Origin of the sequence: Paenibacillus sonchi, from assembly GCF_016772475.1 — a bacterium.
In the GTDB taxonomy this organism is placed as follows: domain Bacteria; phylum Bacillota; class Bacilli; order Paenibacillales; family Paenibacillaceae; genus Paenibacillus_AQ; species Paenibacillus_AQ sonchi.
The window spans coordinates 864,082-921,752 of sequence record NZ_CP068595.1 but is presented as its reverse complement, the minus strand read 5'-3'; the positions used below and the strand labels follow the sequence as shown (position 1 = coordinate 921,752).

General features: G+C 49.1%; 37 protein-coding genes, 16 tRNA genes, 2 rRNA genes and 2 pseudogenes (2 of these 57 only partly in view). 45 read left to right on the top strand and 12 right to left on the bottom strand.

Translation table 11 applies throughout. The features are described 5' to 3' along the window. From gatB to JI735_RS04170, 5 genes are all read left to right on the top strand, one after another. Positions 1–1,238, top strand: the 3' portion of a protein-coding gene (gene gatB, locus JI735_RS04190) for an Asp-tRNA(Asn)/Glu-tRNA(Gln) amidotransferase subunit GatB (RefSeq protein ID WP_202677097.1). 196 nt of this gene lie to the left of the window's left edge; the window shows 1,238 of its 1,434 coding nt (coding positions 197–1,434); the start codon falls outside the window, past its left edge; it ends in the stop codon at positions 1,236–1,238. Between the two features lie 97 nt (positions 1,239–1,335). Next, positions 1,336–1,806 carry a GNAT family N-acetyltransferase gene (locus JI735_RS04185; protein WP_039834341.1) on the top strand — a complete coding sequence of 157 codons (471 nt, stop codon included), beginning with the start codon at positions 1,336–1,338 and terminating at the stop codon, positions 1,804–1,806. 41 nt (positions 1,807–1,847) lie between these two features. Next, a complete protein-coding gene (locus JI735_RS04180) occupies positions 1,848–3,773 on the top strand; it encodes a DUF4097 family beta strand repeat-containing protein (RefSeq protein ID WP_233476241.1) in 1,926 nt (641 codons plus the stop codon). Between the two features lie 125 nt (positions 3,774–3,898). Next, complete coding sequence (locus JI735_RS04175) at positions 3,899–4,330, top strand: Fur family transcriptional regulator (RefSeq protein WP_020426262.1); 432 nt, start codon at positions 3,899–3,901, stop codon at positions 4,328–4,330. 208 nt (positions 4,331–4,538) lie between these two features. Then, on the top strand, positions 4,539–6,260 hold the full coding sequence (locus JI735_RS04170) for a glycosyl hydrolase family 18 protein (RefSeq protein ID WP_039834342.1): 1,722 nt from the start codon (positions 4,539–4,541) through the stop codon (positions 6,258–6,260). 90 nt (positions 6,261–6,350) lie between these two features. Here the strand turns inward: JI735_RS04170 and JI735_RS04165 are convergent, their stop codons facing one another. Continuing rightward, a complete protein-coding gene (locus JI735_RS04165) occupies positions 6,351–6,716 on the bottom strand; it encodes a DUF2614 family zinc ribbon-containing protein (RefSeq protein ID WP_025704528.1) in 366 nt (121 codons plus the stop codon). Between the two features lie 128 nt (positions 6,717–6,844). Between JI735_RS04165 and JI735_RS04160 the strand changes: the two genes are divergently transcribed. The 24 genes from JI735_RS04160 (at position 6,845) to JI735_RS04045 (ending at position 20,023) form a co-directional block, all read left to right on the top strand. Continuing rightward, positions 6,845–7,720: a nucleotidyltransferase-like protein gene (locus JI735_RS04160; protein WP_039834343.1), complete on the top strand. Its 876-nt coding sequence runs from the start codon at positions 6,845–6,847 to the stop codon at positions 7,718–7,720. A 441-nt stretch (positions 7,721–8,161) separates the two neighbouring features. After that, positions 8,162–9,712 (top strand): 16S ribosomal RNA (locus JI735_RS04155). A gap of 371 nt (positions 9,713–10,083) precedes the next feature. Continuing rightward, positions 10,084–13,011: ribosomal RNA gene (locus JI735_RS04150) — 23S ribosomal RNA — on the top strand. The 16S and 23S rRNA genes sit together here with 16 tRNA genes alongside, the layout of an rRNA operon. Positions 13,012–13,076: 65 nt before the next feature. Beyond that, positions 13,077–13,152 (top strand) — tRNA-Asn (locus JI735_RS04145). 3 nt (positions 13,153–13,155) lie between these two features. After that, a tRNA-Ser gene (locus JI735_RS04140) sits at positions 13,156–13,245 on the top strand. A gap of 174 nt (positions 13,246–13,419) precedes the next feature. Beyond that, positions 13,420–13,494: transfer RNA gene (locus JI735_RS04135), tRNA-Glu, on the top strand. Between the two features lie 169 nt (positions 13,495–13,663). Further along, a tRNA-Val gene (locus JI735_RS04130) sits at positions 13,664–13,739 on the top strand. A gap of 34 nt (positions 13,740–13,773) precedes the next feature. Continuing rightward, positions 13,774–13,847, top strand: a tRNA-Met gene (locus JI735_RS04125). 76 nt (positions 13,848–13,923) lie between these two features. Then, positions 13,924–14,001, top strand: a tRNA-Asp gene (locus JI735_RS04120). Positions 14,002–14,142: 141 nt separating this feature from the next. Next, positions 14,143–14,218 (top strand) — tRNA-Phe (locus tag JI735_RS04115). A 20-nt stretch (positions 14,219–14,238) separates the two neighbouring features. After that, positions 14,239–14,314, top strand: a tRNA-Thr gene (locus tag JI735_RS04110). A gap of 4 nt (positions 14,315–14,318) precedes the next feature. Continuing rightward, positions 14,319–14,404: transfer RNA gene (locus JI735_RS04105), tRNA-Tyr, on the top strand. A gap of 5 nt (positions 14,405–14,409) precedes the next feature. Next, a tRNA-Trp gene (locus tag JI735_RS04100) sits at positions 14,410–14,483 on the top strand. Between the two features lie 24 nt (positions 14,484–14,507). After that, a tRNA-His gene (locus JI735_RS04095) sits at positions 14,508–14,583 on the top strand. A gap of 47 nt (positions 14,584–14,630) precedes the next feature. Further along, positions 14,631–14,706, top strand: a tRNA-His gene (locus JI735_RS04090). A gap of 19 nt (positions 14,707–14,725) precedes the next feature. Then, positions 14,726–14,800, top strand: a tRNA-Gln gene (locus JI735_RS04085). A gap of 5 nt (positions 14,801–14,805) precedes the next feature. Continuing rightward, a tRNA-Gly gene (locus JI735_RS04080) sits at positions 14,806–14,880 on the top strand. Positions 14,881–14,886: 6 nt separating this feature from the next. Beyond that, a tRNA-Cys gene (locus JI735_RS04075) sits at positions 14,887–14,957 on the top strand. 37 nt (positions 14,958–14,994) lie between these two features. Continuing rightward, positions 14,995–15,073, top strand: a tRNA-Leu gene (locus JI735_RS04070). Positions 15,074–15,236: 163 nt separating this feature from the next. After that, positions 15,237–15,923 carry a response regulator transcription factor gene (locus JI735_RS04065; RefSeq protein ID WP_039833917.1) on the top strand — a complete coding sequence of 229 codons (687 nt, stop codon included), beginning with the start codon at positions 15,237–15,239 and terminating at the stop codon, positions 15,921–15,923. Between the two features lie 9 nt (positions 15,924–15,932). Next, positions 15,933–16,970: a sensor histidine kinase gene (locus JI735_RS04060; RefSeq protein ID WP_039833915.1), complete on the top strand. Its 1,038-nt coding sequence runs from the start codon at positions 15,933–15,935 to the stop codon at positions 16,968–16,970. A 64-nt stretch (positions 16,971–17,034) separates the two neighbouring features. Then, positions 17,035–17,718, top strand: coding sequence for an ABC transporter ATP-binding protein (locus JI735_RS04055; RefSeq protein ID WP_039833914.1), 684 nt, complete (start codon positions 17,035–17,037; stop codon positions 17,716–17,718). Next, a complete protein-coding gene (locus tag JI735_RS04050; RefSeq protein ID WP_202677096.1) occupies positions 17,715–18,323 on the top strand; it encodes an ABC transporter permease in 609 nt (202 codons plus the stop codon). The genes JI735_RS04055 and JI735_RS04050 overlap by 4 nt, the downstream gene beginning before the upstream one ends. Next, a complete protein-coding gene (locus tag JI735_RS04045; protein ID WP_233476240.1) occupies positions 18,320–20,023 on the top strand; it encodes an ABC transporter permease in 1,704 nt (567 codons plus the stop codon). The genes JI735_RS04050 and JI735_RS04045 overlap by 4 nt, the downstream gene beginning before the upstream one ends. A gap of 17 nt (positions 20,024–20,040) precedes the next feature. On the opposite strand, the gene JI735_RS04040 is transcribed toward JI735_RS04045, so the two are convergent. Both JI735_RS04040 and JI735_RS04035 read right to left on the bottom strand, forming a co-directional pair. Continuing rightward, complete coding sequence (locus JI735_RS04040; RefSeq protein ID WP_039833911.1) at positions 20,041–21,648, bottom strand: response regulator; 1,608 nt, start codon at positions 21,646–21,648, stop codon at positions 20,041–20,043. Continuing rightward, on the bottom strand, positions 21,641–23,386 hold the full coding sequence (locus JI735_RS04035) for a sensor histidine kinase (protein ID WP_202677093.1): 1,746 nt from the start codon (positions 23,384–23,386) through the stop codon (positions 21,641–21,643). The genes JI735_RS04040 and JI735_RS04035 overlap by 8 nt, the downstream gene beginning before the upstream one ends. 419 nt (positions 23,387–23,805) lie before the next feature. Here JI735_RS04035 and JI735_RS04030 point away from each other — a divergent pair, with 419 nt between their 5' ends. The 6 genes from JI735_RS04030 (at position 23,806) to JI735_RS04005 (ending at position 31,088) form a co-directional block, all read left to right on the top strand. Next, positions 23,806–25,167: an ABC transporter substrate-binding protein gene (locus JI735_RS04030; protein WP_039833908.1), complete on the top strand. Its 1,362-nt coding sequence runs from the start codon at positions 23,806–23,808 to the stop codon at positions 25,165–25,167. Between the two features lie 91 nt (positions 25,168–25,258). After that, a complete protein-coding gene (locus JI735_RS04025) occupies positions 25,259–26,134 on the top strand; it encodes a carbohydrate ABC transporter permease (RefSeq protein ID WP_039833907.1) in 876 nt (291 codons plus the stop codon). Positions 26,135–26,157: 23 nt separating this feature from the next. Beyond that, entirely contained in the window at positions 26,158–26,979 is an 822-nt protein-coding gene (locus JI735_RS04020) for a carbohydrate ABC transporter permease (RefSeq protein WP_083886506.1), read from the top strand. After that, positions 26,979–29,219, top strand: coding sequence for a glycoside hydrolase family 65 protein (locus JI735_RS04015; protein WP_202677091.1), 2,241 nt, complete (start codon positions 26,979–26,981; stop codon positions 29,217–29,219). The genes JI735_RS04020 and JI735_RS04015 overlap by 1 nt, the downstream gene beginning before the upstream one ends. Further along, a complete protein-coding gene (pgmB, locus tag JI735_RS04010; RefSeq protein ID WP_233476239.1) occupies positions 29,195–29,977 on the top strand; it encodes a beta-phosphoglucomutase in 783 nt (260 codons plus the stop codon). The genes JI735_RS04015 and pgmB overlap by 25 nt, the downstream gene beginning before the upstream one ends. Further along, positions 29,967–31,088 carry a DUF4432 family protein gene (locus tag JI735_RS04005; protein ID WP_202677089.1) on the top strand — a complete coding sequence of 374 codons (1,122 nt, stop codon included), beginning with the start codon at positions 29,967–29,969 and terminating at the stop codon, positions 31,086–31,088. The genes pgmB and JI735_RS04005 overlap by 11 nt, the downstream gene beginning before the upstream one ends. Before the next feature lie 528 nt (positions 31,089–31,616). Here JI735_RS04005 and JI735_RS04000 read toward each other — a convergent pair. After that, the gene (locus JI735_RS04000) at positions 31,617–31,970 is read right to left on the bottom strand and encodes a hypothetical protein (protein ID WP_202677087.1); all 354 of its coding nucleotides are present in this window, start codon (positions 31,968–31,970) and stop codon (positions 31,617–31,619) included. 119 nt (positions 31,971–32,089) lie between these two features. After that, positions 32,090–37,483: a CBM35 domain-containing protein gene (locus JI735_RS03995; protein ID WP_051051316.1), complete on the bottom strand. Its 5,394-nt coding sequence runs from the start codon at positions 37,481–37,483 to the stop codon at positions 32,090–32,092. A gap of 420 nt (positions 37,484–37,903) precedes the next feature. Between JI735_RS03995 and JI735_RS03990 the strand changes: the two genes are divergently transcribed. The 6 genes and pseudogenes from JI735_RS03990 to JI735_RS03965 all read left to right on the top strand — a co-directional run bounded on the left by JI735_RS03990 (position 37,904) and on the right by JI735_RS03965 (position 47,234). Further along, the gene (locus tag JI735_RS03990) at positions 37,904–38,935 is read left to right on the top strand and encodes a sensor histidine kinase (RefSeq protein WP_233476238.1); all 1,032 of its coding nucleotides are present in this window, start codon (positions 37,904–37,906) and stop codon (positions 38,933–38,935) included. Next, a complete protein-coding gene (locus JI735_RS03985; RefSeq protein ID WP_039832227.1) occupies positions 38,929–39,576 on the top strand; it encodes a response regulator in 648 nt (215 codons plus the stop codon). Before JI735_RS03990 ends, JI735_RS03985 begins: the two co-directional genes overlap by 7 nt. Before the next feature lie 258 nt (positions 39,577–39,834). Then, a complete protein-coding gene (locus JI735_RS03980; RefSeq protein ID WP_039832226.1) occupies positions 39,835–40,767 on the top strand; it encodes an ABC transporter ATP-binding protein in 933 nt (310 codons plus the stop codon). A 15-nt stretch (positions 40,768–40,782) separates the two neighbouring features. Beyond that, the gene (locus JI735_RS03975) at positions 40,783–42,060 is read left to right on the top strand and encodes an ABC transporter permease (RefSeq protein ID WP_039832225.1); all 1,278 of its coding nucleotides are present in this window, start codon (positions 40,783–40,785) and stop codon (positions 42,058–42,060) included. Further along, positions 42,047–43,171: an ABC transporter permease gene (locus JI735_RS03970; RefSeq protein ID WP_233476237.1), complete on the top strand. Its 1,125-nt coding sequence runs from the start codon at positions 42,047–42,049 to the stop codon at positions 43,169–43,171. The genes JI735_RS03975 and JI735_RS03970 overlap by 14 nt, the downstream gene beginning before the upstream one ends. Before the next feature lie 533 nt (positions 43,172–43,704). Further along, positions 43,705–47,234 (top strand): annotated as a pseudogene (locus JI735_RS03965) (alpha-amylase family glycosyl hydrolase). 147 nt (positions 47,235–47,381) lie between these two features. On the opposite strand, the gene JI735_RS03960 reads toward JI735_RS03965, so the two are convergent. The 3 genes and pseudogenes from JI735_RS03960 to JI735_RS03950 all read right to left on the bottom strand — a co-directional run bounded on the left by JI735_RS03960 (position 47,382) and on the right by JI735_RS03950 (position 49,800). Then, positions 47,382–47,858, bottom strand: a complete 477-nt coding sequence (locus tag JI735_RS03960) for an SAM-dependent methyltransferase (protein ID WP_039832120.1) — start codon at positions 47,856–47,858, stop codon at positions 47,382–47,384. A 100-nt stretch (positions 47,859–47,958) separates the two neighbouring features. Next, positions 47,959–48,774, bottom strand: a complete 816-nt coding sequence (locus JI735_RS03955) for a MerR family transcriptional regulator (protein WP_039832122.1) — start codon at positions 48,772–48,774, stop codon at positions 47,959–47,961. A gap of 106 nt (positions 48,775–48,880) precedes the next feature. Further along, positions 48,881–49,800, bottom strand: a pseudogene (locus JI735_RS03950) (aldo/keto reductase). 163 nt (positions 49,801–49,963) lie between these two features. Here JI735_RS03950 and JI735_RS03945 point away from each other — a divergent pair. The 4 genes from JI735_RS03945 (at position 49,964) to JI735_RS03930 (ending at position 54,324) form a co-directional block, all read left to right on the top strand. Continuing rightward, the gene (locus tag JI735_RS03945) at positions 49,964–50,350 is read left to right on the top strand and encodes a MerR family transcriptional regulator (protein WP_039832124.1); all 387 of its coding nucleotides are present in this window, start codon (positions 49,964–49,966) and stop codon (positions 50,348–50,350) included. Positions 50,351–50,800: 450 nt separating this feature from the next. Beyond that, a complete protein-coding gene (locus JI735_RS03940) occupies positions 50,801–51,667 on the top strand; it encodes an ABC transporter permease (RefSeq protein ID WP_233476448.1) in 867 nt (288 codons plus the stop codon). 36 nt (positions 51,668–51,703) lie between these two features. Beyond that, positions 51,704–52,597: a carbohydrate ABC transporter permease gene (locus tag JI735_RS03935; RefSeq protein WP_039789274.1), complete on the top strand. Its 894-nt coding sequence runs from the start codon at positions 51,704–51,706 to the stop codon at positions 52,595–52,597. A 128-nt stretch (positions 52,598–52,725) separates the two neighbouring features. Continuing rightward, on the top strand, positions 52,726–54,324 hold the full coding sequence (locus JI735_RS03930; protein ID WP_039832126.1) for an extracellular solute-binding protein: 1,599 nt from the start codon (positions 52,726–52,728) through the stop codon (positions 54,322–54,324). Positions 54,325–54,718: 394 nt separating this feature from the next. Here the strand turns inward: JI735_RS03930 and JI735_RS03925 are convergent, their stop codons facing one another. From JI735_RS03925 to JI735_RS03915, 4 genes are all read right to left on the bottom strand, one after another. After that, a complete protein-coding gene (locus JI735_RS03925) occupies positions 54,719–56,239 on the bottom strand; it encodes a DUF4179 domain-containing protein (RefSeq protein ID WP_202677085.1) in 1,521 nt (506 codons plus the stop codon). Positions 56,240–56,259: 20 nt separating this feature from the next. Next, the gene (locus tag JI735_RS03920) at positions 56,260–56,769 is read right to left on the bottom strand and encodes a sigma-70 family RNA polymerase sigma factor (protein ID WP_020429572.1); all 510 of its coding nucleotides are present in this window, start codon (positions 56,767–56,769) and stop codon (positions 56,260–56,262) included. Positions 56,770–56,971: 202 nt separating this feature from the next. Continuing rightward, complete coding sequence (locus tag JI735_RS35275; RefSeq protein ID WP_233476234.1) at positions 56,972–57,337, bottom strand: helix-turn-helix domain-containing protein; 366 nt, start codon at positions 57,335–57,337, stop codon at positions 56,972–56,974. Beyond that, positions 57,291–57,671, bottom strand: partial view of an AraC family transcriptional regulator gene (locus JI735_RS03915; protein ID WP_233476233.1) — the 3' portion only. It continues 1,530 nt past the right edge of the window; the window shows 381 of its 1,911 coding nt (coding positions 1,531–1,911); the start codon falls outside the window, past its right edge — the gene reads right to left on this strand; the stop codon is at positions 57,291–57,293. The genes JI735_RS35275 and JI735_RS03915 overlap by 47 nt, the downstream gene beginning before the upstream one ends.

Sequence of the window (57,671 nt, the reverse complement as noted above, 5' to 3'; positions counted from 1 at the left end):
CACTGAACTGCACGATTGGCGACGTCAGCAAATTCGACCGCAAAAATTACTTTTATCCCGATTCGCCGAAGGCCTACCAGATTTCCCAATACGATCAGCCTATCGGTCTGAACGGCTGGATCGATATTGAGGTGGACGGACAAACCAAGCGGATCGGCATCACCCGCCTGCACCTGGAGGAAGACGCCGGCAAACTGACCCATGTGGACGGCGGCTTTGCTTCACTGGTCGACTTCAACCGTGTGGGCACACCGCTGATTGAAATCGTCTCCGAACCTGATTTGCGGTCTCCGGAGGAAGCGCGCGCCTATCTGGAGAAGATCCGCGCCATTATGCAGTATTGCGACGTATCCGATGTGAAGATGGAAGAGGGCTCAATGCGCTGTGATGCCAACATCAGCCTGCGGCCGGAAGGCCAGGCCGAATTCGGCATCCGGGCGGAGCTTAAGAACATGAACTCCTTCCGCGGGGTACTGCGCGGACTGGAATACGAGCAATTCCGGCAAGGTGAGATTCTGGACGACGGCGGTGTTGTCGTTCAGGAGACCCGCCGCTGGGACGAAGCCCAGGGCAAAACGCTGTCCATGCGCGGCAAGGAAGAAGCGCATGACTACCGCTACTTCCCGGACCCTGACCTGATTGTGCTGCATATTGATGATGCCTGGAAGGAGTCCATCCGGGCAAGCATTCCGGAGCTGCCGGATGCGCGGAAGAGCCGTTACAGCACGGAATATGGACTTACTGCCTACGATGCCGGTGTGCTGACCTCCTCCAAGCCGCTCGCGGATTTCTTCGAGGGCAGTCTGGCTTATACGAAGGATGCCAAAGCCGTTGCCAACTGGATGATGGGTGATTTGCTGGGGTATCTGAACAGTGGGGGGCTGGAACTGTCCCAGGTGAAGATTACTCCGCAAGGATTGGGAGAAATGATTGGCCTGATTGCAGGCGGAACCATCAGCAGCAAAATCGCCAAAACCGTCTTCAAGGAGATGCTGGAGAGCGGCAAGCTTCCGGCGGCAATCGTTGAAGAAAAAGGCCTCGTGCAAATCAGCGATGAGGGGGCGATCAAGCAGATCGTTGAAGCGGTTGTGGCTGCCAATCCACAGTCTGTTGAGGATTATAAGGCAGGCAAGCAAAAGGCGATTGGCTTCCTCGTGGGACAGGTTATGAAGGAGAGCAAAGGCAAAGCCAATCCGGGACTGGTCAACACGCTGCTCGCAGAACTGCTGAACAGCTAGACCTTACCTGCTTTTTGGTTAATATACAGTAGAACATAAGCGGTAGGGCTTGTCGGTTAACGGCAGGCCTTTCGCGGCATATAAGGGGAATGTGCGGATGAGCATAATAATCAGGCTGGATTTGAAAAATGGGGATATCCTAAGCGAGCTTTGGAGCCTTCAGCATAAGGCCTACAGGCTGGAGGCTGAGAGGATAGGCTTTCATGAAATCCCGCCGCTGCTGGAGACCAGAGACATGCTGAGCCGCTCAGAAGAGTGTTTCTATGGCGGCTTCGACGACAGCGGTGAGTTAATGGGTGCTGTTGCCGTCCAGGAGGAATCACCCGGCCAGCTTACGGTGACCCGAATGATGGTTAATCCGGATTATTTCCGCCAGGGAGTGGCAGGAAGGCTTTTGGAATATATTTTCGAGCAATATCCGGGTATGGACCAGTTCATCGTTTCTACAGGGAAGCTTAATGAGCCGGCTGTTGCACTGTATACCAAACATGGATTTATCCCTGCCGGACTTGAAGAAGTTGCTCCCGGTGTCGAATTGATTGGATTTCACCGGAGCGGCCGGCTTTGAATATTAAGAATGAACGTTATGACGACAGGAGGAGTCCCGAAATGAGTCCCGAGCCTAATGATTCTGCCATGCTTCCTGTGCAGGAGGAAGGAGAGTATGGCCCTGCTGTGCAAGCAGGAGAAGCTGATCAGCAACAAAAGCTGCCTTTCATTCCTCCGCGCCTGAAGCGGCGTCCCCGCCGCAAACGCAAATTCATTGCCGGACTGCTGGCAGCGCTCATTCCGGGCACGGGGCATATCTACTTCGGGCTGCTTCGCAAAGGAATCTCTTTTATTTTTATCATTCTGCTTGATATTGCTGCACTGCTCTACTTCTCGTCGATTGGCATGCAGATTAATGTGCCGCTGCTCATTTTGCTGGCGCTGATGATTCCGGTGCTATATTTCTACAATGTGTTCGATGTGCTGCAGTCTGCCGACCGGCTTCTGCGTCTGCCTGGAGAGCAGGACCCTGAGCTCCCGCCTGTTCCGAAACCGCATGGACAACGGCGCCGTCTGGTCAGTGAACCGGGGATTTCCTTTGGGCTTATGCTGCTTCTCGGTGGCGCGCTGCTATTTCTTTTCCAGCAAAAGCCGGTCTGGCTGCAATATTTCATCGAGCATTATGCCGGTGTGACGGTTGCGGCGGTATTGGCGGCTTGTGGAGTATGGCTTGCAGTCCGCGAGATCATAAAAATGCTCTCCTGGCAGAACGGCAACGAACGGCGCAGCCGCCGGGTTGGCAGATACACAGCTTCTGCGCTGCTCATAGCCGTCGGGGTTCTCTTGTTTCTGGACTGGAGAAACGGAACCGACCATATGCTGATCTTATTGAAATGGTGGCCGATTATAGCTGTGCTCTGGGGATTGGAGTATCTGCTTATATACTTCTTCTCGCGGCACTTGAGCCAGGGGAGAGCCCGATCCCGTTCACGTATGGATTTGCGGGGGCTGCTGTCTGCAGTCGTGCTCGCGGCCAGTGTGTTTATTGTTTCGGAACAGGAACATTATCTCCATCTGTGGAATAGGGTCAGTCTTAATCTGACCGCAGCGGCTGTGGATTATGGCGAAGCCAAGGGAAGCAAGTTCCAGAAGGCTCCGATCATTATTCCGGTTGAGCTGGGGACCTCCAAAATTACTGTAGACGGCATCAACGGTGATATTCTGATTCACCGCGCACCTGTCGAGGATATTGAAGTTGCAACAACCGTATGGATAGATCAGTTGGAGGGTGCTGTCGCGGAGGCGATCTCGGAGCAGTCCTTTGTAGATGTAACTGAAGGGAATACGATCAAAATCATCCCCAAAAGCAAAGCCTATGGAGACTCCGGCAAACGCCAGCCGCGGATGGATCTTGAGATTTCATTGCCTGAAGACCGCCGTTTTAATCTGGAGGTGCGGACGATGAATGGAGGCATTACCTTGCAGAATGTGGAGGCCATAGAGGATATTAATTTGGAGACCGGAAATGGGGAATTGATCCTCCACCGTATTTTCGGCAATGTCAAAGGGAAAACACTGAACGGGGCTGTGCGTGCCAGAACAGTTCAGGGCGATGTGGATTTGGCGACAAGCGGCGGGGATATGGCGGCCTGGGATGTAACGGGGGCGCTTAAGCTTTCTACCGCTGTTGGCAATATTTCGGCTGCAGGGAGCGGAGATCAGATGGAGCTGTCCAGCAAGAACGGCAACCTGGAGATTAACGGAGCCAGATCGAAACTGCAGGCTGAATCCCTCAACGGCAAAATCCGTGTTCAATCTGCCGACTTCGGAGGCAACTGGGATATCTACAGCGCGGTAGGTGATATTGACCTGTACCTGCCCGTATCCGGAAATTATACCGTGGACGGCTCCAGCGGTTATGGCGATATCGTTTCTGATATTCCAGAGCTGACCATCGACAAAAAAAATATTTCCGGCGAAGTAGGCACCGGCGAATTTAAGCTGCATGTGGAAGGTAACAGCAACCTAAATGTGAGGAAATATTGAATTAAGTAATTTATATTATATAATAATCAATATAATGTAATGACTTCGTTGACAACATCGAAAGCCCGGTCTTACAATTACATTATAGTTATTATTATGTTTTTTATTAAAAGGCGGTGGCATTGATGGGTAGTGGCGTACAGCATGCATTGGAACAACTGAAGACAACCGGTGTCCGTATTACGCCCCAGCGTCATGCGATTCTATCGTATTTGATGGAAGCGATGAATCACCCTACGGCAGATGATATTTACCGTGCGCTTGAGCCGCAGTTTCCAAGCATGAGTGTGGCAACAGTGTACAACAACCTCAAGATGTTCATGGAAGCGGGGATGGTCCGTGAGCTGACCTACGGCGACAATTCCAGCCGTTTTGATGCAAATGTATCTGATCATTATCATGTTATCTGCCAGGAATGCGGCCGGATTGAGGATTTCAGCTATTCATCGCTCCATGAGGTGGAACAGCGTGCCGAGCAGGCGACAGGGTTCAAAATTCATGGTTTGCGGATGGAGCTGTACGGAATCTGCAAATGCTGCACAGAGAAGACACAATAAGTTTCTGAATAGTGAGAGTCATTTTAAACGTGCGGAATCCGGCAACGGAGACCTCACGTTTTTTGGATTTTTTATGATTTTTTTATGACACCCTATCAAATAAGCCCAACTCTTCCAGCAGATTTGCGCAACCAGAGGGCTAGAGATAGCGTATACTTAAGAATGATTCCCCCGCAGTATAATTCTATTAGTGATCTGGAGGTACGTTTTGAATAGAAGACAGAGACAGAGACGCGTCAAGAAACGCGGAGGTCTTTTTCGCCGTTTACTGGGACTTGTCATTATAGCTGCTGCAGCCTACTGGGTTGTTTTTTATGTATTGCCGAACCGTCTGCATACCGATCCTGATTGGAAAGGGTTAGAACAGCCTGTTTTTGTCAAAGGAGAGCTGACGGGCTATTCCGCTTCAGGTACCGGGGACGCGCTGCTTTTACCGCTTCCGCTGCTCCAGAAATATGTAGACTCATCCATCCGTTATGAAGAAGATACCAAGTCTGTAATCTTATCGACAGACAATGAGCTTTTATATATGCAAGAAGATACTACAACCGCCAGTCTGAACAATAAACCGCTCCAGCTCCGGCTGGCGCCTGAAGAAAAAAACGGGATGACCTACCTGCCCGCAGACACGCTTGAAAATCTGTACGGCTTTGAGGTGGAAGAAGATAAGGACACCGGAGCCGTTCTGCTGATGACCGCTGGAGAAAAGGTCCCGCTTGGCAAAGTCAAGGGCGAGGAAGGCGGCAAAACCCAACCTCTGCGCAGTGAAGCGACCATCCATGCACCTATTGTGGCCGATATGTCTCCCGGAACGGTGGTAAGGATTTGGAACTCGGACAATGAGGACTGGCTGTACGTACAGATGGACAGCGGCTTCACAGGCTATGTCAAAGCAAAAGATATCATCCAAGACGGAGAAAAGGCAGTCGATGTGAAGCCGGCCGCTCCCTCGCGCGCAGAGCGCAGCTGGAAGGGCAAGCCTGTGAATCTTTACTGGGAAGCGGTATATGAACGTAAGCCTAACCCCGCTAATTTTGGCGCTCTCCCCGGGGTTAACGTGGTCAGCCCTACCTGGTTTGAGATCGTCGATATAAAAGGTAACGTCCGCAGCAAGGCTGACAGTGCCTACGTACAGTGGGCCCATCAGCAAGGAATGGAGGTATGGGGGCTGCTGACCAACAGCTTCGATGCCGACCTTACCACCCAGGCGTTGTCAAGCTATGAGAAGCGGATGAATGCCATCGTGCAGATGCTTGAATATGCTGATCTTTACGGTCTTGATGGGATTAATATCGATTTTGAAAATGTCTACACCAAGGACGGAGAGAATGTTACGCAGTTCATGCGGGAACTGAAGCCGATGGCCCAGGCCAAAAACCTCATTGTCTCGATGGACGTGACTCCAAAATCGAACAGTGAGATGTGGTCGCTCTTTCTGGACCGCCGGGCACTTGGCGCAGTTACCGATTTTCTGATCGTCATGGCTTACGATGAGCATTGGGCGTCCAGCCCTACCGCAGGTTCTGTTGCTTCGCTGCCATGGGTGGAGAAATCCGTAAGCCGTATCCTCGAAGAGGATGACGTTCCTGCAGAAAAGCTGATACTCGGTATCCCGCTGTATACCCGCATTTGGTCGGAAACCACAAAAGACGGAAAAACCAAAGTCAGCTCCAAAGCCGTCAGCATGAATGCCGTTCAGGAAATACTGGCTGAAAAGAAATTGAAGCCTGTGCTGGATAAGGATTCAGGTCAGAATTATGTAGAGTATACGGAGGACGGTGTCCTTCACAAGATCTGGATAGAAGACAAGGTTTCGTTAAAAGCCAGGGTAGAGCTGGCCAAATCCTTCGGGTTAGGAGGCATTGGCTCCTGGAACCGCAGCTTTGCCGTTCCGGAGGCTTGGGAGACCTTGCAGCAGATTAGCGAATAGACGGTAAATATTGCAGGTACAGCACAGGGGTTCCCTTAAGGGAACCCCTGGTTTTTTATATAACATACTTTAGACAGCAAATGCGATAAGCTAATGTTTCAGTTGTTGTCCTTCAAGCTGCTCCGCAGTGACCGTTGCCTGTGCGGGGTCCATCGTGAGAATGGTATGGCAGAACATACAGCGGTCCGTTTTTCCCAGCATTTTGGTCAGCTTGTGGCATTCCGGACATTCTACCTGCACGGCGCTTGTTGAGAGCATGCCCGCCCAAAAATAGATCGCCAGACTGGCAATCATAGACACCAGGCCGATGACAAGCCCGATTGCAGCAACAACCTTTCCGGCCGAACCCCAGAATACGATGCCCGCCGTTCCCAAGATCATCAGGCCCATTCCCAGCATGGTGAGCAGCAGGCCCCAAGTGCGAAAAGCGTTGATTTTAGCTGATTTAAACTTCATGAGTATTTGCTCCTAACTGAAATATAGTTCGGTTGTCCAGGAGGAACTGCCATGAATATGTAGAATATTAATATTTAAGAGAATTATAACTGACAGACGCAAAATCGCCAAATTTGATGGAGGGAAGTATGGAACTGTCCAATTTGACCCTTTTTAGTGGAGAGACGTTTGACGAGAGTGTACTGGGAGCTGTAGCCCTGCACCAGACCGGCAATGCTCCGTTTCAGAGCGCGCTTCTCCATGATTTTGATATGGTGGTACTGATGCTGCATGAGGAACAGGAGAAGGAACGAATTATTACTCATACCATGGCCGGTGAACGGCGCACACAGTCGGTCCATGTAGGTCTTTCCGCTCTGGAGAGAGCGGTAATGGCAGGGGATAACAATGAACTCCTCACCAGTCTGATTGCGGGTGAAGTCATTTGGGATCCTAAGGGAATCCTCGGTGAAATGCGCAGGGAGATCATCCAGTTTCAGGGGCCGATTAAGGAACGAATACTGTTTATGGAATTCTCCAGATTTCTCCATATGTATGTGAAATCTAAGCGGTATATGGAAGCCGGCTGCACTATGGATGCATACAACTGTGTATTGATCGCTCTGTATCACTGGGCGCGTATAGAAGTAAGCGAGGCAGGCTGTTTTCCTGATCCGGCGGTGTGGGAGCAAATCAAAGGCCTGAATTCATCCGTTCATAAGCTGTATGAGGAGTTGACCGTTAGTACAGAGACATTGGATCAGAGAGTGGAGCTTATTCTGCTGGCTTGTGAATTTTCCATTATGTCCAAGATGTCCGATTGCTGTACCATACTGTTGAATATACTGGGCAGCCGCAAGGAACCCTGGAGTATAAAAGAACTGCTCCAGCACTCCGGACTTAGCCAGCTTGGCGCTGAACTGCCGCTGGTACTGCGCAAGCTGGTATCCCGTTCACAAATCAGAGAGATTGCTTCTTGGGCAGAGGATGCCGGGGATGGTCATGCTGTACGCTATACCTTATGAATATAAATGATAATAACGAATGGATAAGGAGAGGCGAATATGCTCTCTTTTTTTGTTGGGTTCTTGTTTACATTATAAAATCACTTGAGGGAATATTTATAGTTGACTCTTGTGTTAATGTTGTGTTAAATTATAACTCGTCCCTCTGACGCGGTTAAGATGCTGTAAAGCATGCGGAAGACAACTGAAAAAAAGAAATTAAAAAAAGGTTGACTAAAATGAGGGCGCTGTGATATATTATAAAGGTCGCTGCTGACAAGCAACGATGCAAGAAAATGAGAACTTGATCTTTGAAAACTGAACAACGAGTGAGTGGGATTTCACGCAAGTGAGATCCAAAACAGATGAGTTTCACAGCGTGTTTCACGCTTTAGAAATTTCATCGAGAGAATACAAATTCTCGTCAGATGTTTCAAAATGAGCTATCGCTCTTTTCAATACAAATTGGAGAGTTTGATCCTGGCTCAGGACGAACGCTGGCGGCGTGCCTAATACATGCAAGTCGAGCGGAGTTTATCCTTCGGGGTAAACTTAGCGGCGGACGGGTGAGTAACACGTAGGCAACCTACCCTCTAGACTGGGATAACTACCGGAAACGGTAGCTAATACCGGATAATTCCTTGACCCTCCTGGGTTTGGGATGAAAGGCGGAGCAATCTGCTGCTAGAGGATGGGCCTGCGGCGCATTAGCTAGTTGGTGGGGTAACGGCCTACCAAGGCGACGATGCGTAGCCGACCTGAGAGGGTGAACGGCCACACTGGGACTGAGACACGGCCCAGACTCCTACGGGAGGCAGCAGTAGGGAATCTTCCGCAATGGGCGAAAGCCTGACGGAGCAACGCCGCGTGAGTGATGAAGGTTTTCGGATCGTAAAGCTCTGTTGCCAGGGAAGAACGTCCGGTAGAGTAACTGCTATCGGAGTGACGGTACCTGAGAAGAAAGCCCCGGCTAACTACGTGCCAGCAGCCGCGGTAATACGTAGGGGGCAAGCGTTGTCCGGAATTATTGGGCGTAAAGCGCGCGCAGGCGGCTGCTTAAGTCTGGTGTTTAAACCTTGGGCTCAACCTGGGGTCGCACTGGAAACTGGGCAGCTTGAGTACAGAAGAGGAAAGTGGAATTCCACGTGTAGCGGTGAAATGCGTAGAGATGTGGAGGAACACCAGTGGCGAAGGCGACTTTCTGGGCTGTAACTGACGCTGAGGCGCGAAAGCGTGGGGAGCAAACAGGATTAGATACCCTGGTAGTCCACGCCGTAAACGATGAGTGCTAGGTGTTAGGGGTTTCGATACCCTTGGTGCCGAAGTTAACACAGTAAGCACTCCGCCTGGGGAGTACGGTCGCAAGACTGAAACTCAAAGGAATTGACGGGGACCCGCACAAGCAGTGGAGTATGTGGTTTAATTCGAAGCAACGCGAAGAACCTTACCAGGTCTTGACATCCAACTAACGAAGCAGAGATGCATCAGGTGCCCTTCGGGGAAAGTTGAGACAGGTGGTGCATGGTTGTCGTCAGCTCGTGTCGTGAGATGTTGGGTTAAGTCCCGCAACGAGCGCAACCCTTGACTTTAGTTGCCAGCAGGTAAGGCTGGGCACTCTAGAGTGACTGCCGGTGACAAACCGGAGGAAGGTGGGGATGACGTCAAATCATCATGCCCCTTATGACCTGGGCTACACACGTACTACAATGGCCGGTACAACGGGAAGCGAAGCCGCGAGGTGGAGCCAATCCCAGCAAAGCCGGTCTCAGTTCGGATTGCAGGCTGCAACTCGCCTGCATGAAGTCGGAATTGCTAGTAATCGCGGATCAGCATGCCGCGGTGAATACGTTCCCGGGTCTTGTACACACCGCCCGTCACACCACGAGAGTTTACAACACCCGAAGTCGGTGGGGTAACCCGCAAGGGGGCCAGCCGCCGAAGGTGGGGTAGATGATTGGGGTGAAGTCGTAACAAGGTAGCCGTATCGGAAGGTGCGGCTGGATCACCTCCTTTCTATGGAGAATCGTTCTCTGCAATGAGAACATTCAAATCGGAAGCTTTGCTTCCAAAACTCAGGTTTAGGCCTGTTGCTCACTCGTTGCTCAGTTTTGAGAGTTTAAGCTCTCAAAGGGCATATTGGTTTCCAGAACTTGCTTGTAGCCAAGCCGCTCGGAAACATGATATGATCTTCTTCCGGAGTTCAATCCGGAATCACTTGATCCTTGAAAACTGGATACCGAAACGAAAATGCGTTTTAGAACATCTTTTAGCTGAAACTTGTGTGAACAAGTTGAAATAGTTATTAGTGGCCGATATTTTCCTGACGGAAATAAAGAGCTTTGAATTCATTCAATGTTCGATATTTCTCCTACGGAGAAAATCGTGGTTAAGCTAATAAGAGCACACGGAGGATGCCTAGGCGCCAGGAGCCGACGAAGGACGTGGCGAACAACGAAACTGCCTCGGGGAGCTGTAAGCAAGCTTTGATCCGGGGGTGTCCGAATGGGGAAACCCGGCTGTGGTAATTCGCAGTCATTCACATCTGAATTCATAGGGTGTGAAGAGGCAGACCAGGGGAACTGAAACATCTAAGTACCCTGAGGAAGAGAAAACAATAGTGATTCCGTCAGTAGCGGCGAGCGAACGCGGAACAGCCTAAACCAAGGAGCTTGCTCCTTGGGGTTGTGGGACGTCTCACATGGAGTTACAAAGGAACCGGGTAGGCGAAGAGGTCTGGAAAGGCCCGCGATAGAGGTAAAAGCCCTGTAGCCTAAACCCTGTTCCCTCCGAGACGGATCCCGAGTAGTGCGGGGCACGTGAAACCCCGTATGAATCCGGCAGGACCATCTGCTAAGGCTAAATACTACCTGGCGACCGATAGTGAAACAGTACCGTGAGGGAAAGGTGAAAAGCACCCCGGAAGGGGAGTGAAATAGAACCTGAAACCGTGTGCTTACAAAAAGTCAGAGTCCTCTATATGGATGATGGCGTGCCTTTTGTAGAATGAACCGGCGAGTTACGTTTAACATGCAAGGTTAAGGTGAGAAGCCGGAGCCGCAGCGAAAGCGAGTCTGAATAGGGCGATTAAGTATGTGGACGTAGACCCGAAACCGTGTGATCTACCCCTGTCCAGGGTGAAGGTGCGGTAACACGCACTGGAGGCCCGAACCCACGTACGTTGAAAAGTGCGGGGATGAGGTGGGGGTAGCGGAGAAATTCCAATCGAACTCGGAGATAGCTGGTTCTCCCCGAAATAGCTTTAGGGCTAGCCTCGGTGAATGGAGTCGTGGAGGTAGAGCACTGATTGGGTGCGGGGCCCGCAAGGGTTACCAAGCTCAGTCAAACTCCGAATGCCATGGACTTCTTGCCGGGAGTCAGACAGTGAGTGCTAAGATCCATTGTCAAAAGGGAAACAGCCCAGACCATCAGCTAAGGTCCCCAAGTGTGTGTTAAGTGGGAAAGGATGTGGAGTTGCACAGACAACCAGGATGTTGGCTTAGAAGCAGCCACCATTGAAAGAGTGCGTAATAGCTCACTGGTCGAGTGACTCTGCGCCGAAAATGTAACGGGGCTAAACACACCACCGAAGCTATGGCTTGATGCTTTGCATCAGGGGTAGGGGAGCGTTGTGTATACATTGAAGGTGTACCGTAAGGAGCGCTGGAGCGTACACAAGTGAGAATGCCGGTATGAGTAACGAAAAGATCAGTGAGAATCTGATCCGCCGAAAGCCCAAGGTTTCCTGAGGAAGGCTCGTCCGCTCAGGGTAAGTCGGGACCTAAGGCGAGGCCGACAGGCGTAGTCGAAGGACAACAGTTTGAAATTACTGTACCACCGTAATCCGCTATGAGCGATGGGGTGACGCAGGAGGGTAGTGACGCGGACTGATGGATGTCCGTCCAAGCAGTGAGGCTGGTGTGTAGGCAAATCCGCACACCGAAAGGCTGGGCTGTGATGGGGAGCGAAAATTACAGTAGCGAAGGTCATGATCTCACACTGCCAAGAAAAGCCTCTAGCCAGGAGAAGGTGCCCGTACCGCAAACCGACACAGGTAGGCGAGAAGAGAATTCTAAGGCGCGCGGAAGAACTCTCGTTAAGGAACTCGGCAAAATGACCCCGTAACTTCGGGAGAAGGGGTGCCTCGGTAGGGTGAATAGCCCGAGGGGGCCGCAGTGAAAAGGCCCAAGCGACTGTTTAGCAAAAACACAGGTCTGTGCGAAGCCGCAAGGCGAAGTATACGGGCTGACGCCTGCCCGGTGCTGGAAGGTTAAGGGGAGCGGTTAGGAGGCAACTCCGAAGCTGTGAACCGAAGCCCCAGTAAACGGCGGCCGTAACTATAACGGTCCTAAGGTAGCGAAATTCCTTGTCAGGTAAATTCTGACCCGCACGAATGGCGTAACGACTTGGGCGCTGTCTCAACGAGAGATTCGGTGAAATTTTAATACCTGTGAAGATGCAGGTTACCCGCGACAAGACGGAAAGACCCCATGGAGCTTTACTGCAGCTTGATATTGAATTTGGGTACGATCTGTACAGGATAGGTGGGAGCCGTAGAAGCCGGAGCGCAAGCTTCGGTGGAGGCGCCGTTGGGATACCACCCTGATCGTATCTAGGTTCTAACCTGGTACCCTAAACGGGTACGGGGACCGTGTCAGGCGGGCAGTTTGACTGGGGCGGTCGCCTCCTAAAGAGTAACGGAGGCGTTCAAAGGTTCCCTCAGAATGGTTGGAAATCATTCGAAGAGTGCAAAGGCAGAAGGGAGCTTGACTGCGAGACCTACAAGTCGAGCAGGGACGAAAGTCGGACTTAGTGATCCGGTGGTACCGCATGGAAGGGCCATCGCTCAACGGATAAAAGCTACCCTGGGGATAACAGGCTTATCTCCCCCAAGAGTCCACATCGACGGGGAGGTTTGGCACCTCGATGTCGGCTCATCGCATCCTGGGGCTGAAGTAGGTCCCAAGGGTTGGGCTGTTCGCCCATTAAAGCGGTACGCGAGCTGGGTTCAGAACGTCGTGAGACAGTTCGGTCCCTATCTGTCGTGGGCGTAGGAAATTTGAGAGGAGCTGTCCTTAGTACGAGAGGACCGGGATGGACGTACCGCTGGTGCACCAGTTGTTCCGCCAGGAGCATGGCTGGGTAGCTACGTACGGACGGGATAAGCGCTGAAAGCATCTAAGCGTGAAGCCCCCCTCAAGATGAGATTTCCCAGTATGTAAGACCCCTTGAAGACGACGAGGTAGATAGGTTGGAGGTGGAAGCACGGCAACGTGTGGAGCTGACCAATACTAATCGGTCGAGGGCTTATCCAATAAACTAAAATGCAATTTTCGTTTCGGATTCAGTTTTCAGGCGATCAAACGTCTGATATGCATATTCCCTGATAGCTCAGTTGGTAGAGCACTCGACTGTTAATCGAGTTGTCACAGGTTCGAGTCCTGTTCGGGGAGCCATATGGAGAGGTGTCCGAGTTTGGCCGAAGGAGCACGATTGGAAATCGTGTAGGCGCCACAAGCGTCTCGAGGGTTCGAATCCCTCTCTCTCCGTAGCAATACCTTCCTGAAAAGGGATGAGAACCCTCGGTGGTTCGTTGGAGCATAAGCTTCGTTAGGGTTTGCTTCGCAATCTCGAACGAAGTGAGAGTATCCCTCTCTCTCCGTAGCATTACTTCCCTGAAAAGGGATGAGAGTCCTTAGTGGTTCGTTGGAGCATGAAGATATGGCCCGTTGGTCAAGGGGTTAAGACACCTCCCTTTCACGGAGGTAACATGGGTTCGAATCCCATACGGGTCACCATTTTACACCTTCGAATTCTGGGATGAGAATCCATGGGGTTCGTTGAAGCATCGGCTTCGTAAGGAATACATCGCAATCTCGTAACGGAGTGGAGAGTATCCCATACGGGTCACCATTATTACTTGATTTTTATTATAGTGATTTGGTACAATGAGTTTTGTTGATTTATGGAGGCTTAGCTCAGCTGGGAGAGCATCTGCCTTACAAGCAGAGGGTCGGGGGTTCGAACCCCTCAGCCTCCACCATAGTATCCTTTCAAAAGAATACGCTTTATACTGACGCGGGGTGGAGCAGCCCGGTAGCTCGTCGGGCTCATAACCCGAAGGCCGCAGGTTCAAATCCTGCCCCCGCAATTTAACCCCAAAAAGTAAAGATATGCTTTGTAGTGTATTTTGATTACTTTCCGGGGCCCCCAGTAGTGCTTAATTTGGAACCGTGGTGTAGTTGGCCTAACATGCCTGCCTGTCACGCAGGAGATCGCGGGTTCGAATCCCGTCGGTTCCGCCATCAAAGTTTTCTTCAGGGATGAGAATCCATCATAGGGTTCGTTGAAGCGTCGGCTTCGTAAGGATTACATCGCAATCTCGTAACGAAGTGAAGAGTATCCCGTCGGTTCCGCCATCAATAATTTGCTTGATACACTTATATGGCTCGGTAGCTCAGTCGGTAGAGCAAAGGACTGAAAATCCTTGTGTCGGCGGTTCGATTCCGTCCCGCGCCACCATTTTTCTTACAACTTAATATGCCGGTGTAGCTCAATTGGTAGAGCAACTGACTTGTAATCAGTAGGTTGGGAGTTCAAGTCTTCTCGCCGGCACCATTGTGGAGGCTTAGCGAAGTGGCCAAACGCATCAGACTGTAAATCTGCTCACGTACGTGTTCGGTGGTTCGAATCCATCAGCCTCCACCATTTTTAGGGGCATAGTTTAAAGGTAGAACAACGGTCTCCAAAACCGTTGGTGTGGGTTCAATTCCTGCTGCCCCTGCCACACAAATTTTAAAAGTTTCATATGGCGGCCGTGGCGAAGGGGTTAACGCACCGGATTGTGGTTCCGGCATTCGTGGGTTCGAGACCCATCGGCCGCCCCATTACTTTTAGAATTATTGATTTAGTTAGGATGTAACAGTTTCATATGGCGGCTGTGGCGAAGGGGTTAACGCACCGGATTGTGGTTCCGGCATTCGTGGGTTCGAGACCCATCAGCCGCCCCATCACTTTACAAATGAATATTGGGGATTAGCCAAGCGGTAAGGCAACGGACTTTGACTCCGTCATTCATAGGTTCGATTCCTATATCCCCAGCCATTAATGCGGACGTGGCTCAGCGGTAGAGCATCGCCTTGCCAAGGCGAGGGTCGCGGGTTCGATTCCCGTCGTCCGCTCCATTTTATGGCGCCATAGCCAAGTGGTAAGGCAAAGCTCTGCAAAAGCTTTATCCCCAGTTCGAGTCTGGGTGGCGCCTTCATTTTTTTATTTAGCCCTAATTCATATTTGTACACGCCGGCGTGGCGGAATGGCAGACGCGCTCGACTCAAAATCGAGTGGGAAACCGTGGAGGTTCGAGTCCTCTCGCCGGTATTAGCTAAAAGAGTTCATTAGAGACATCCTCTAGTGGGCTTTTTTTATTTGAATTTAAGCAATGTTTGGATAAGTAACTTGTGATGGTGTCAACGATCTCCTTGAATTTTCCCGCCATCTCGAATCATAATAGACCTAAGATAGACAAGGGGAAGTGAAACAAATGAACAAAATCCTGCTGCTGGAGGACGATTTGAGCCTGATTGACGGGCTTTCGTATTCGCTGAACAAGCAAGGGTTTGATTTGGATATTGCCCGGACGGTAAGGGAGGCGGAAGTTCTTTTTACGGACGGAATCTATGATTTGCTGATTTTGGATGTATCCTTGCCGGATGGCTCCGGCTTTGAGGTTTGCCGGAAGGTGCGGCAGGTTTCAAAAGTGCCGATTGTCTTTCTGACGGCGTCTGATGAGGAAGTGAATATGGTCATGGGACTGGATATGGGCGGCGATGATTATATTACCAAGCCGTTTAAGCTGGGTGTGCTTGTGTCGCGAATCCATGCCGTGCTGCGGAGGGCAAAGGATTTTGGCGTGGCAGATGCAGAAATGGCGTCGAATGGGATCAAGGTGCTGCTGCTGCAGGGACAAGCTTATAAGGACGAGATGGCCCTGCCGTTGACGGCCGGGGAGTATAGGCTGCTCTGCTTGCTGATGAATCATCCGAACCAGGTTCTTTCCAAAGAAATGATCTTGGACAAGCTGTGGGATGGGCAGGGAAATTATGTGGATGACAATACGCTGGCGGTTTATATCCGCAGGCTGCGCATGAAGATCGAGGAAGATCCCAATCATCCGCAAATTCTGTTGACGGTCAGAGGCATGGGGTATAAGTGGAAGGTGACGAATTGAGGTGGGACGATGCACGTTTTTACCAACCAGGATATTAAAAAGCTGTTTATTTCACTGTCTTGTATCTTTGTTTCGTTTATGGGGTTGTCCCAGCTTTTGATCTGGCCGTCCAGCGGCTCTTTGCATCTGGGCCTTTTCCTGCTCTCGCTTCTGATCGCCGCCGGTGTATTGTGGAGCTGCTTTTTATATTTTAGAAGACAGGATCGCATGATGGAGGAGGCCATCTCTCAACTCTCCCATTTCATGACGGGCAATACCCGTGCGCGTATCGAATGTGACAGCGAGGGAAGCCTGTATAAGCTTTTTCACGCGGTGAACACGCTGGCTACGACGCTTGACGCGCATGGCGCCAAGGAGCAGAAGACGAAGGAGTTTCTGAAAGACACGATATCGGATATTTCCCACCAGTTAAAAACGCCCCTTGCCGCCCTCAATATCTACAACGGACTTTTGCAGGACGAAAGTGAGGAACCAGCCGCCATGCGGGAATTTGCGGTCAAGTCGGAACGGGAAATTGACAGGATCGAAAGGCTGGTCCAAAGCCTTCTGAAGATTACAAAATGGGATGCCGGTTCGATCATGATCGAGAAGTTACCGGAAAATATTGCCGATATGATGAACGACCTCTGGCTGCATTTTGAAACGCGCGTCAATCTGGAGCGGAAACGCATGACCCTGTCGGGACCGCCACAGGCCGAGCTGGTTTGTGACCGGGGCTGGATCGTGGAAGCCGTAAGCAATGTGGTAAAAAACGCGCTGGACCATACGGAGGCAGGCGGTCATATCGCCATCGAGTGGAACGAATTGCCTTCGGTTACGCAAATCACGGTCAAGGATAATGGAAGCGGTATCCATACGGAAGATATACATCATATTTTCAAGCGGTTTTATCGGAGCCGCTTTTCGAAAGATACGCAAGGCGTTGGGCTGGGCCTTCCGCTGACCAAAGCCATTGTTGAAGCGCATGACGGCAATATCACGGTGGAGAGTGCCTTAGGGAATGGCAGCACCTTTGTGCTGAGTTTTCTCAACCTTACGAAACCGTAAGCCGGAATTCATGTGAGCGTAAGACGCAGATGGTAAACTCCGTGATAGAAAGGAGTGAGGGGATTTGAATTTGTTGGAAGTGAATTCCGTATGCAAAACCTATGGAACCGGTGAAACGGCCGTTAACGCCTTGAAAAATGTAAGTTTTACCGTGCCCAAAGGCGAGTTTGTCGCGGTTATCGGGGAGTCCGGTTCCGGAAAAAGTACGCTATTGAACATGATAGGGGCCCTGGATACGCCAACGTCCGGCAGGGTATGGATCGACGGGAACGATATTTTTCGCATGAAGGACGAGAAACTGACCATATTCCGCCGCAGGAATATCGGTTTTATCTTTCAGGCGTTCAATCTGATCCCGGAACTTAATGTGGAGCAGAATATCACTTTCCCATTGCTGCTCGATTATAAGAAGCCGGATCAAGCGTATGTGGAAGAAATCCTGGCCGTTCTGTCCTTGACGGACCGGCGCAATCATCTGCCCCGCCAGTTATCCGGCGGTCAGCAGCAGCGCGTGGCGATCGGCCGCGCCTTGATTACCCGCCCCATGCTTATCCTTGCGGACGAACCCACCGGCAATTTGGACAGCCAAAACAGCAATGAGGTTATTTCCCTGCTAAAAACGGCATCCAAACGCTACCAGCAGACGATTATCATGATTACGCATAACCGGAGCATGGCTTCGACGGCGGATCGGGTGCTGCAGGTGTCGGACGGCGTGCTTACTCAGCTTGGGGTGTACGCCGAATGAAAAGCTATCTGGGTCTTGTTTCGGAATATGCCAAAGTCCATAGCAAGAAAAACCGGCTCACTGTGGTTTGCATTGCTATATCCGTGATGCTGGTCGTGGCCGTATTCGGGATGGCCGATATGAGCGTGAAAGCCCAAATCAATGAGAATATCCGGCAAAAAGGAAATTACCATGCCGTGATTGCGGGGATAACAGACAGCACCGCCGGGCAAATCGCAGGTCGCAGCGATGTGAAAGTGGCGGGTTGGGTCGGCATGGCCGAAGATACGGTTTTTCAAGGAAAAAAACTACGTATTCAAGGCGGCGAACAGGATATCGCTAATCAGATGAACCTGGTCGTGAGCGGGGGAGCGTATCCGGCTTCCGAACGTGAAGCTTTGCTTGACCGGCCGGCACTGGAGCAATTCGGTCTGTCCATTGGGGATACAATTAAAATTGCTTTGAGCGATGAGCGGAAGCGGGAATATAAGATTACCGGGACGTACAACGACTTTTCCAGTTTGAAAGGTACGGACTCCCACGGCCTGTATCTGTCAACGGAGGGGATTCGTACGCTTCCGTCCGAAAAAAGGAATATTATTATATTCAGTTTAAAAGCGGCGTGAACATTAACCGGGCGTTATCCAACATCAAAGCGGAGCATGGCCTGACTGATAAACAGGTCTCCACGAACCTTCTCCTGCTTGGTTTAATGGGACAAAGCAACGACAGTTCGATGGTCGATCTCTACCTTACGGCGGGAATTCTTTTTCTCCTGATTACGATGGCTGCCACGTTTATGATCGCCAGCAGTTTTAACATGAGCGTGCTGGAACGGACGCAATTCTTCGGCCTTCTGCGCTGTCTTGGCGCCACGAAAAAGCAAATCAAACGGTATATCCGGCGGGAGGGTTTGCGGTATTGCCTAAAAGGGATTCCGATTGGACTATTGGCCGGGTGCGGCATGATGTGGGCAGCGGTCTTATTCCTGAATTCCTTGAATGTGAAGTACCTGCCGGCAATGCCAGTGTTTCAAATCAGCTGGCCCGCTATGGCTGCCGGTACGGTAATCGGGTTGTTGGTGGTCATGCTCGCTTCGAGGTCTCCTGCCAAAAAGGCGGCAAAGGTATCTCCGCAAGCTGCTGTAACCGGAAATATCAATCATGTGAATCATCAACCCATTAACAGGGCGGCTAACACCAAATGGTTTCGCGTGGATAGAGCCATGGGGTTCCAGCATGCTTTTTCCAATAAAAAGAGTATGGTACTGATATCGGGTTCTTTTGGGCTAAGCATCATCCTGTTCTTGTGTTTCACAGTCCTGATTACCTTCATGGGCCATGCCTTAAGGCCGTTGAAGCCTTACGCGCCTGATATCTCCATTATGGGTGCGAAGGATTCCGTCTTGCTTGACCGTTCGATAATGGAGGAAGCAAAGGCGCTTCCGCATATCAGGAATATCTATGGACGGATGGTTCTCCATGATATTCCGGCAACTTATCAACAGGGCAACAATACGGCCACGCTGATTTCATATGACGAGCCGCAATTTAAATGGGCGGCAGACAAGCTGATTTCCGGAACAATAGATCAGGTGCAGAACGGCAACGGGGTATTCGTCACGTATTCGGAAGATTTGAAATGGAAGGTAGGCGATACCCTTACCCTTGGGCTGCCTGGGGGATCTTCTGAGGTTCACATTGCCGGGATCCTCTCCGATGCACCGTTTGTGGCAAAGAAAGGCGGATGGATCATCATTAGCTCCGAAGCCACCTTTACCGCGCTGACCGGCATCTCGGACTACACCATTATCGACATGCAGGTTGATGAAGATATTTCCGGGCAGGCCAGAAGCCTAATCACGCCGGAAATGCGGCTGCTTGACGAACAGCAAGGCAACCGCGAAACCCGCGCGGCCTATTACGCCATGGCGGTATTTGTGTACGGGTTCTTGCTCGTGATTGCACTGGTCGCGCTGATTAACATCCTGAATACAGTAAACGCCAGCGTTTCCAGCCGAATGGGCAACTATGGCGTGATGCGTGCGGTAGGCATGTCAGGCAGGCAGTTAAAAAGGATGGTCATGGCCGAAGCCGCCGCTTATGCGATATCAGGCAGTTTGCTGGGCGGTGTTTTGGGATTGCTTTTGCATCGTTTCTTCTATGGGCTGATGATTACCTCCAACTGGGGCGAGCTTTGGCAGCCGCCAATTATGATCTTGACGATCACGATTGCAGCAGCGATCCTTACGACGTTTGTTGCGGCGATCTCACCTACCCGGAAAATGGATAAGATGAGCATCGTTAATGTGGTGAATGCGCAGTGAAATAGACTAGGAATCTTTTATCCCAATTCAGTCTGTGAATAATTCAGCTTGTATTCCTTGGGACTCATCCCTGTGTATTTAGAGAACACGTGGGTGAAATAGGCAGGTGTCTCAATACCGACTGCTTCTGCGACTTCAAATACTTTACTCGCCGGATTCCTGAGTAATTTCTTGGCCATTTCAATCCGGTACTTATTGATCGCGTCGATGATGGACTCATTGGTTACTTTTTTGTAAAGGCGGCTGAGGTAGCTGCTGTTGATATGGATATGGTCCGCAATAATTTGCAGATTCAGGTTCTGGTTGTAATGCTCTTTTATATATTTCTGGCATTCTATAACGATGTAATTGGGTTGTTTGTCATTAAACGCCACTGCCCTTGAGCAGCTCCGAATCAGACGCTTTAGGATGTCTGCCAACAGCTGAATGCTTTTGCTCTCCTGGATTTGCTTATACACCGTGGATTGGCTTTCATCCAACTCGGGTGCGAAGGGGTGGCTGGCGCTCAGCAAACGGAAACAGTAAGAACCTATGAGCAGACAAGCCACCTTTACATTCTCAATCGGCTCTTTGATATTTCTGTAGCTCTCCAGTAAACGCTCCAGTTGATCGATTGCCAGATCGTTTTGTCCTTGCTGCAGATATTCGGCAATTCTCTCTGCGGTATGATGGGGAGGAGCTCCGGGAGTGAGTGTCTGGCTGGTGTGAGGCATATAGACAGCCACATAATTATCGCTATAAAAGCTGCCTTGCAGCGCTTCTCTCGCCTCCCGGTAAGCTATGGACAGCGTCTGCACATCCCGGTGCATCAGACTGATGCCGATATTGAGATGGTATCGTCTAAAGTTCTCTGCCATGGCGAGAATTTCATTACATATCGTGAGCAAGGCTTGTGTGGAGACTGCTGCATTGCCGTCGCCCATGGAGACAATAGCCAGCAAAGTGTTTTTTTCCATTGCCATTATATAAGTAGGGCGCTCCTCGAAGGCCAGCGCAAGGAATTGGCGAATGGAAGCCAAGAACCGGTGATATTCACTCGTTGGGGGAGAGCCCAGCGTATCCTCAATCTCCAGATGGACCCCGAAATAGTTCTCCAATTGCAAACCAAGCTCCCTTGAGCGGCTGAGCAAACCTGCTTCATCGCTGATCAAGCCGTGGGCGGCCTCCTTCAGAAATTTTTCACTGATTTCGGAAAGATTGTCGTTGATCTTGCTCTCCAGCTGTCTCAATTTCTGCTTCTGCTCATTTTCCTTTTCCAGCAGCCGCGTTGCTTTTTCAATGGCCCCGGGAATCTTCTCGGTGGGGTTGGTCTTGACCACAAAATCTACTACTTCATACTGAATGGCAGTTTGGGCATAGGAGAAGTCAGCAAAGGCTGTGAGGATGATGACCTTGATTTGCGGAAAGTTCTGGTGGACATAGTCCGATAAAGCAAGACCGTCCATCCCCGGCATGCGGATATCGGTTACAATAATATCGATATCATAATGGCCGAGCATCTCCACGGCTTCTATCCCATTGGATGCTTCACAAATGACTTCACATTGGAGAGTTTCCCAATCCACAAAACACTTCAGCCCTTTTTTGATAACAGGCTCATCATCAACGATCATTACGTTATACATGCGATAGCTCCCCCTGATCTGCAGGTATGTGAAGGGTAACTTTGGCTCCTGCCCCAAATTCGCTCTCTACCTCAATTCCATAAGGCTCGCCGTAGATCAGCTTGACCCGTTTTTGCGTGTTGATCAGGCCAATATTGTTGTGGCCTTGTTTGCGAATGGTGATACTTTCGAAATTACTCCAATTCCGGGGAACAACCTCAAATCCATTGCCATTGTCCGTGATCTCAAAATAGACCGAATCGTTTTTACGGTAAATGCGGATGTGGATGATTCCTTTGCCCAGCTTTTTTTCCACACCGTGAACCACAGCATTTTCCACCAGGGGTTCGACACTCAGCTTGGGAAGCAACAGATCCAGTAGGGCCTCGTCCTCAATATGGATCGTATACTCAATTTTATCCTCAAACCTTTCTTTTTGCAGATAAAGATAAAATTGGATAACATCCAGTTCCTGACGAATCGGGACCTTAGCCAGACTATTGGAATAAATACCTGCCTGCAGCAGCTCTGTAAGGGACGTTACCATTTTGTAAACGGTCTCATCTTTGGACAATTTGGCTTTGTAGCCAATGGTAATTAACGTGTTGAACAGAAAGTGGGGATTGATCTGCGCTTGCAAAAATTTGATCTCCGACTCTTTGATCAGCAGGTGCTTCTCATAAACTTCCTTGATGAGATAATTGATTTCTTCCGTCATTCTGTTGAAGGTGGTACTGAGCTGGTTGAGCTCCACATTTTTGTAGGCCGGCATTCTTACGTTGTAATCACCTTTCTTGACCTTATGGATACTCCGCAGCAGATCACGGATGACCCGGGTAAAGCGAAGAGATAACAGGACGCCTGCTGCAAGGGATACGAAGGCAATCAGAGCGATGATCCAAATGTAATTACGCATGCTCTCGGACAACTTGGAGAGTACTTGCTTCTTAGGAATGCCTGCAATGAAAGTAAGCCCGGTGGTGCCGATGCTGCGGGAAACGGTCAGGTAGCTTTCATGGTTAAGCTTGACTTCCCTTACTTCGGCATTGTCTTTCAGCGCGAAGACGGCGGGAGAAACGATAGAACCCAGCTCCTGCTTATCGGCACTGGAATAGATGGCTCCCCGGTTATCAATGATGTAAGCCATAGCACCCGGAAAGGCGAGCAGCCCGGAATATTGGTCCGCTAAATCTGCCTCATCCGTGCCAAAAATCAGCACAAGGCGCTGCTGGGGAAGGTTGATATTGGACACGATTCGTGTGAAGTAGAGGGTACGGTCCTCGTAGCTTGGCGTGATAATTTCCTTGCCCCGAACCCTGCCGTTAACCGAATGAAAAACAGCGAGATTGTTTTTGTTAATTTCTTCAATGTTGGGCTGTGACTTTAAAACGGATATGTAATTGTCCTTATCAAAAAAAACATAAGCCGTTGACAGCAGGCTGATATTCCAGGCGTTGTTGAACATAAGGCTGTATTTCAGGTCCTCTTCCATTTCACTTTTATTGAGAAATTTTTTGTAGTAGTCGTCTCCCAGGGACACATCCTCGATGGACCAGGTTCTTATCGTTTTATTAGCGAGGAAATGCAGGGAGGTGTTATCGATAATCTGAAAGGATTTCTCGATATTGTCATTGGTCTGGCGGATCAGAAGAGACAGATTATCGTTGGCATTCTTCGTTAGAATCTGGGAGATGTTCCAATAGAAATAGCAGCCGGCGAACGTCATCGGGAGGAGAATCAGAAGAAGGATAGTTATCACAATTTTATTCCTTACCGGAATGCGGGAGAGTAATCCCCGAATTGGGCGAAGGCTGAGTCGTCGCATGATCTGTTCATTGGACATGCTGTCTGCTCCTTGGTCGATGTTACTATCTGTAGTAAAGCTATTATACAATCTTTTATTTGTGGCGAATAGCTGAACAGGGCGAAATACAGCCATTTCCGGCTAAGTGGTAAAGAAAACAACAAAGAGTTAAAGAAATCGGAAGAATTCTACAACCCCTTTTATTTGTACGGATGTTGTGGCCCTATTAGCTCAAGATATCAGAAAAGATAATACTGAAATACGAATTCATTCTCCGTAGTCCTTGCTCTACAATGAGAGCTGTAACAAAGCGCAATCGGGTGCAGGGCTTAAGCCTCTGCATCAAGCTGTCATCATTTAAAGGGGGATTTGATTTGAGAAAGCCATTGTTCAAAACAAGCTGTACCTTAGCTAGCACTCTTATTCTCGCCCTGTCCGTTTCGGCATGCGGATCGCAGAATTCATCGGAGAACAGCGGGACATCCGCAACCGCTGCACCAACCGCCTCGGGTCAGGCAAACGATGCTCCCGCTGCCAAGGCACCGGTGAAAATTTCCTATCTTACCTTCCGGGTAGGTACGCATGCGTCAGCCAAGCTGGAGGAAGAACAGATCAAGCAGTTTAATGCCAAGTATGGCAAGGAAGTGGAGGTTGTGGTTGAAGAGATTCCAAGTGACTCCGCATATGAGGACAAGTTGAAGATTCTGGCAGTCTCCGGGGATGTTCCGGATGTCGTCATGGGCAAGAACGGAATCAATGACATCCTGATTAAAGGAAATCTTGTAACCCCTTTCAACGACTATCTGGACAAGGACCCGGAATGGAAAGCAGAGGTTGGGGAAGCGGCGCTCGCTGCCAATACCCGGGACGGAAAGGTCTGGTCCATAAGCGATCAGAAGCAGAATATCGGGTACTTCTACAACAAGGAAATGTTTGAAAAGGCGGGAATCCAGCCGGCGCAAACCTGGGATGAATTCATGAGCAACAATGAGAAGCTCAAAGCAGCGGGCTTCGTTCCGCTTGCATTGATGACAGGGGAAAACGCCTGGACGACCAACCTGATTCTGGCTGCTCTTGTGGGCACAAACGGGGAGGCAGGCAATACGTTCATGAACACGCTGCATCCCACCGATTTTAATACACCTGAAATGATTCAGGCGCTCAACATGATGAAGACGATGCTGGAGAAATACACGACCAAGGATGCGCTGGGTGCCGGTTATGCCAATGCAGCGAACGCTTTCTCCCAGAACAAAGCGGCTATGATTGCCAATGGTCCCTGGATGATTGGAGACTTTAGCGACCCGACCAAATCCAGTGCGGACTTTGATAAAAAGGTGGGTGTGGCAGCCTATCCGGACAACAGCCTGATCTCCACCTATGAGGTTGGCTATATGATCGGAGCCAAAACACCGGAAACCCGCGACGCTGCTGAGAAATTCATTCGCTTCAAGACGGGGATAGAAGGACAGACCATCGCGCTTGAATATGGGAATGTGATGCCGGTTTCCAATAAGATTCAGCCTTCCGATGCACTGAAGCAGAAATATCCGCTTTTTGTTGAATCCATAAAACTGGCCCAACAGACGCAGGTTCATTACCAATCCTTTGACTCTATTGTCTATCCCAACATTACCGATGCCTGGAAGAGCCTTTATCCAAAGCTGGTATTTGGTCAGTCAACAGCAGAGGAGATTGCCAAAGAGCTGACGGAAATTGCAGCCAAGCATAAATAATCAGCATGCTGATAAGCAGGAGTATGAGCGATGATCGGATTTTCCGGCAGGTCTGCTTTCCGGGGAAATTTGATTAGGGAGGACCATATGAATGGTTAGGAAAAACAAAGGATACATTACGTTGTTTCTGTTGCCGACGGTTGTGCTATTTATTGTTGTCTATGCCGTATCGATTGTCATACTGTTCGGCACATCCTTTACAGAATGGTCGTCCGGACGAAAACCGGTTTTTATCGGACTGGCCAACTATATTCAACTGTTTACGGATGATTCCGATTTTCGTAAAAGTTTTCTGAATACGGGTCTCTGGGTTTTGCTCCAGTCGACAATCCATGTCGCCATCGGTACCGCGTTCGCAATTATTCTCAATATGAAGGAATTCTACTGGAAGTTTGCGCGGACAGTTTACATGTTTCCCAATATCATCTCGGGCGCAGCCGTGGGTATGCTGTTTTTGTGCATGCTCAATCCTGATTTTGGTGCGGTGAACAGCATTGTCCGCTTGTTCGGCCATGCGGATTACGCCCAGAACTGGTTTATGGATTACACAACCGCCTTCTTCTCAGTCACAATGACCTGGCTGCCCTATGCGGCTGTTGTCACTATACTGATTCTGGCCGAGATTGCGGCGATTCCAGAAAGCCTGTTTGAATCGGCGCGTATCGATGGGGCCAGCGAGCTGAAGATCATTTTTTATATCATCCTACCTATGCTGCGCAATATTATTGGGACCTGTGTGATTCTCGCCGGAACAAGTATGCTGCAGAAGATGGATATTATTATGATGACGACGGGCGGCGGACCCGGCAATGAAACCATGAATCTGCCCATTTATATTTACAAGACCGCACTCATGGAGAACAACTTCGGTTATTCCAATTCGGTGGGTGTCTTCCTAATCGGCTTTGGCTTGGTCTTTGTCCTGCTGTGCCGAAATCTGTTCAGAATAGGCAGCTCCCAAAACTGAATGGAGCGACTGGGGTGAAAATAATGAAAAAAGGTTTGGGTGTGCTCAAATATGGGTTTGTGCTCCTGATTGTACTGTTGTCGCTCGGCCCGTTCCTCTGGGTGCTGATGGCTTCATTCAAGACGAATACCGAAATTTTGAACAATTCGCTCGGCTGGCCAAGCAGCTTCCGCTTTTCCAATTACGTCATGGCTTTCAAAATTGCGCCGCTATCCCGGTTTTACATCAACAGTGTGATCGTGGGCATCTTCGGAACATTATTAAATTTATTGCTGCTCGGTATGGCGGGCTATGTGCTGGCCCGCTTTCAATTCCGCTTCAAGAACCTGCTGATGGGAGCGTTCTCCCTTTCACTGCTGATTCCGGGCGCTGCCATGCTGCAGCCGCTGTATTTGACGGTTAACACATTGGGGCTTTACGACAAGGTGATTGGACTTATTATCGTATATGCCGGCTTTGGCCTGCCGGTCTCGCTCTATATTCTATCAAGCTATTTCCTGACGATTCCCAAGGGAATGGAGGAATCGGCTTACCTGGACGGCGCCAGCTTCATCCAGACGTTCTTCCGGATTATTTTGCCTATATCGAAGCCGGGCTTCGGCACGGCGGGTGTGATGCAGTTCCTGCTCTGCTGGAATGAATTTCAGTTCGCTATTATTCTGACGACAGGCAATCAGAGCCGTACGCTGCCGCTTGCGCTCTACTATTTCAAAAGCCAGTTTGCCAGTGATTACGGCGTCATGTTTGCTGCGACGATGGTCGTTATCGTACCTAGTATCCTAGTCTATATCCTGCTGCAGAAGCAAGTTGTATCCGGACTTGCTGCGGGAGCGGTTAAGGGATAATGAGCCGGAAGATGACACTGGGGAAAAAAAACGGAGAAACAGAGGGGTTGCAGATGAACGAGGAAAACCTGTGGTGCCTGAAAGAAGACGGCTATGACCCTGGACTGCACAAGCATTATGAAGGACTCTTTACCCAAGGAAATGGCTACATGCATGTCCGCGGAAGTTTTGAGGAGGGGTGCAGCGATGCGCCCCAGGACGAAGAATATCTGCGCTTTCCCGATAATGTAACACTTGAGAAGCCGCGGCATCCCAAGTCCAAGCAGGGAACCTTCATCCCGGGCATCGTCGGCCGGCATCCGCTGCTGAAGGAGGAGATTGTCAATCTCCCCTATTATCTGGGGCTTGAATTTTTGTCTGCCGGCGAGCGTCTGGATATGGACCGGTGCCGGATCAGCGGCTACCAACGCTGGCTGGATCTGCGGGATGGAAGTCTTCATCGTTCAGTTGTATGGGAAACGGCAGCGGGCATGAAACTTCATTGTACATTCACCCGGTATCTCAGCATGGCGGAGACCCATCTTTGCATTCAGCAGGTGCAGCTTGAGGTGTTGTCAGGCGAAGGCAGACTGGAGGTGAAGGCGACCCTCAGGGCGGATGTGCGCACCAATGGAATGAATCATTTTGCCCGGATTGTTCCCTCGGCGGATTCAGAGGGCAGCCTGTCACTTGAGACTTTAACGGAGGAGGGCAATCAAATCTTCATGCTGTCTGCGCTGGAAGCCTCTGAAGCGATTGTCTGGCATGCAGAAAATACCCGGATGACGGCTGCGCTTCGAGGGGAGTGCAGGCTGCGGACCGGGGACCGGTTGACGGTCAGCAAGCTGACTACGGTGACAACGGATCGGGACATGGAGGAGGGAACGGCCCGCGACAGGGCGTTTACGCATCTCGGCCACGCCGGCAATTTGGGCTGGGAACAGATGTATAATCGGCATGCTGCCAAGTGGAAGAGCAAGTGGCAGTATGCCGATATCCGCATCAAGGGTGATGATGCGGCGCAGATAAACGTCCGCGCTTCCCTCTACCATCTGATCCGCTCCAATGCGGAACAGGATGCGAGGGTGGCAATCTGTGCCAAGGGTTATGCCGGCGAGGCCTATTTTGGCAGGTATTTCTGGGATACGGAGATCAACCTGCTTCCCTTCTTCCTGCACACCAACCCGCAGGCCGCCCGCAATCTGCTTCTTTTCCGCTACAATACGCTGGAGGGAGCCAGGCGCAATGCGCGGAATTATGGATACCGGGGAGCACGGTATGCCTGGGAGTCCTCGTTAAGCGGGGAAGAGCAATGCGCGAATTGGCAGTATGCTGATCACGAAATTCATGTAACAGCAGATATAGTTTATGCCCTGTACCACTATGTGAATGCTACAGGAGATGATGAATTTCTGGAGCGCTACGGCATTGATATTCTGGTTGAAACGGCCCGCTATTGGTGTGACCGTGTGGATTGGAACCGGGAGGGGTATGGCGAGCTGCTCGGCGTTATGGGACCGGATGAATATTTGCCATTCACCCGGAACAATGCCTTTACTAACCGCATGGTCAAATTCAGTCTGGAGCAAACCGTTGCTAGTCTGGACAGCCTGCAAAGCGGTAAGCCGGATAGCTATGCGGCCGTGGCAGAGCGGCTGGGCCTGCGTCCGGATGAACGTGAGCTCTTCCGGCACACGGCGGAAAAGCTGAGGCTGCCTTACAACAGCCAGATGGAAATTGTTCCGCAATCCGACGATTTCGCCGGCTATGCCGATGTGGAATTTGATAGTCTCTGGACAGACCGCTCCAGGCCATTTGGCCATTTCATTTCCCAGGAGCGCAACTATCGCTCCAAGGCGTTAAAGCAGGCGGATGTTCTGGAATTAATGCTGCTGTTTCCTCAGGAATTCTCCCATGAGCAGTTGAAGGCGGCTTATGCGTATTATGAGCCGATTACGACTCATGATTCCTCCTTGTCCGTGGCAGTTCACGGCATTGTGGCATCCTGGCTGAACCATAAGGAGGAAGCGGCAGCTTTTCTGCAGCGGGTGATGGCTATTGACTTTTCTCCGGAGAAAAAGGGTGCCGCCGAGGGAATTCACATCGCCAATTGCGGCGGTCTGTGGCAGCTCATCGTTTACGGATTTGCCGGTTTGGCGAGTGCGATGTGGAGCGACACCATTAAGCTGCAGCCCCGTCTGCCTGAAGGCTGGGAGGAGCTGAGCTTCCAGATCGTGTGGCGGGGGAGCACTACCGGATAACGGTTATTCCAGGTGCTTATGAAGTACAGAAGCTGAACGGGGGGAAGCGGTTGCGGGCACAACCATTTGAGGCAGCCATCTTTGATCTGGATGGCGTCATTGTCGATACCGCAAATTTTCACTACAAAGCCTGGAAACGCCTTGCCGGGGAGTTGGGATTTGCTTTCAGCGAAAGCGAGAATGAGCAGCTCAAGGGTGTCAGCCGCATGGAGTCCCTTGATCTTCTGCTGCGGTGCGGAGGGATAACGGATGTATCGCCGGAACGGAGGGAGGCACTGGCTTCGCGGAAAAATGAATGGTACAAGGAGCTCCTCGCAACACTTACACCTGCTGATGTATTGCCTGGTGTGCGCAGCTTCCTTGGTCTATTGCGCTCACATGGAATCAAAACGGGGATTGCATCGGCCAGCAAAAACGCTCCTCTCATTATGGACAAAGTGAATATCAGGCCGCTGTTTGACGTGGTGGTAGACGGGAACAGCATTGTCAGGGCGAAGCCGGACCCGGAGGTGTTCCTACAGGCAGCCAGGCTGCTCGGTGTGGCACCGGCAGCATGTTTTGTATTTGAAGATGCGGCAGCCGGTGTAGAGGGGGCGCTCCGGTCAGGCATGCGCGTTGTCGGCATTGGGGATGGGCGGCTGCTTGCCCGCTCCCATCTTGCCATCACCAGCTTTGAGCAGCTTGAGCCCATTTTTCTGATGAGTCATATCGGCGCCGCTGATCACACCGGACGGGGAGACCTCCCGTATGAACAATAAGCAAATAAACGTATTGATGCTGGCGCAAATGCAGCCGGACATTCCTCATGCGCTGCCGGGAGGCGGTTTTGTCACCCTGAAACTTGTTACAGACCGCTTGGGCTCACAGCTGCATCTGCTGACCGTATCCAATGGCAGGCTTATCTTTACTGTGATTCTTGAACGGGGGATGGACATTGGGGAAATCTGGATGGAGTCCGAGAAGATCAGCTGGGAGCGCGATGAGCGGCATCTGCTCCATCCGGAACACGTGGACCTGTCCGACAATGAGCATTCAGGCTGGGATTCGGGCTTCTATGCGGCTGTGGCTGCTATCGGTCCTGAAATTTTTGGCACCCCGGACGAGGTGAGAACGGTTCACGGGACGGGGTCTTATTCTCCCGCGTTGCTGGAATCAATACGTCTGGTCTGGGATGAGCAGCAGATCTGCTTGGAGGGCAGCGTTCCAGTGAGAGGATATGGAACGTTGCCTGTTTATGAAAAAACAATCCGGATCATAACGAATTACGGGGCAGCTGTGCTGTTCCGGGAAGATACGGTGCGGAATTTAACAGATACAGCTCAGCCTGTAGACGACGGTTACCATATCCAGCTGTCGGGGGCCTTTATATCTGGCGGCGGAAGTTATGTCCTGCCGGTTACGGCAAAAAAAATGCTGCTCCGCGACTCTGCTCCTCCGGAAAAGGACCCGTTCGCTGTCTACGCTGCTGAGACCAGGCTGGACCCGATCCGCTGTTATCAATATGTTCCTGAGCCGGTGGAGGGGCTGTCCGATCTGCCGCAGGTCCGCAATTACTGCGCTGGCGCAGGTGAACAGGAGCTGACGGCCGAGATGCTGGTGAACACAGGAAACGATGCCGCAGCCTATGTGATTCGTTCCCTGCAATGCTATCCCCGTTCACTGCTAGCCAAGAGGGCCATTGAGGACTGCATGTATGCTCTGGAGCCATGTAAGACCAGACCCAATTCCATGAAGCAAAAAACGATAGACGGCGAAATTGTCTATGTCGGACCCCGTGGCCAGTGTACCGGCTGGATCATCTTGGGGGCGACACGTGACCGGGAGGAAATTGACACCCTTACGCACTTGATCCGAAGTGCAGCAAGGTGATACATGTTAGGAACGCAGACTCCATCTATATAAGTTGAACTTGAAAAATTCATAAAAAGGGTAAAAGTGCGGAGGGGAAGTTTGGATACTTACAGAGCGGTAGCGTCCGCCTGAAAGCTTTCCGTAGGAAAGCTCGCTTCGGAAGCATAATCAGTCACCGGATTTCAACCGCAAAAGGCGGTTGCATTCAAGAAATCTGGGGACAACAGCGGCTGGAAGTCCAAACATTCCCCGCAGTGACGTCTATACCCTACAATGTAAAACTAAAGTTCAACTTATATAGTACAACATCTCAAAAGTCCTCCCCGTTTCTCCAAGAGGAGAAAACAAAGCCAAACGGCTCATACAGCAGAGGAACGAGTTCTTCCAGCCTCCCCTGAAAAGGGGGGGGCTTCTCCTAATGGACCCAGATGCCGTTATCTGCTTGAAATCGGTCTTTGCCGGGCGCTTACGGACCCAGATGACCCTATTTCATGCAAATCCACCATTATGCTCCGGGAAATGCCAGCTTAGCGTCTCCTCAGTCCATTAGCTTGAATAAAAAGCCCGGATTGTTGAAATAACGGCGCTGGAGTCCGTAAGATCGTGATTCCCTTTGCCCGGTCCGTCTGGAGGATTGAGATGTTCGGCTTCGTTCCATCCCCCGATCCGGAGTGGAACACAGAAGGGGAAGAACTTGCCGGACGCTGTACTAGGTTTAAGGAAACTAAATAACCAGTCACTGGTGGATATCCGGCGACTGGTTATTTTACTTTTAGTTTTCTGCCGGGTTTTCATCAAAGGGGCTTTTGCAGTCACTGGACTGCGATGCTGTGCGACAGGTATGAAGCTGCCAACAATGTCGGCGGTGAGCGCAAGTATTTGATTTGGAAATTGCTGCATAGGAAATCACTCATCACAGATCATATCCTGTACAACAAGAAGCGCCCCCCTTACACTCTTCAGGGGGAGCGCCTTGTTTATGCCTTGCAGAACCGGTATTTTCCGTTTCTACACAATGCTTATCGCAAATAATTCATCAGAATCTGCGCAGCCTCTGCACGGGTGGCAGGAGCTTTGGGAGCGAAGGTACCGTCAACCCGTCCTTTCACGAAGCCGAGCGCAGCCGCTGCAGCCACTTGTTCCGCTGCCCAGTCGGAGATGCTCGCAGCATCCTTAAGGGAAGGGCTGACCGGAGCGGCCGGAATTGCACCCTTCTGGAGCCGGTAGGCCCGCATCAGAATGACAGTCATCTCTTCACGGCTGATCTCCGCAGCCGGATGGAAGTCTTCCGGAGTCCGGCCGGTAATCAGGCCGGCCTTCACCATGCCGGAGAGCGCATTCTGATACCAGGCGCCTTCCGGGACATCGGCGAAGGAAGCGGTACCGCTGCCGTTCAACTGCAGCGTGTTGGCGATCAGCTGCACGAATTCAGCCCTGGTAATATTCCGGCCTGGCTGATAAGCCTGCTCCGATATGCCTTGGATCAGATGCTTCGCAGACAGCTCTCTTAAAGCTTCAAATGCCCAGTGGGTGACAGGAACATCGCTGAATTGCTTCGAATACTCCAGCAGCGCGTACATGCCGCTGCCGTGAAGAAGCGCCTTCAACCCGCCGTCTTCAGTCGCTCCGCCCAGGTATGTGAGTGTACCGTCATTTTCCAAACGATACAGACCAAGCAGCTTCGGATTGAGTCCCTCAGCCGGCCAGCTGAAGCCTACCGGAACCTGATATTTCTCAAGCCGATGGACCGCTCCATCCGCACCGGACAGACTCAGATCATACTCTATCAGCTTGCCTTTCAGCGCTACACCGGCTTCCGTCTTCAGCTTCACTTCTTCCAGCGCCTTAAGCTTTGCCTTCAGCAGGATCTTTGCACCGCTGCTCTCTGCAGCAGGTACGGCTCCGGCCAGCTGCTTCAGCAGCCCTGGCGCCAGTACAAGCTCTATCCCGTCTCCCTGCAAACGCAGTGAATTTGTTCCCAGCAGCTCCCCGGCCTTCAACGGAAGCTCAATTGCAGTTGCTTGCCCTACCTGCACTGTAACCACCCCATTTACCGCAGGACTGCTCAGCTGGGCGGTTGAAATGACTGCAGCCGAAGGCAGTGGCATGGCGGCCTGCTGTGGTGTTTCCGTAGGCCTGACCGTTGATAACGGCGGGCTTGTCGGTGTCACCGGAGGATCCGTTGGCGTCACCGGTTGACGGTTGACTGTCAGCTCAATAGTCTCTGTATTTACCGCATCTGCATAAGGGCGGTTCCCAATAATACGGGTATTGGTCACCTGCACCTGGTATGCTCCGGCATCAGCAGCCCCGGCCTTCTCAACAGCCAGGCTGCTGCCATGTGCATTGTCCAGGACCAGGCCATTCTTCAGCCAGCGATAGCTTAGTTCCCCGTAAGTTGAAGCGGCAACTACGTTGAAGGTTACCGGATCGCCCTCCACTACAGGGTTAACGGTTGCCGCGAACGATTGGACCGACGGGATTTCATGCGCCGGATACACCTTGAGCCTAAGCTCCGTTCCGGTGATACGGACCGGGTTCACCTCTGCTTTGCCGGTCAGCACCACACGGTACTCTGTCCCGTCCTCTTCCATTTCCGGGGTGAAGCGGTATACCGCACCGGTAACACTCGGGAGGGGCAGCCAATCACTATTGCCGGTCCGCTTCACTTCCCACCCGATAGACTCAACGTCTCCTGTCGTATCAACTAGAAGCGTTAAAGGGTCACCCTCAACAGCCTCCAGCGCAGGCGGCAAATCCAGCGCGAAGGCAGGTGCGATCCATTCCGCATCGGCTGGAAGCACCTTCAGGATGTATTCCTGCTCTCCGGTTAAGCCTCCTTCGCCAGTCACGACGGCCTTGTACCGGTAGCCGCTCATCGCTTCCGACAAATCCGGAAGCGTCAGCACATCGCCCGATCCGACGGGTTCGCCGTAGCCTTTTCCCTTGTCCACATACCAGGTGTAGGACAGTGTTCCTGACCCTGTTCCGGCAGCGCGGAGTATTCCGGCTGATCCTGCCCGCAGCGAGCCTTCACTGACAATCTTCACCTCCGGAGCCTTAAGAGTCCATTTCGCAGTCAGTGTCAATGCACCAGGCACCGTCTGGGCTGCAAAATCCCATTTCGCAGCATCGTTGTACCAGCCCTCCAGCTCATAGCCTTCCTTCGCTACAGCAGGAGCAGTCAACGGTTCGCCGTACACAGCCTGAACAACTGTCTGCGCCGGACTTCCGCCATTGGCGTTAAAAGTAATATCATAGCGTCCTCCGGACTCCGTCAATGCACTGATCTCACTATTGCTGAGGTTGCGGATTTCAATTTTCATGCGTTGATTATCTTTCCCCTGGTCATCAGCTAACCTTACTGCTGCACCGTTACTATTGGATGCTCCTTCTACAGTGATTACTTTATTATTACTTTTGTTAACTATTTTATAGTAGTCACCGTCTTTTTCCAGTTTCCACTGCTGAGTATTCGGTATAGATCCGGTAGCTCTTGTATTCTGACAGAGCTGCTGTATGGCTGAACCGGGAAGAATGTCGAGGACATGCCCGCTTTGAACTGACTGGATCTGGTAATACCCTGTACCGAGATCCAGGAATCTCCACAGCTGATTATTACCATCGCCATTGGCCCATTGGTTAATTACCGCCAGCGGATCACTTGAAACTCTGTCCACATCCAATGCTTTTCCGCTGTGTTTCGGCTGGATCTTAACCATCTTTTCGGGAATGATTTTCCTGGCAATTGAACTCATAAATCCGCCGCTGGTTTTATCAATGGTGAGACTGTCGATATTGAATCTTCCGGTATCCCCTTGTTCACGGATGAATTCAATTACATTTTTTCCGGCGTTCAAGTTAACTGATTCCGTACGGTTAGCCCACGAATCCCAACTTGCTGTCGGAGGTAAAGATACTTGTTTTATTCTCTGTCCGTTAACATACATCGTCATTGTTATGTTGGAACTCTGTACGCCGGAATACCGCAGTGTTGACGTATAGGCAGCCGTATTGGGTACGTTTACTTCAAACTTGAGTGAATCGCCTTTTTGCTCAAATCCGCCTACAAATCCGTTGCCTTCATACCATAAATGATCTTTGGCAATCTGCAGGCTTCCTTGTCTGGTTGCTTCTTCTGCCTGATATCTCCAGGGAGTCCGCTTATTAAGATGAATACTGTCGATATTTATAATGCCGGAGTTGTCTGTTTCGTTTTTATAAGTGATCGTGTTTTTACCCGCCTTCAGGTTTAACGTCTCAAGCTGCTCCTTCCAGACAGTAGGTCCGCCAGTAGGAGGGAGGGTGATGTTTTTAATCTTAGTGCCATTCAAATATAAACCTAAGGTTTTACCTGCAGCTTCTTTTGCATATCTCAGCTTCACATCATAAGACGCCGCATTCTCAACATTTACAGAAAACTCCACGGATGAGTTCGCTCTAGAGAGCCCGGTTACATAACCGGTACCCAGATTGCCGTCTTTTGCGTAGACGACTGCAGCATCATTCGAGCCTGTGATTGTTGCATCTTCTGCTCCATAATGCCAGGTGGTTGCTTCGGTAACTGTTATATAGTCAAGATTGACGTTGCCGGTGTCGCCACTATCATATTTATACATGATGGTATTTTCGCCTTGTTTAAGGAAAACATTATCATAACGGTCGGCCCAGCTGTTCCAGCTCTTTAAGCTGAAGAAATCTACCTGCTTTATTTTTTGCCCGTTTACATACATACTCAGGGTCCTGTCATCATTAAACCCTAGGCTGTAGCCCAGATTAACCGAATAGCTGCCTGCATTGGCGGCATTTACCTTGAAGGTGACCGCGGAATTTGAAATCCATAATCCTCCGGCAAAACCGGTTCCGCTGTAACCCGGATGATCAGTATCTACCTTTGCATTTCCGGACAGTTCGGCATTTTCGGCTTCGTACAATGTGCTTTTTTTAATTATCATGGCGTCCAGGGCCAAAGAGCTCTTACCCGAAAGACGGATCTTGTTGCTTCCGGCATTAAGCTTAATATTATAAGCTGATTGAATATCGAAGTTTGCCTCAAATCCGGCATTGGATGCAAATGAAATATCCCGGGCTGCCTCTTGGTTGACTCCTAATTTCATGTTAATAGCATTTGCCGTATTATTGTTGTATCTGAAATCCAGTGAGTAGGTTCCTGCAGCATTCGTGTTTACTGTAAACTCCACATAGTCATTGGCGCTGCTGTTATTGTATTTTTCATATAGGGCGCCCGAAGCAAAAGCACTTTTCCCAACGACTTTGGAAACTCCTGACAGCTTGGCATCCTCGGCTTCATAAATTTCGCTTTTTTCCTCTCCTGAGGGTCGGTTCAGGACAGTGCCGGGATTGGAAGGGATTCCTAGATTGATGAAGTCATTATCGTCCCAATGTATACGCTGAGCTCTTATTCCCCTGTTTCCGCCGCCTTGTCCGTGGGTTGGTATTCCATGGTACATGATCCAATCCTCTGAATTATCCTCAGACTTAAGGAACAATGGGGATCCCGGGCCATATGAGCTGTTTTCATCCGATCTTTTCATGACAGGCTCAGGATATTTCTTCCATGATTCGGCTTTCATCACATCAGATGTTGCATCAGCTACGGATACGCCTACAGAATAGTTATCATTCATAAAGCTGCTTGCAGAATAGGCGAAATAGATCTTGCCGTTTCTTTCAACTACAGCAGCACCTTCATTGATATTGTCGTGATGCTTTTCCCAGTCATATTGCGGCCTTGCCACAGTAGCTTCTGTACCTTCCAATGTCCACGGGTTCTTCATTTTGACAATCGTAGGGCTCTCGTCAAATTTCGTCTTTGCAGGATCATTAGGATCAGGGTAATAGTAGTATTTTGTATAGGTGAAGTATGTTTCGCCTTTAATGGATATAACGCCGCAGGCCAAACCATAGCCCTGCGTGTTCAGAAGTCCCTTCTTGACCGTAACCTGCCCATCTTTGTCCGCATTAGCGGATTCTCCCTTAAGCTCCCAGGTGCCTTCAAAAGGATCGGGGGATGAGTTTTCCAGGACGTAGGAGCTTGGATGTCCATATCCGAAGCTCTCCTCTGGACCGGATGAGAAATAAAGATACCATTTGCCATCCAGCCTATATACGTATGGACCCCACACAAACCCAAAATTACTCGGCTTCTTCCAGACTATTTTGCTTTTTGCAGTGGATACTCCGAGAATGGTTTCATGTCTTTTTAATGTGATGTTATTATCGCCAGAAAAAGCTGAATAGTAATAGCCGTCTGCAGCCCTGGCAATAGTAGGATCGGCACCCCCCATAAGCGGGTTAACATAATTAGAGGTTACCTCTGCACTAGAGATGCCTGTCAGCAATAATGAAAGCAATATCGCAAAGGGGAACAGAAATAAACTTTTTTTCCTCATCGTAATCTCCTTTGTCTAATTATTTTTTGTAACCGCTTGCATTTTTCTGTAGCGCTACGCATTCATTATAAAATATAAGCGGAACTGTTTTTCGGCATCATGTATTGCGATATTTTGAGGAATTATATTGGCAAGAGAAGAGCCAGGAATAAAAATCCGCTGTCCTTGCCTTTTTTTTAGCTTTCTTATGTTTTTTTTACTTGTTTGTTGTAGTATAGATAAAGCCAGTTATGGTTAAAATTCCAACTTCAGTAAGAGGGTATCGATCATGAAAGACCTGTATACGGCCGGTAATCGAATGCTTGTGCAAAAAATGCTCAAGGGATTTTCTTTGTTTTCGATTTTTACGACGATTCTTCAAGATTATCCGGGGATACGCAATCCATTCTGTTTCTTACCCTTATTGCTGTACTATTGCTCGTGAACGATTTCACCAGAGTCAAGTTTCAGAATCAGACTAAGGCCCTGTGGTATGTATCTTTTATTCTAAGCAATCTATTGGCTGGTTTTTTATTGTTTAAGGTCTACTGTATAGGCACGCAAATCTACATCATTATTCTGCTTGTTGAGATCATTGTCAGCACACACAAAATTCCTGTATATGTATTGTGCCTGCATTTTTCTATTTTTACGGCTTCGCTAATAGCAGATCATACTACCCTCAGGGATATTTTATCTTCCTATTTAATTATCATTTCCATTGTCTATTTGTTCCGAAATGTTTTGATTGAGAAGGCAAGAACCCAAGAGCTAAATCAGGAACTGCAAATTGCCAACACGACACTGCAGGAGTACTCGAACAAGATTCAAGAGCTGACCATCTCCCAGGAGAGAACGAGGATTGCCCAAGAACTTCATGATTCACTGGGGCACTATCTTATAGCCTTAAATATGAATCTTGAATATGCCAGTACAATCGTGGATGTGGAGACAGATAAGGCAAAACTGGCCATACACAAGTCGCAGCAGCTTTCCAAGGAGTGCATCGTCAATCTCCGGAAAACCGTGGTGCTTCTGGGGGATGAGAGAGCTTCTAAAGAACTCTTGCAGTCCCTTCACGAAATCTTCGACAACTTTCTCGAAACGAATAAGATTCAATTTGAACTGAACATGGATGAAGATATTGAATATGTGGATTCCGATATCAAAAATTGTATTTACAAGACCGTACAGGAGTCTATCACCAATGGTATTAAGCACGGGCAGGCTACACACTTTTCCATTGCCATTCATAAATATTCTGATCATATCTCCTTGCTCGTTCATAATAATGGAGCAGACTGCAAAGAGATCATCAAATCCAAGGGGATTCAGGGGATAGAGAACAGGATCTTAGCCCTGGGCGGAAAGGTTGTTTTTTACTCGGGCGAATCTTCAGGATTTCGTGTTGAGGCCAATATTCCTAAAATTACTGTTGATTTCGAGGTTAACAAGGAGGCACATTCATGGTAGATATTATGATAGTGGATGATCAGCAAATTGTCCGGGAAGGCTTGAAGATGATTCTTAGCCTGCATGAGGAAATCAATGTTATCGGTGAAGCGTCCAACGGAGAAGAAGCCTTGGAGCTTCTCAGCTACACTTCCCCTGAAGTTATTCTGATGGATATCAAAATGCCGGTAATGAACGGAATTGAAGCGACAAAATTGGTGAAAGCCAAATACCCCGGGATCAAGGTGATCATTCTTACTACGTTTAATGACAGTGAGTATATTTTTACAGGTCTGAAAAATGGGGCGGACGGGTACATTCTAAAAGATTCAGGCTCTCAGGAAATCCTTTCTTCCATTAAAACTGCTTGTGAGGGGAACATTCTGCTGAATCCCAAGATTACACGGGAAGTAGTGAATGCGCTGAATTCTGTAAAGAATGCAGGTACTGAGAACCTGCGGAATGAGCAGATTCTGCAGCTGCTTACACCACGTGAGCTGGAGGTAGCCAAATGCATTATGGAAGGCAAAAGCAATAAAGAGATCAGCAGTGACTTATTTATTACTGAAGGTACTGTCAAAAATTACGTCTCACGAATGCTGGAGAAACTTGAGCTGAAGAATAGAACCGAATTAACCCTATGTCTGCAAAAATCGCTATAATCCTGGTGCATGGCTAACCCGCGTTTAACTGCTGCCGGCTTGCTTACGGTATGCCGTTTTTACAGTAATCCGTCTGATCCACAGACTGACTATTGTAAGGACGGCATTTTTTTATTTGCCTTCTCCATATGACTAAAGTAATAACCTAACTGGTAACTAAAGTAATACTCAGATTGAGTACTATAGTGAATATTTTTAACTTGGAGGGGGGCGTAGAATGAGAACAGAACAAGAAATGAACGCGAGGTGCTTTAACCGATGCTTGAATTAACAAATTTGACCAAAAAATACAATGACATCACTGTTGTTAATAATATTTCGCTAAATGTGAAGCGTGGTGAGATTTTTGGCTTGTTAGGTCCTAATGGAGCCGGAAAGTCAACGACCGTATCCATGATAAGTACAGTGCTTACGCCAACCAGCGGAAGTATAACCATTGATAATAAATCCCTTAGGGAAAAACCTGCAGACATCAAAAAAATTATGGGCATTGTGCCGCAGGATTTGGCACTGTACCAAGCCTTAAGCGCCAAGGAGAATCTGGAATTTTTCGGCAGCCTGTATGGACTTTCCGGAAAAAAGCTGAAAAACAGAACCAACGAAGTATTGGATATCATCGAATTACAGGATAAGAAAAATCAGAATGTAGCCGAGTTTTCCGGAGGGATGAAGCGCCGGGTCAATATAGGGGTTGCGCTTATGAATGATCCCAAGTTGTTGATCCTGGATGAACCCACAGTAGGCATTGATCCTCAATCCCGGAATCATATCCTGGAGACTGTGAAAAAACTCAATCAAGACAGAGGAATGACGGTGATTTATACAAGTCACTACATGGAGGAAGTGGAGTACTTATGCAAGAATGTTGCCATCATCGACCACGGTTCCTTGATTGCGCTGGGAACGAAAGAAGAGCTAAAGCAAAGCCTGGCGGCGTGTGACACGTTGACAGTGAATTTTAGCACAGCGAGTGAAGACGCACTTGAACAGTTAAACCGGATTCCCGGTATTTCCAAGGTTAAGATAGAGGGCAATCAAATCAGTATGCTGGTTTCGACGAATGATAAGAATGTGATTGAGATTGTGGATGAGATCAAAAAATTAGGAATTAAACTCACCAGTTTTAAATACGAGGAAGTTAACCTGGAAAGTATTTTTCTGCAGATAACAGGTAAGGCCTTAAGGGGGTAGTGAGGGGGCGGTATTATGAGAAAGCTATTACGTTTATTTCTATTGGATCTGCGGCTGCTAACTAAAAATAAAACATTTTATCTAAAGCTTATTCTGTTTCCATCCATTCTAATACTCATCCTGGGAACGGTATTTAGTGATTCTAGTTCCCAAATCAAAACCTTTAATGTAGCTTTTTATAATGCTGATAAGGGCTCTTCGGAAGGGACTCATTTCGTATCCTTGGGAAACAACTTAAGAGATAACGTATTCAAACAAGAGGACCTGAAGAAAATCATAAATTTAAAAGAAACCACCAGCTATAAGCAAGGCAAGCAATTACTCCAGGACGGTAAGGCTGCAGTATTTGTATACGTACCGGAAACCTTCACCAAGACCGCCATGAATAATGAAAAAACGGATATCGTCCTGTTGGGCGACAACGATAAGCCTCTGGATAAAGACATAGTTACGGTTATTCTGGACCGGTTCAATGCAAGTATCAGGACAATGAATGTTGAACAAAGGACGATTCTGCAGACCATAAGCAGTAAAGGCGGTATACCTAAAGACAAAATAGAAAAGGTTATGAGCCAAATTTCAGGAAATAAGCAGCTCAGTCTTAAAAAACCGGAGGTGCCAACCCATAAAGATGCCGTGCCTATAGATGCTATGCAGTATTACTCGATCGCAATGGTAGTTATGTTCTCCATAATGACGGCATTTGTGCTGGTTCATAGCATAGTGGACGAGAAGCAGAGCCACACCCTGTTTCGAATCAAATCCACACCTACCTTGAATATACAGTATGTGCTAGGCAAACTGTTCGGGATTATTTTATCTGTTGTGATCCAAATGATCGTTGTGATCATGATTAGCCGTCTTGTATTTCAGATGAAATGGGGAAACCCTTTAGAGCTGCTTGTTATTACTATTGTTTATGCTTTTGCCATCGGCAGCATTATTCTGTTATGGGGATTTACCGCGAAAGACCATGTGACTGTTTCCAGCCTGGCTTCTCCTGTGCTGTACATTTTCAGCTTTTTGGGCGGGAGCTTTATCACTAAAAGCGGATTGCCGGATAGCCTGCGCGTCATTCAGGAGATTATCCCTAATGGTAAAGCAATAAATTCATATTTAAAGGTATGCCAGGGAGTAGGTCTGGACGGCATGTATATTGATTTGTTGGAGCTTATAGGTATAGGACTGATATTTATTATCTTTAACATTATGGTATACAGCGGAAAAAGGTGGAATAAAAGTGCAATTTATAGTCATGGTAAAAAACCAGCTGAAACTGATGTTTCGAAATAGGACCGCGGTATTTGCAACAATTGCAGTTCCCTTAATCCTGACCTTTTTGTTCTCCTTCTCCCAGGGGAGCAGCCAGGAAAGCTTATATGTAGCGGATGCCGACCATAGTGTGTATTCGAAGCAGCTCATGGATATGATCCAGAGGCATAACCAGGTGAAAGTTGTACATTCCGACGAGGCCACTATCAAAAAAAAGGTTGATGACCAGGATATTCCCTTTGGTTTGGTAGTGAAGCAGGGGTTTGGCAGCCGTCTGTCATCCGGTGAAGAATTACCTGTTTATTTTGTACAAAATTATGAAAACGGCGATGGGACGATTCTGGAAGAGATTATTACCAGTGAAGCAAGCACACTCCAAAAAGTTATTCATGATTCACAAGTAATCTCTAAGGAGCTGAATGCAGATGGCTCAGGCATTACAGCCAGTGTATTTAAGGGGATCAATGAGGCCTCGAATCTAACGATAGATGATCAGACTTTAAGTAATGGAGAGAAGACCCATGACAACGCCACAGCAAGGTTAATCGGTTTTCTGGTCATGTTCATTTGGTTCGTCGTCATTCAGGGATTACGGACCTTAATTGATGAAAGAGAAAACAATACGTTTAGCAGATTGCTAAGCACACCTGTTGATTACAAAAAATATCTGCTGGCAAAGATGACGGCGACCTATCTGTTTGGAGCTGTTCATGTCCTGGTCATTTTGGCCGCCGGCAAGTATTTGCTTAAGATTAGTATCGCAGACAACGCGCTTGCGGTCGGTATTCTATTCGCTGCTTATTTATTTGCCTTAACCAGCATCACTATGATTGTTATACCGTTTATGCGGAATCAGAAGCAGTTTACGTCTTCAGCTTCAATAATCATAGCCGTAACCGGAATGCTCGGCGGTTCCTTTTTCTCCATGGAAATGGCTCCAGGGTTCATGCGGGTCCTATCCAGGTTCACTCCGGAATCGTGGGCAATCCAATCGTTATCAGCCGTTATTTTTGACCATCAGCCTATGACTTCAGAATGGGTTCCGCTGGCTGTATTCGCAGGGATCGGGGTTGTAGGCCTCGCAGCCGGATTCTTATTCATGAACAGAGAACTTAAGGCATTGAGGGGCTAAAGGATAATCAAAATATAGATCAGGAAGTGGTTAAGTTGGGTATAGTGGAATTAATTGGGATTGTGGAACTCATTGTCGGGATTCTCATTAACGTATTTATTGGCACACTTGGTCAGGCTATTTTCAGAAAAGACGATAGAACCTCCAGAGTTATATTGAGAGTCATTGGGGTCTTCCTTATTATTAATGGGATTTCAAGAGCTTTTCATGTCTGATTCTCAAAGCGGAAAAGTATGATTGATAGCTTACCCGATTGGTGCGCGCGGGTTGAGTTTTGACTGAAGATTCTATGCATACGCTTTCGTGAACGTTCAAATTATCATTGACCAGGAAAAAGATGGGGATTATAATCAGAAAAGGAAAAAGTCGATTGTATGCGGAATTTGAATTTCTTCCTGGCTTATTTATCAATCTAATTTGTAAGCGCGTACATGAGTGCTTTTCTATATGTCCAACAGGGGGCGGTTGATGAAAAATTGTAGCGGCGTATTTTTTTTCACTTTAATGCAAACGTTTGCGCATCTAATAAATTCATGGGAGGTTTGTCCGTGTTGAGAAAAAAAACCAGGTCATATGTTTCATGGTTAGTCATTTTTGCACTTTGTTTTAGCTTGTTCGGGCTGTCCGGCGGGGCTTCTGCAAGCAATACCGATTATACAGTAACCTATTCGAATTCTACGGCAGCTGCCGTGACGCTGCATTGGACTGCAAATAACTGGACAGATTCTACGGACACGGTTATGTCCAAGAGCGGGACTACATTTACTGCAAACATTAGTGTGCCAGAAGGTGCTACACTAATTTATTGCTATCACATTACGGCGCCTACGGATTATTGGGATAGTAATGGCGGGAAGAACTGGACGGTGGTTATACCGGCTGAGGGGAAGTATGAAGGCGAAAGCGCGGTTTTGTCTGGAGGGGCAAAGGTAAATACCGATCACACCGGGTATTCAGGGACCGGGTTTGTGGATGGATACAATGTTCCCGGAGCAACAGCAACTTTTACCGTTCAGGCTTCAGCAGCAGGCACTTATAATGCCACTCTCCATTACGCTAACGCAAGCGGAAGCGCGAAGACAGTTTCCATATACGTCAACGGAAGCAAAGTTAAACAGACAACCTTAGCAAGTCTGGCAAACTGGAACACCTGGGGTGACCAAACGGAAACCCTCTCCTTACTGGCAGGGAATAATACGATTGCATACAAATATGATTCCACTGACAGCGGTAATATTAATCTTGATTACATGACACTTTCCGCTGGAATTACTCCAACACCTACAGCAACGGCAACGCCTACAGCAACAGCCACGCCTACAGCAACGGCAACACCTACAGCAACGGTAACGCCTACAGCAACGGTAACACCTACAGCAACGGTAACACCTACAGCAACAGCAACACCTACAGCAACGGCAACTGCAACACCAGCAGCCGGGATAACGGTTCATGTGAAGAAACCCTCAAGCTGGAATTCAATGCGAATCCATTACTGGAATCTGAGTCCGGCAACCGTTCCGATAAGCGGGGCATGGCCGGGAATTCTGATGAATTCCGACGGAAATGACTGGTACAGCTATACGATTGCCGGAGCCGCGAGTGCCAGTCTGATTTTTAATGACGGCAGCGGTAAACAGACAGCCGAATTGTCCCGCAATGTGAAGGAGTCCTGGTTTTACACGGATAACATGTGGTATGAAACCAACCCGGAACTCCCCAAAATTCCAGTGATTTCAGTCTCTCCTGCGCCCAAAACATACGATTCTGCCCAGACGGTGAAGCTTTCCAGCACCAATAGCGGGGATAAAATTTACTATACAACCAACGGTTCAACACCTACGGCAGCATCGGCCTTGTATACCTCGCCAATTCAGGTGGCTTCCTCTATGACCATCAAGGCTTTTGGTGTGAACTCAACCGGTCAGGCAGGAAATGTAGCTTCTTTCGCTTATGTCATTGACTTAAATGCCGATTTACAAGCTCCAACCATCACTCCGAATTTGCCTGTGGGGCATTCCGATACTGCGGTTACCGTATCCTTTAACATAAAAGATAACAAGGCAGCAACCACAAGGGCATATTATACCGATGATGGTACGGAACCAACCGCAGGTTCTAAAGCTTATATTTCTGGCAATGCAATGGCCGGTTTGACGGGACCTTCCATCCTGATCTCCAAAACCACCACCCTGAAGTTCCTTGTGATAGACGGAGCTGGGAATCAAACCACACAAAGCTTTGTCTACAATATTGGAAAGTCGGGAGATTTCCGGGAGGACAGCATTTATTTCGTCATCACTTCGCGGTTCTATGATGGCGATCCAAGCAACAACGAGCACGCATGGGAGGATACCAAGGCGAATAATCCGGATTCGGACCCGGCTTGGAGAGGAGACTTTAAAGGGCTGATTCAAAAGCTGGATTACATCAAAGCCCTCGGATTCAGTGCCATCTGGATTACACCTGTTGTGCAGAATGCGAGCGGTTATGATTATCACGGGTACCACGCGATCAATTTTGCCAAAGTGGACCCAAGGTATGAATCTGCGGGAGCCTCCTATCAAGATTTGATCAATGCAGCGCATGCAAAAGGGCTAAAAATTATTCAGGATGTCGTTGTCAACCATACCGGTAATTTCGGTGAAGAGAATTTGTTCCCTATGTTCAAGAAAGATGAGACCAAGCCGGATACCGTCAGCAACATGCTCAAAATAACGGATAAGCTGCCGTCAAACTATGATTCCATGACACCCGATCAGCAGTACCAGGCAAGAATTGCCTTAATGAAGACGGCGGAGACGAACAATAACATGTACCATACGGAGAAAAGTCTTTCCTGGGAATCTTATACCGTACAGACAGGACAGATTGCCGGAGACTGCGTCGACCTCAACACAGAAAATCCTGCGGTTGATCAATATCTGATAGACTCCTATAACCAATATATTGATATGGGTGTTGATGCTTTCCGTCTCGATACAGTAAAGCATGTGAGCCGGTATATTTACAATAAATACTTTATTCCTGCCTGGAAGGCACGAGGAGGCTCGGACTTCTTTATGTTTGGTGAAGTGGCCACCCGCTACAGAGATGTATGGAACAGCGGGATTCCGGCAATTTCGACGCCATTTTATACCTGGAAAGCTTCGAAACCGTATCCGGGCGATAACATAAATGATTACGCTTCCAATAAAGCGTCAGTTGAACAGGAGTGGGCAGACAACTCTACTACAGCAGGACAGCCTACTTCAAACAATGCTTTCCTTAACGGCAATACCTATCATACGCCTGACTATTCGATGAAATCGGGTATGGATGTGATTGATTTTCCGATGCATTGGGCCTTCAAGACAGCACAGGAAGCATTCAGTATGAGAAGCGGCGACCAATTCTATAATGATGCAACCTGGAATGTTACCTATGTCGACTCTCATGACTATGCACCAGACCAGGCTCCGGAAAATCAGCGGTTTGCGGGTACACAGGACACCTGGGCTGAGAATCTCGCGCTAATGTTCACCTTCCGGGAATTCCCGCCATCTTCTATGGCTCGGAAATCGAATTTAAGAAGGGGGTACCCCTCGATGTAGGTCCAAACGCACCGCTCAGCGCAACAGGCCGTGCTTACTTTGGCGATCACATAGAAGGCAGTGTTACGGTCCAGGATTACGGTAAATATACGAATGCAACCGGCACACTTGCAGAATCGCTCAATTATCCTTTGGCCAAACATATCAGACAGCTGAATTTGATCAGAAGAGCAGTCCCGGCCTTACAGAAAGGACAGTATTCTACAGAGAATGTATCAGGGAACCTGGCATTTAAGAGAAGATACACCGACAGCGCCAAAGGCATTGACAGCTTTGCCTTGGTTACGATTTCGGGAAATGCTACCTTTACCGGGATTCCGAACGGAACCTATGTGGATGCGGTGACTGGCGATGCCAAAACCGTTACCAACGGTACGATTACCCTGACATGCTCCGGCAAAGGGAATGCAAGGGTCTATGTCCTGAACGGCAAAGGCGGAATTGGAGAGACCGGATCTTATCTGAAATAAAACAAACGTGCAGGATGTGAGAAATAAAAAACCCGTAAAACCTTGGTTTAACTGGGCTGAGATAAGGATGTTTTAAGATGTGGGCGGTATAGCAATTACAAGATGCTATACCGCCTGAATAATTCGATCTGCTAAGCTCTTCCCTCCTTAGAAATTAAAAACTTCTGCCCAATTAAAGGAACCAGATTCTTCAGTACTTCTCGGCCACCTGCTGCACCATGCCGGGACACCGGGGGTTTCAACCCTGTCAAGGCTGGGCGTGTAAGGCTTAATATCAAGAACGGGAGTATTGTCATATGCATCCATAAATGCCACTTGAATTATACCGTTTTCAAAGTCGGTTTGGATAATTTCCGCTGCGGTCAACGCTATCGGATTAGGACGCATAGGCGACCTTGTAGCAAAAATGCCCATGACCTCGGGAGAGCCTTTGTACGGTGACTCGGTTTGCAGTACGGAGCGCGAATGCTCGTCGTCATAATCGCTGAACCACCAAAGTACACTGATATGGCTAAAACCCTCTAATGATTGTAAAGCCGGAATGAACTTTTTTTCCAATGCAATGAAAGTACCGCTCTCGTTGCTGCGAACCTTGCCAATGGAATGTACTTCTAAATTACTCATATTATATCCTCCTCGTATTCGATGTCAGGTGCAGCGTAAGCCCTCACACCATGTGAGAGTCAAGAGGATAAAAAAACGTCCTGCAAAATGCAAGACGTTTTTATACAATCTCCAATGGTATTTGAAGTTCTATTAGGTATTTTTCTGGATTATTCTCATTCCAGGGGCCACGGTGTACGATTTGCCGTGTTTGCCCGGACATCTTATATTGGCTGTTCTGTTGCAGCCATTCAGCAAAAGCTATATATGCTCCCGCTATATTAGTGAAATCACCACATACCATTGTGCAAGCCATCGTGGGTACAGGCTCGGTATTTCGATAGGTAAAGCTGTTTGTACTTTTTCCCTGTTTTTTTACAGGAAGGCATAGCTCAACATCCACATGAGACTCTTTGTACTCTATGTCGTGATAAATAGAAAAAGTATTACTGTAAATATGTATGTGGTTTTCTTCGGCAAAAGCAGACAACTCTTGCCATAGTTCGCCCTCGGCGTAATAGTCCCGAATGATTCTACGCAGGGATAGAACTTGATAACTTGGAATGGATTTAATTGAAATGTTATAGTGAATTTCATTTTTCTGCCCTAAAAGCTCTTTTTTAGCGACTTCGATTTTTCTTAATTTAACTATGTTATCTTGAATTGTCTTTTCTATTTCCGCATATTTTGCGTCAAGCTGTTCTATAAGCGATTTATCATCCATTTTATCAAGGGCTACTGCAATTTCCGAAACATTAAATCCACTATCCCGGAGATAAATAATTTTATTAAGAACAGGTATTTGCTCGACCGAATACATACGGTATCCTGTCCACTTGTCGGTTTCTGCTGGCTTTAAAAGTCCTACTTCATCATAGTATCGGAGCATTCGGATTGAAATTTGTGTCAATTTAGAAAATTCTCCTATTTTGAACATCTTATCACCAACTGTTATCTATAATCGTGTTGTTACAGGCAGCAGGAAAAAACTAAGAACAAGGATGAGGGATACCATTCTCTAAAAAACGGTATCCCTAAGCCCGTTAAGGAAGCTTGTTCCCCGCTGCACGGTAGATCTCATACCACTCTTCCCGGGAGAGGGTGATATCTGAAGCCTTGGCAATGTCGAGCAGGCGCTGGGTGTTGGTAGTGCCTACAATCGGCTGCATCTTGGCCGGGTGTCTTAGGAGCCAGGCGATAGCGATGGCAGTGTCGGCCACACCTTTTTCGTCAGCCAACCGGTTAATAACCTGGTTCACTTCCGGGAACTTGTCATTTCCCAGGAATACGCCTTCAAAGAAGCCGTATTGGAACGGGGACCAAGGCTGAATGGTCATGTCATGCAGACGGCTGTACTCCAGAATGCCGCCGTCATGCACCACGGAAGCGGAGTTCGTCATATTCACATTGAAGCCGGAGTCAATCATGCCGGAAACCATAATGCTCAGCTGCAGCTGATTGAAGAGCAGCTTTTGTTTGACATTTTTTTGAGCAGTTCAACTTGCAGCGGATTCAGGTTGCTGACACCGAAGTGCTTGACCATGCCTTTTTGCTCCAGGTAATCGAAGGCTTCAGCGACTTCCTCCGGCTCCATTAAGGTGTCGGGGCGGTGCAGCAGAAGCACATCCACGTAATCGGTCTTCAGACGTTTCAGGCTGTTCTCTACGGATGACACAATATGCTCTTTGGAGAAGTCAAAAAAGCCTTGGCGGATGCCGCATTTCGTCTGAATCATCAACTTGTCGCGCATCCCCGGGCTGCTGGCAACGACATCGCCAAACACTTCTTCGGCTTTGCCGGCGGCATAGATGTCCGCATGGTCAAAAAAATCAATGCCTGCTTCCAGAGCACTGTGAATATGAACGTCAGCTTCTTTGGCCGACAAGTCGGCAATCCGCATACAGCCTAATGAAATTTCGGCAACCTCTAATGTGCCATTACCCACGTTAATTGTTTTTACCATTAATTATTCACTCCTTAAATGTAAGGTACGCTGTAAATTTTAGACCTTAGAGTTAGGTGTAAGTCAATAGATTTCCTGGCGGGGCTTTTAATAGAAGCGTATTGGTGTTACCTTAAAGGTAATTCTACTTGCCGGAGCGTACGCGGCGGAATGGAGCTGACATATGGGTTACAGCATCAAAACCATAGCACAAAAGAGCGGACTTAGCCAATATACACTGCGTTATTATGAAAGAGAAGGTGTTCTGCCCGTTGTAGCACGGGATGAACATGGCAACCGCTGCTTTCACGACGAGGATCTGGAGCTGATCTCCCTGATCTGCTGCCTGAAGGATACGGGGATGCCGATTGCTGAGATCAAGCAGTTCATCGCGTTATCCCGGGAAGGAGTGGAAGCGCTGCCGGACCAGCGGAAGCTGCTCCAGGCCCATAAGCTGCAAATTGATGAGAAGATTAGGTTTTTTCAGAGGTTTGCGCAGAAGATTGAACTTAAGATTGCATATTTTGCGTCGTTGGAGAGAGAGGCCCAAGAGCAGGCTGCAAAGAAGTGATAGTTTAAATATGTGGGAAAAGGCCCCGGAGCTGTCCTGAAACAGGAGCGCTTACGGGGCTTATTTGCGTTCAATCTTTATTTTCTCCACAAAAGTCAGAAAAGTGCACCAGCCGATGCTCCACATCATACAGGAATACCCTCAAGCTGCACTGTTCACCCTGCGGAGATGTCTTCTATACTCAGAGCATACATTGGACGGAGCCGCTGAGTGCAGCTTCAGGCGTCCAGACGGTGGCGGGAAGGCGTATGCTGCCGCAATGAAGTATATAGAAGTAACAGGAGGGTGAAGGCTTTGAGACACCGTAAACGCAAGTCCGTTACAGCGCTCGCCATAGAGCTTCCTATTAAGGGGGCGGGGCAGCTGCCGTCAGAGACAGGGGCAAGGACTGAGAAGAAGAGGAAAAAGGGTTTTCTGCATGAGCTGGTCCATAACCGGGTTCTTTTTCTGATGCTGCTGCCTACATTGCTGTTTTTTCTGGTCAATTCGTATTTCCCGATGGTCGGCGTGTATTACGCATTTACCCAATTTGACTTCAATTCCGGAATGTTCGATGCGCCTTTTGTGGGGCTCAAGAACTTCGAATTTCTCTGGAAGTCCGGCACACTGGTGAAGCTTACGCTCAATACAATCGGCTACAATCTGGCGTTTATCCTGCTGGGGAATGTGCTGGCTATCGTCTGTGCGATTCTGCTCAGTGAGCTGCGTGTCAAATGGTTCAAAAAGCTGACCCAGTCGATCATGTTCCTGCCGTATTTCGTCTCCTTCGTTATTCTGAGCGTTATTGTATACAATGTGTTCAATTATGATAACGGTTTCTTGAATACGCTGCTGGCCCAATTCGGAGCCGGTCCTGTAGATGTCTACAACAAACCGGTCGTCTGGATCTTCCTGATTATCGTATTCTATCTCTGGAAAAATCTTGGCTACAGCATGGTCATCTACCTGGCCTCCATTACGGGAATCAGCGACGAATATTATGAAGCGGCCAAGATTGACGGTGCGCATATCTTCCAGCGGATCTGGTATATCACGGTGCCGATGCTGAAATCAACCTTTATTGTGCTGCTGCTCTTCTCGCTTGGAAGTATCATGAAGGGGCAGTTTGACCTCTTTTACCAGCTGATCGGCAACAACGGGGTGCTCTATAATACTACGGATATTCTGGATACGTATGTGTTCCGCTCGCTTAAGGTTACCTTTGACATCGGGATGGCCACAGCAGCCGGGCTGTATCAATCGCTGTTTGGCTTCATTCTGATCATGACGGTCAACTACATTATACGCAAAATAAACGACGATTACGCTTTGTTCTAGGAGATGCCGGACATGATACGGAAGGAGAAAAAGAGCATGCATATCAAAGACGATCATTATACAAGGCTGCTGCAGGGGCTTGCCTACACGGTTATCATTCTCGGCTCGCTGGCCTGTCTGGTCCCGTTCCTGCTGATTATTTCGGCTTCCTTGACGGCCAATGATTCGATTATTAAGGATGGATATCATCTGATACCGGCGCAATTCTCGCTGGAGGGGTACAAAACGGTGTTCACCTTCCCGGACGAGGTGCTGCGGGCATATGGCGTTACGCTGTTTACAACGGTGACGGGCACGACGCTGGGGCTGTTTTTTATGACGATGGCCGGTTATGTGCTGGCCCGCAAGGATTTTAAATATCGCAATACCTTCTCGTTCTACATTTACTTCACTACCCTGTTCGGCGGGGGACTGGTGCCCTGGTACATTATGATGACCAAATATCTGCATCTCACTGATTCGTACGGGGCACTGATTTTTCCGGGGCTGATGACGCCGTTCCTGATTATTCTGATGAAAAATTTCATCCGTTCCGCCGTCCCAGAGGAGCTGTTCGAATCCGCCAAGATCGACGGGGCCGGTGATTTCAAAATCTATTGGAGGATTGTGCTCCAGCTGTCGATGCCCGGCATCGCCACGGTTGGCCTCTTCCTCGCTCTGGCCTACTGGAACGACTGGTTCTCATCTTCACTGTTCATCAATGACCCCCATAAGTACCAGCTGCAGTTCCATCTGTACAATGTCATCAATTCGGCGGCTTTCATTGCCAATATGGGCGCAGGTACCGGAGTAAGCCTGGGCAGCGATTTGCCTACCGAATCGACCAAGATGGCGATGGCTATCATTGTTACCGGACCCATCCTGTTTTTGTACCCGTTCATCCAGCGCTATTTTGTGAAGGGACTAACGATTGGGGCTGTAAAAGGTTAGAACCGTATGGCAGAAAGCACCATTACCGGGCTTTTGTTATTCGGCTAACATAGAGTTACAAGATGAAGACAGTTTTGTACGAGGTGAATTCAGGGAGCTAGGCTTACAAAACGTTTAGGAGGGTTCATATGAAAAAGACAACAGGCAGAAAAACACTAGTAACGCTTACAATGGCTGCGCTGGCCCTTTCGCTTCTTGCGGGATGCGGCGGCAATAACAGTAACGGGAACAAAGACAGCGCGGGGACAGAGGGCGGAAGCAATACAGCCGTGAAAACAGAGGGCAACGCCGCAGCCGCAGCGGACACCGGAATTGACACCTCGAAGAAGGTGGAGCTGCAGTTCTACATGCTTGGCGACGCTCCCAAGGATCTGCCGGTCATTCAGGATGAAATCAACAAGATGGCCCAGGAGGAACTGAATGCTACCGTGAAGTTCAACTATACGAGCTGGACGGACTGGGATCAGAAATACAAGCTGCTGCTCTCTTCGGGCCAGGCGATTGATCTGATTTTTACAGCGGACTGGACCCAGTACCAATCCTATGCCAAACGGGGCGCCTTCCTGCCGCTGGATGATCTGCTGCCCAAAGCTGCTCCGGAGCTGCAGAAATTCGTTCCTGAAACCATGTGGGAAGATGTGAAGGTGGACGGCAAAATCTACACCGTTCCCGCAACCTATAAAGAATATGTGACCAACGGTTTTGTATACCGTGAGGATCTGCGCAAGAAATATAATCTTCCAGCCCCAACGGATCTGGCCAGCTATGAAGCCTACATGGACGGCATTGCCAAAAACGAGCCGGATTTGATGCCAATGTCCCTGAACAGTGATATTGGGAACAATCTTCATTACATTTATACCGAGCTGAACAAAATGGTTGGCGCTCTGCCGTACGGCATGGGCGTGAAGTATGAATCGCCAACTACAGTGTACTCCTACTGGGGCTCCGATGAGCAAAAAGAAGAACTGAAAACCATGAAGCGCTGGGCAGACAAAGGTTTTATTCCCAAGAATGTGCTGAATATCAAGGATACGATGCAGGACCCGATTACTTCCGGCAAAGCAGCCAGCATGTTCGGGGATAACCCGACGCGCTATAATGACATGAAGATGAAGATCAGCACCACACATCCCGATTGGGAGCTGGCCTACTATCCGTTCGGCAAAACCACAGGTTATGCAACACCCGTACATCCTATACACAATGGTTTTGCGATTCCGAAGAGCAGCAAAAATCCCGAGCGGGCACTCGCTTTCTATCAGAAGCTGGTTCTGGACAAACGGTATAACCAGTTGACGCAATACGGAATTGAAGGCAAGAACTACACGGTGGAGGACGGCTATTACAAGCTGGTCGGCACGAGCACATCCAATGGCTTCACCCGGGAAGGCATGAACGGCTGGGCGTGGAGAAATCCGGAATTCATGTTGTTCGACAAGGGCTTTGACGGGGTGAAGGCAATTTTTGAGGAGCTGGACAAGATCCAGAAGCCGGACCTGTTCCTGGGATTTGCCGAGGACTACACCTCTTATCAGGCAGAGAAAGCCGCCCTGGAGCAGGTAGAGAAGCAGTACCTGTTTCCGCTGGAGGCGGGACTGGTAGCGGATGTGGACAAAGGGCTGGAAACCTTTATGCAGAAGGCCAAACAGGCGGGTCTGGAAAAGATTCAGGCCGAATGGACGAAGCAGTGGAACGCTTATACTGCTGAAAAAGGTATTAAGTAAAGGAGTTGCCCCGAAAGCCTGTTGGCTGGCGGGGCTTCTTGCTGTTTGGATGAAGTCCTGATGAACATAGGAGCTGTCATACTTGGTGCTGGTCGTAACTCCAGGGAATGTTTGGACTTCCGGCCGCTGTTATGTTTGGATTTCCTCATTCATACCGCGATTGCGGTAGAAATCCAAACATAAAGGCGGACGCGTTCGCTCCTACAGTTCCAAACTTCCCCTCCGTTACTATACACCTTTATGGTAATTCCTAAGTTCATCAGGACAAGACAAAGAGCCCCTTTGTCATCTTTCGGGACAAAGGGGAGGAGGGAAGAGTGTGTCTCCGAGTCCGAGTATCTGGAGATTATCTATTCTAAGGGATACACGCTTTTGCGATATCTGCGGTAAGCTTCTATTTCTTGGAGAACAGCTCGATACTCTGCGTCTCCAAAATTGGATTCCAGATGCGTTCAACTGATAGGGTAAGCGGCTGCGGGTAATCTGCAGCTTGACTGTCAAAAAATAAACTCATCTCATCCATACCCGTACCATCACTAGAGATCGTGGTGCCGCCGAAATTGTGTAGTGCAGTTTCCCGATTCGTTCTTTCATGCACCTGGCCCTTCGCATCGGTAAATTTGTCGGCCAGGCTTGCGCCGATGTACTCCGCCTGCACCGCCCCTTGCGAATCGGTATAATAAAACAGGTTGGTCACTTTGCGCCGGAGCAGAATCTCTGCCTCTGTTGCATTATGTTCTTGCTTGGATGTGACAATTTCCCAATCGTTTGTCGGGGCTTCAATAACTTGCTGCTTGTTCAGATCGACCGCAAATTTCATGCGGTCCGGCTCCAGGGCCGAGATACCGGCAATCTTCAGCGAGGCGGAATCCGGCTGGTTAAGCCCGGTATGCTTGAACACCAGCGTTGCCTGCGATTGGTCTTTGTACACCTCGGAATTATCGGCCGTGATTCTGCCCGGATAAACCAATTTATCGGTTTGACTCCCGGTGGTTGCGATCAGAACAGGATTAAGCAGGCTGAAAATCCGTTTGGTGTTCGCCTTGTCATACTCCAGATCGACATAGGTATTAAGCGGAGTATACTCCACCTGGAGCACTTTGATCTTTTGACCGTCCACCGTCAGCGTGCGATCCACAGGCAGTGTATGCTCTTGGTCCTTGAATCTGGCCGGATCAAGCTCGAACGATACCTCCAGGCCGGTCCGGTATTTGTTGCTGCTGGAAGCGAGCGCCTGGTCGGACGTTTCGGTGAGAATCAGAGTGAACTTCACATCCTTGGAATAGGCGATGGAACCCGGATAGTTGGTGGAATAAATATAATCCTTGCTTTGGCCGGGCGGAATCCGGGATTCACTATCGTAAGCCATTTCCAGGGCTGCGCCTCGATGCGGATATGGAACCTCGAAATCCCCGAATTGAATTTTCGTATCCGCGGGTGTGATTTCTTTATCCGTATCGTTGTGCACGCTGAACAGGATATACACTTTACGGCCATCCGTGACGGCGCCATCCACATCCATGCGGTATCCTTTGTTTGTTGCGCTTTGGCGGACCGGTATGACCAGATTTCGTTCCAGTATGTCGGCAACCAGCCGATTGTGTAATGGCTGGTTGCGATAGGCCGCAAAATCATCCCAGCTTTTGGTGCTGGCCGCCTGCACTGAACCGCCGGGGTCGAAATCGTCCGTACCTCCGGCTGGCAGGCCGATGGGGAAGAAGATCAGAAAGACGGCTGCCGCCGCGGCCAGTACCGCCCCCGCTCCGTAAGAATAGAAACGCCGCTTGCTGCGTTTTTTTCCCTGCGCTACTCCGTTACGCATTGCATTAAATATTTTCATTTCCCGAATCGTCTCCGCATTTAGATTGACCTCCTGGGCATCCTGCTTCAGGATGCGCTCTTCTTTCTCAGACATTTCAGCCACCTCCCGCATGTTCACAAATAGTTCCGCAACTGCTTGAGTCCTTCGCGCAGCCAGGTTTTGATCGTGCCTTCGGGCTTGTTCAGCACCTTGGCAATTTCGGCACTCGTCATATCCTGGTAATATTTGAGCATCACGACATGCCGGTATTTCGGCTTCATCCGGTTCATCGCCCGCTCCAGATCGAGCCGGTCGCTGCTCCTCATCTCCTGGGTTTCCTTCTCCTCCAGCTTCTCCGCCGGAAAGACGCGCTTTTTGCGCCGCAGCTCATCCATGCAGCAGTTGATGGTAATCCGGATTAGCCAGGGCGTGAATGCCTGCTCGTTTTTGAGCTTTTTGCGCTTCATCCAGGCCCGGCACGACGCTTCCTGCACCGCTTCCAGGGCATCCGCCTCGGAACGCAGATAGCTGTACGCGATCGCATACAGTTTCCGGTGCTCGCCCGCAAGCCGCTGAAAGAATACCTCTTCATCCATCAGCGCAAGATCCGCTGTATTGGCCTTGTTCATTATGTTCTCCACCATTCAACACCCCCTTCTTCCTTGTTTGTGCCTCACTATGGAAGAAGTCGCCCCAAAATATGTTTTCACAAGTAAGACGGAGCTGACCGTCAAAACGATTGATTTTTTTTAACTAAATTAAAACACATACAAGAATAGGCCAACCAGTAGTTTCTGGCTGACCTAATAATACAAAGACAAGCCTAAAGGGGTGTCTTAGATGACACTATGCCTGCCTGGAACGCCGGTAGTCGGTAGGGGTGGTGCCGAAGCTGCGCTTGAACATCCGGTGCAGGTAGGAGCTGCTGGTGAAGCCGCAGCGTTCGGCGATGGTGGTCACCGGCAGACCGGTATTCTCCAGCAGGCTGCAGACCTCGCGCATCCGCACCTCCAGAATGACATCCACGATACTGGTCAGCGTCTGCTGCTTATAGAGGCGGCTGATGTAGATCGGCGACATATCCAGTTCATCAGCAATCTGGTTCAGGCTTAGACTCGGCTCCATATAAGCTTCGTTGATCTTTTGATTGATCTGGCGGACCAGGTCATGCTGCTTGGAGTTTTTTCTCGGCCAGCTGTTCGTGCATTTCACTAAAGAGAGCGAAAAAGGCCTGCTCCAGCGCATCAACGGTTTCGACCGAATCCAAAGCTGGCAGCTCAGCAGTGCCTTCATTTTGTAAACGGTTACGTTTTTGGATGTTGATGAGGATCTCCTTGATCGTCACACTGAGCCGGGATACAGCCAGCTGCACCGATGGAAACGGATAGTCTGCCGTCTCCCGGATAATGCTGCTGAACTGCTCCCGGGCCTCGTCGATTTTGCCGCTCATCAGCGCGTCGGTGAGCTTTTTCTCTTTTTCGGTAGGGTAGTGATAAATGTTAGCTTGAAGGGCACAGATGGACTGGGCGCTGATGATGCAGCCATG

Bases quoted from the DNA above. Each gene is read 5' to 3' on its own strand.
- JI735_RS04175 (WP_020426262.1), top strand. From the start codon at position 3,899: ATGGGTAGTGGCGTACAGCATGCATTGGAACAACTGAAGACAACCGGT.
- JI735_RS03980 (WP_039832226.1), top strand. From the start codon at position 39,835: ATGCTTGAATTAACAAATTTGACCAAAAAATACAATGACATCACTGTT.
- JI735_RS04065 (WP_039833917.1), top strand. From the start codon at position 15,237: ATGAACAAAATCCTGCTGCTGGAGGACGATTTGAGCCTGATTGACGGG.
- JI735_RS04165 (WP_025704528.1), bottom strand. From the start codon at position 6,716: ATGAAGTTTAAATCAGCTAAAATCAACGCTTTTCGCACTTGGGGCCTG.
- JI735_RS03945 (WP_039832124.1), top strand. From the start codon at position 49,964: ATGGGTTACAGCATCAAAACCATAGCACAAAAGAGCGGACTTAGCCAA.
- JI735_RS04050 (WP_202677096.1), top strand. From the start codon at position 17,715: ATGAAAAGCTATCTGGGTCTTGTTTCGGAATATGCCAAAGTCCATAGC.
- JI735_RS03955 (WP_039832122.1), bottom strand. From the start codon at position 48,774: ATGTTCAAAATAGGAGAATTTTCTAAATTGACACAAATTTCAATCCGA.
- JI735_RS04060 (WP_039833915.1), top strand. From the start codon at position 15,933: ATGCACGTTTTTACCAACCAGGATATTAAAAAGCTGTTTATTTCACTG.
- JI735_RS04040 (WP_039833911.1), bottom strand. From the start codon at position 21,648: ATGTATAACGTAATGATCGTTGATGATGAGCCTGTTATCAAAAAAGGG.
- JI735_RS04015 (WP_202677091.1), top strand. From the start codon at position 26,979: ATGAGCCGGAAGATGACACTGGGGAAAAAAAACGGAGAAACAGAGGGG.
- JI735_RS03925 (WP_202677085.1), bottom strand. From the start codon at position 56,239: ATGTCTGAGAAAGAAGAGCGCATCCTGAAGCAGGATGCCCAGGAGGTC.
- JI735_RS03985 (WP_039832227.1), top strand. From the start codon at position 38,929: ATGGTAGATATTATGATAGTGGATGATCAGCAAATTGTCCGGGAAGGC.
- JI735_RS04020 (WP_083886506.1), top strand. From the start codon at position 26,158: ATGAAAAAAGGTTTGGGTGTGCTCAAATATGGGTTTGTGCTCCTGATT.
- JI735_RS03960 (WP_039832120.1), bottom strand. From the start codon at position 47,858: ATGAGTAATTTAGAAGTACATTCCATTGGCAAGGTTCGCAGCAACGAG.
- JI735_RS04025 (WP_039833907.1), top strand. From the start codon at position 25,259: ATGGTTAGGAAAAACAAAGGATACATTACGTTGTTTCTGTTGCCGACG.
- JI735_RS04185 (WP_039834341.1), top strand. From the start codon at position 1,336: ATGAGCATAATAATCAGGCTGGATTTGAAAAATGGGGATATCCTAAGC.
- JI735_RS03920 (WP_020429572.1), bottom strand. From the start codon at position 56,769: ATGGTGGAGAACATAATGAACAAGGCCAATACAGCGGATCTTGCGCTG.
- JI735_RS04005 (WP_202677089.1), top strand. From the start codon at position 29,967: ATGAACAATAAGCAAATAAACGTATTGATGCTGGCGCAAATGCAGCCG.
- JI735_RS03940 (WP_233476448.1), top strand. From the start codon at position 50,801: ATGCTGCTGCCTACATTGCTGTTTTTTCTGGTCAATTCGTATTTCCCG.
- JI735_RS03930 (WP_039832126.1), top strand. From the start codon at position 52,726: ATGAAAAAGACAACAGGCAGAAAAACACTAGTAACGCTTACAATGGCT.
- JI735_RS04160 (WP_039834343.1), top strand. From the start codon at position 6,845: ATGGAACTGTCCAATTTGACCCTTTTTAGTGGAGAGACGTTTGACGAG.
- JI735_RS04180 (WP_233476241.1), top strand. From the start codon at position 1,848: ATGAGTCCCGAGCCTAATGATTCTGCCATGCTTCCTGTGCAGGAGGAA.
- JI735_RS03975 (WP_039832225.1), top strand. From the start codon at position 40,783: ATGAGAAAGCTATTACGTTTATTTCTATTGGATCTGCGGCTGCTAACT.
- JI735_RS04000 (WP_202677087.1), bottom strand. From the start codon at position 31,970: ATGCAGCAATTTCCAAATCAAATACTTGCGCTCACCGCCGACATTGTT.
- JI735_RS03935 (WP_039789274.1), top strand. From the start codon at position 51,704: ATGCATATCAAAGACGATCATTATACAAGGCTGCTGCAGGGGCTTGCC.
- JI735_RS03970 (WP_233476237.1), top strand. From the start codon at position 42,047: ATGTTTCGAAATAGGACCGCGGTATTTGCAACAATTGCAGTTCCCTTA.
- JI735_RS03995 (WP_051051316.1), bottom strand. From the start codon at position 37,483: ATGAGGAAAAAAAGTTTATTTCTGTTCCCCTTTGCGATATTGCTTTCA.